Raw genomic sequence first — 57,671 nt, forward strand, 5'->3', positions numbered from 1 at the left:
AGCCGGGTCTGTTCGGTACGTGGGGGGTTCGGGGGGTTCGGCCCGCCCGGTGGACATGGCGGAACGACAAGGTCCGCCTCCGCGCGGACACGGTTGACCCAGAGTGGAGCGGGTGACCGGGATCGAACCGGCATGGCCAGCTTGGAAGGCTGGGGCTCTGCCATTGAGCTACACCCGCGAGGTGATCGATGCGAGCTTACCCCGTAGAATGAGCAGGCGACGCCTCGGGGCGTAGCGTAGTGGCTAGCGCGCCTGCTTTGGGTGCAGGAGATCGGGAGTTCGAGTCTCCCCGCCCCGACCGATACCCTCGGCGTGTCACCCCCTGTCCAACGTCGTACCAGGAGACCGCCGCGCCGTGAAGGCCACCAAGGAGACCCTCAGCCCGACCCGGGTCAAGCTCACTGTCGAGGTGCCCTTCGACGAGCTCAAGCCCTCGCTCGAGGCCACATATCGCAAGCTTGCCCGCCAGGTCCGGGTCTCGGGCTTCCGGCCGGGCAAGGTCCCGCCGCGCATCCTGGACCAGCGGCTAGGCCGGGGTGTCATCCTGGACGAGGCCGTCCAGGAGGCGCTGCCGCAGCTCTACTCCGAGGCCGTGCAGGCCGAGGAGGTCGATGTGCTGTCCCGGCCCGAGGTGGACATCACCGAGTTCGCCGACGGCGGCCAGCTCGTCTTCACCGCCGAGGTGGATGTCCGGCCCGAGGTGACTCTGCCGGAGTTCTCGGAGCTTGAGATCACCGTTGACGCCGTCGAGGTCACCGACGAGCAGGTCGAGGAGCAGCTCGGCGCGCTGCGTGATCGTTTCGCGGTGCTCACGCCGGTGGAGCGGGCCGTGCAGGCGGGTGACTACGTCTCGCTCGACCTGTCCGCCGAGGCGGACGGCACGCCGATCGATGGTGCCGAGGCGACCGGGCTGTCCTACGAGGTCGGTAGCGGCAACCTGGTCGAGGGTCTCGACGACGCGATCATCGGCGCCACGGACGGCGAGACCCGCACCTTCACCACGGAGCTGCTCTCCGGTGAGCAAGCMGGTCAGCCCGCCCAGGTGACGGCGACGGTCCGCGGGGTCAAGGAGAAGGAGCTCCCGGCCCTGGACGACGACTTCGCGACCACCGCCAGCGAGTTCGACACCCTCGACGAGCTGCGCGCGGACATCCGGACGCGCCTGGAGCAGTCGCGCCGCACCGAACAGGTCGGCCAGGCCCGGGAGAAGTTGCTGGAAAGCCTCCTGGAGCGGGTGGAGGTGCCGGTGCCCGGCTCGCTGCTCGCCGGCGAGATCGAGGCCCGTGAGCACCGCCTCTCCCGCGAGCTGGAGTACATCGGCACGGACCGCCCGTCCTACCTGGAGACCCTCGGCCAGACCGAGGAGGAGTTCGACGCGGAGGTCCGCGAGTCCGCCGGCAAGGCGATCCGCTCCCAGTTCATCCTGGACGCGGTGATCGATGCCGAGTCGATCGGGATCGACCAGGGCGAGCTGATGGAGCAGCTCATCCTGCGCGCTCAGCGCTCCGGGGTGYAGCCGGACGTCTACGCTCAGCAGCTTGCGCAGGGCGAGGGTCTCACGGCCCTGATGGCCGACGTCCTGCGGACCAAGGCGCTCTTCCTGTTGCTGGAGAACGCCAAGGTCGTCGACGGTGCGGGGACCCCCGTCGAGCTCGCTTTGCCAGCCCGTTCGCAGCCGGACACCKATGCCGACGCCGATCATGACCGCGATGTCACCGTCGCGGCGGAGGCCGTCGCCCCCGGGGACGGGGACGCCACGGTCGAGCCGGTCGAGCCGGTCGAGGCGGAGACCGACGGCAACGGCTGATCAGCGCCTCGCCGCTGGCGCGGTCGCGTTCCTCCCGAAGCAACCATCGGGTCATAACAGGCGAACCGTGGGGGTTGGTCACCGTTCCCACCTGGAACCGTGGCCGGCCCCGCTGTTCGTCTCATCATCGCCGCCTTCCGTGACCGGACGGCGCCGCGCCGAACCAGCCCGCACCCGGCTGGCCATGAGCGCCCACCGGCCCCGGGCTGGCCGGGCTGGCCCGTCCTCACGCCCAGCGCGAACATCGGGCGGGAAGGGCGGGAACTGGGGCGTGTCACAGATAGTGTCGAGCCGGTCAATCAGCCGTCCCATGTGAGGAAGTCGAGGAGCTGACCGTGAGTAACATCGCAGCCCCGCGCCTGCCGGTTCCGGGTCCGGACCTTCGTGCACCCGGTCAGGGTGGACCCGCGTTCGACGACCAGGTGTTCAACCGTCTGTTGGCCAACCGCATCGTCTTCCTCGGCTCGGTCGTCGAGGACTCGATCGCCAACGCGATCTGCGCGCAACTCCTGCTGCTCAACGCGGAGGATCCGACCCGCGACATTTTCCTCTATATCAACTCGCCGGGTGGGTCGGTGAGCGCCGGTATGGCGATCTACGACACCATGCAGTTCGTCGAGAATGATGTCGCGACCGTCTCGCTCGGTCTCGCCGCGTCGATGGGGCAGTTCCTGCTCTGCGCCGGTGCGTCGGGCAAGCGCTACTCCCTGCCGCACGCGCGGATCATGATGCACCAGCCGTCCGGTGGTATCGGGGGCACCGCCTCCGACATCGCCATCCAGGCGGAGCAGATGCTGTACACCAAGCGGATGATGCAGGAGCGCATCGCCTTCCACACCGGTCAGCCGATCGAGCAGATCGAGCGCGACTCCGACCGGGACCGGTGGTTCACAGCCGAGGAGGCCAAGGACTACGGCTTCGTCGACCACGTCGTCCAGCAGGCCCGCCAGGTTCCCAGCGAAGGCCCGGTGAGCTGAGCGGAGCCCCCGCTCACCGGATCGAACCGTCGTCATCCGTCCCGGAGGCAGCCACCATGTTCCACGACAAGCTGTACCAGCAAATGCGGCACGAGCAGGCCCGCCAGGCAGCCGCCCAGCCGCAGGGCCGCTACGTCCTGCCGAACATCATCGAGAAGACCTCCCGCGGCGAGTACGGCATGGATCCGTATTCGAAGCTGCTCAAGGAGCGGATCGTCTTTCTCGGTGTGCAGATCGATGATGTGTCGGCGAACGACGTGATGGCGCAGCTGCTGTTCCTGGAGTCCGAGGATCCCGACCGGGACATCTCGATCTACATCAACTCGCCGGGTGGGTCGTTCACGTCGTTGACGGCGATCTACGACACGATGCAGTTCGTGCGGCCGGACATCTCGACGATCTGCATGGGTCAGGCGGCGTCGGCGGCGGCGGTGCTGCTGGCGGCGGGCACGCCGGGGAAGCGGTTCGCGCTGGAGAACAGCCGGATCCTCATCCACCAGCCGTCGGCGCAGGGCGAGGGCCAGTCGAGCGACATCGAGATCCAGGCGCGGGAGATCCTGCGGATGCGGTCTCTGCTGGAGCGGATGCTCGCCGTCCACACCGGCAAGAAGGAAGAGGACATCCGCAAGGACATCGAGCGTGACAAGATCTTCAGTGCCGACGAGGCCAAGGAGTACGGCCTGATCGACGAGGTCATCAAGACCCGGAAGTCCTCCCGGCTCGCCACCGCTCGCTGAGGTGCCGGGCCGGCGGTCCGAGCCCGCGGTCGGAGCCTCGCGAGGCGTGACGTCTCGTGAGGCCGGCCCGCGGTCGTCGGCCGTCGGCCGCTACCACACCCGACGCGCCGATGCGGTGAAACCCGGTCAGCGGTTCTCGTCCGTGACGCGATGGCCTAATGGGACTGCGTGGACGGGCGAGGGCGGCCAAGGTGACCGTAGGCTGACCGGTATGAGCCGAGCGATTGGGCTCTCACCGGACGGYTCGGCGGGGTACCGTCCCCACGGGGATGGTTGCAGGCAGACACGCGACGACTGGGCGGTGTCAACCGCCCCTGACATGCAGGCGACACCATCGTCTGGACGAAGGGACTGAGTCCTCGGTGGCACGCATCGGTGATGGCGGTGACCTGCTCAAGTGCTCGTTCTGCGGTAAGTCGCAGAAGCAGGTGAAGAAGCTCATCGCCGGCCCTGGCGTCTATATCTGCGACGAGTGCATCGATCTCTGCAACGAGATCATCGAGGAGGAGCTGTCCGAATCCTCCGAGCTCAAATGGGACGAACTGCCCAAGCCGCGCGAGATCTACGAGTTCCTCGACAGTTACGTGGTGGGGCAGGAGACGGCGAAGAAGACCCTCTCCGTCGCGGTCTACAACCACTACAAGCGGGTCCAGGCGGGCGGATCCAGCGGTGACGGGAGCAAGGGCGAGGTCGAGCTCGCGAAGAGCAACATCCTGCTGCTCGGGCCGACGGGCTGCGGCAAGACGCTGCTCGCCCAGACTCTCGCGCGAATGCTCAACGTCCCGTTTGCCATCGCCGACGCCACCGCGCTGACCGAGGCGGGCTACGTCGGGGAAGACGTCGAGAACATTCTGCTCAAACTCATTCAGGCCGCCGACTATGACGTCAAAAAGGCCGAGACCGGGATTATCTACATCGACGAGGTCGACAAGATCGCCCGGAAGTCGGAGAACCCGAGCATCACGCGGGACGTGTCCGGTGAGGGCGTGCAACAGGCCCTGTTGAAGATCCTCGAAGGCACCACGGCCAGCGTGCCGCCACAGGGCGGGCGCAAGCACCCGCATCAGGAGTTCATCCAGATCGACACGACGAACGTGCTGTTCATCGTGGGCGGGGCGTTCGCCGGGCTCGACCGGATCATCGAGTCGAGGATCGGCAAGAAGTCRCTGGGKTTCCGCGCCGTACTGYACGGCAAGGACGACCCGGACGGATCCGATGTCTTCGGCGACATCATGCCCGAGGACCTGCTGAAGTACGGCATGATTCCGGAGTTCATCGGCCGGCTCCCGGTGATCACCAGCGTGTCCAACCTGGATCGTGAGGCGCTGATCCGCATCCTCACCGAGCCGAAGAACGCCCTCGTCCGCCAGTACAAGCGGCTGTTCGAGCTGGACAGCGTCGACCTCGACTTCACCTCGGACGCGCTCGAGGCCATCGCGGACCAGGCGATCCTGCGTGGGACCGGTGCTCGTGGGCTGCGGGCAATCATGGAAGAGGTCCTGCTCTCGGTGATGTACGACATCCCGAGCCGCAAGGATGTGGCCCGGGTCGTCGTCACCCGCGAGGTCGTGCTGGAGCACGTCAATCCGACGCTGGTCCCGCGCGACGTCGTGTCCAAGCGGGCTCCCCGCCAGGAGAAGTCGGCCTGACGGCGCCTACCCGGCGCCCACTCGGCGTGTCCCGTGCGACTCGGCGCGGCCCGCGCGTCGGGTCACTCAGTGCATTCCGTGCGTCGGGTCCAGCGCGGTCAGGGTCCGGCGGGCCTCAGCCAGATGGTAGAAGGACCCGGTCACCAGGATCGCCCCACCCGGCCCCGCCGCGTCCCGCAGGGCGTGGCGGACGGCGCAGCCGACGTCGGATGCGGCGTGGGCCGGCATCGCCCGCGCCCGCGCCGCGCAGACCAGGTGCTCGGCGCGGATGGCCCGCGGTGACGCCGGTTCGCAGGCGATCAGCGAGCTGATCGGTTGGTGGCGCAGTTCCGCGAGAGTCCCCTCGTAGTCGTGACCGCGCAGCGCCCCGTAGACGACGGTCCACTCTCGCCCGGGGAACTCCTCACGCAGGGACCGGGCGAGCGCCGCGCCCGCTGCCGGGTTGTGCGCCCCGTCAAGCACGCACAGCGGCTGTGCGCGCACGATTTCCAGGCGTCCCGGCGCCCGGACGCCCCCGAGACCGGTCCGGACCACGACGTCGGGGAGGGAATGACCGACGAAGGTCTCCACGGCGGCCAGGGCGCACGCCGCGTTGGCATCCTGATAGGAACCGTGCAGGGACAGTCGCACGTCGTCGTAGCGCGCCTGCGGGGTGCGGAAACCGCCCCGTCGACCCGCCGCGTCCGGGTGGCCGGYGACCGCGGCGAAGTCCCGACCCAGCCGCAGGACGTCCGTGGCCGGGGTCCGGGCGAAGATGTCGTCGAAGCGGGGGTCCACCTCGCCGAGCACCAGGTGACTGCCGGGCTTGACGATCCCGGCCTTCTCGCGGGCCACGCCCGCCATACTCCCGGCGTAGTCCAGATGATCAGCGCCGATGCTGGTGACGACCGCGACCCGCCCGTCGGCGATGTTCGTGGCGTCCCAGCGACCGAGCAGGCCCACTTCGACCACGGCGACGTCGACGGCCAGGTCGGCGAACCATCGGAAGGCGGTGGCCGTCAGCAGCTCRAAGAAGGTGGGCCGTCCACTCATCGGGGCGGYCGCGTCCAGGACGGTGCCCACGCAGCGTCCGAACTCCTCGTCGCCGATCGGTCGGCCGTCGACGACCAGACGCTCGTTCACCCGCTCCAGATGCGGACTGGTGTACAGCCCCACCCGCAGCCCCGCCGCGCCCAGCAGCGCCGAGATGATCCGCGCCGTCGAGGTCTTGCCGTTCGTGCCGGTCAGGTGGATCAGCGGAACCGCCCGGTGCGGATCCCCGAGCCGGCCCGCCAGCTCCCGCATCCGGTCAAGGCTCGGCACCGGCCGACCCGCCGGCATCGTCTGCTTTTCGAGATCCACCGTGTTGTTCAGGGCGGCCCACGCCGACTCGTACGTCCACTTCACAGGCTGGTTCCACTTCACCGGCTGGTTTCGCCCTCCTTCGACCTGGGGTCGACAGTAGTCCGCGGACAGGTGCGCCGGACGCGTCCTTTGCGGGGGAGCGCGGGTACCGGCGTGGGCACCTGCGTAGGCGGGAGTGAACCCGGTGGACCCGTCCCATCGGGCCGTACCATCGGGGATGTGACAGGCGCTGCCGGGACCGCCGGAACCACCCATGCTCCTGATCACGAGCGGGAGGGTCCACGCGCGTTCGCGGCCGAGTACTCCCAACGCCGCGACATCCGCGCCCGGCCGGGCTTCGACCGGCTGCGCCGTCTGCTGGATCTGCTCGGCCAGCCGCAGCGGGCCCTTCCGAGCATCGTGGTGACCGGTTCGGTGGGGAAGAGCTCCACGGTGTCCGCGATCACCGCACTGCTGCACTCGTTCGGCATCCGCGCGGGATCGTTGAGTTCGCCGGGCTGGCTCGGGGCCGAGCAGCGGGTGGGGTTGGCCGACGCCACGATCGATTCCGACGTCCTCGGCCGCGCCTACGCCGATATCGCGCCGTACCTGCCGCTGATCGAGGATGACGGCCGGCTGAGCGCCTTCGAGCTGCTTGCCGCCGTGGCCTTCGCCGCCTTCGCCGACGCCCCCGCCGACCTCGCCGTGATCGAGTCCGGCTGGGACGACGCCGGCGAGCTGAGCGCACTGCTCGACGCGCCGGTGTCGGTCGTCACCCCCGTGGCGGTGGGCGAGTGGGAGCCGGCGGCGGGCCTGGACCGGATCACCACGCGGACGGCGGGAGTCATCCGCGCCGACACCCTGGTCGTGCTGGCCCAGCAGGTCCTGCCCGCCGCGCAGGCGCTGCTGCGGCGCGCCGCCGAGACCGGGGCGATGGTCGCCCGGGAGGGGCTGGAGTTCGGTGTACTCGGCCGGCAGGTGGCCGTCGGGGGGCAGATGATCACGCTGAAGGGGCTGGGCGGCACCTACGAGGAGATCTTCCTGCCGCTGCACGGCGCGCATCAGGCCCATAACGCGGCGGTCGCGCTGGCCGCGGTCGAGGCGTTCCTCGGCGGCGGGCGCAACCAACTCGACGTCGATGCGGTCCGCGCCGGTTTTGCCGAGGTGGACTCCCGGGGCCGGCTGGAGGTCGTCCGCCGGTCCCCGACGATCATTCTTGACGTGGCCGGCTCGCCTGTGGCGGCGGGCGCGCTGGCCGCGGCGCTCGACGAGGCGTTCACCTTCGACGTCCTTGTCGGGGTCATCGCCATCGAGCGCGAGGTCGAGAGTGCCGCCGCTCGGGACGGTGGTGGCGAGCGGGACGGTGCCGCCGAGCGGGACGGTGCCGCCGAGCGGGAGGCAGCGGAGCTCCTGGCCGTCCTGGAGCCGGTCCTGAACACGGTGGTGGTCACCGCCGGTGCTGGGCCCGGATGGCTGCCGGTCGACGGTCTCGCCGCGGTCGCCGTGGGTGTCTTCGGCTCCGACCGGGTGGAGGTCGTACCCCGGTTGGACGACGCGCTCGACGCCGGGGTGCGCCTCGCCGAGGAGGACGCCGATCTGGGTGGCGCCGGCGTGGTGGTCACCGGTTCGGCCTCCGTCGTGGGTCGGGCCCGGGCGTTGCTGCGTCCGTGACGTCCTCCTGGGTTTTCCGACATGTTCCCGACGCGTTCCTGATGCGGTTGCGGGGCGTTCCCGGGACGCCGCGGTCCCGTCACGGTGCGGACGTGGGCACCCTGTAAGTTGGCGAGGGATCCTTGGGTCCCTCGTCGAGGACGACGARGTCGATGATCGAGAAGGAGTACCGTGTCCGTCGAGCGCACCCTCATCCTGGTCAAGCCCGATGGCGTCAGCCGTGGCCTCGTCGGTGAGGTCGTCGGCCGGCTCGAGCGCAAGGGGCTCACTCTGGTGGCGCTCGAACTGCGCACGTTGGAGCGGTCCGTCGCCGAGACGCACTACGGAGAGCATGCCAGCAAGCCGTTCTTCGGTGAACTGGTCGACTTCATCACCTCCGGGCCGCTGGTGGCCCTCGTGGCCGAGGGGCCGCGTGCGGTGGAGGCGTCGCGTGGGCTGATCGGCGCAACCGATCCGGTCAAGGCCGCGCCCGGCTCGCTGCGTGGGGACTACGCGCTGGAGATCGGCCAGAACCTCGTGCACGGCTCGGACTCGCCGGAGTCTGCCAAGCGGGAGATCGACCTCTTCTTCCCGGGCCTGAGCTGACCGCGTAGCCGTTCACACCGACCGGGGCGTTCCCGAGACGCATCGAGACGCCTCCGGTCGGATTTCGGGTGGCCTGGCCTGGCCTGGCCGGGCCGGGACCGTGGGCGTGTCGCCCTCGTGACTCATGGGTGTGCGCAGGGCGGTTCCGGCCCAAGGGTGACACGAAACCGGCCCATCACCGACCGGGGCGGCGAGGGGCCCGGTGTCGGTCTACCCTTCAAGTACTTGCCCGGAGCGTGTCCGGTGGGTCGCGGTAACCGACAGGGTCGTGGTCGGTGGCCGTGGTCGAATTCCCGGTGGGCGCCCGGGTCGTCTTGTCCGATCTACGAACTCTKTACGTGTTCCACGCGCTTCTCCGGCTCCTCGGTAGGCCGTGCCTGTCGGTCGCGCCGGAGGCGGCCAGGACCGCATCCCCCGGGAAGGTCGGTACCCGACGATGTCCAGTTCGCTGTCGTTCCTCGGTCGTGACATGGCCGTCGACCTCGGTACCGCCAACACGCTGGTGTACGTGCGTGGCCGCGGGATCGTCCTCAACGAACCGAGCGTGGTCGCGATCAATACCACCACCTCGGGCATCCTCGCCGTCGGAACCGACGCCAAGCGGATGATCGGCCGGACGCCCGGCAACGTGGTGGCCGTGCGGCCGCTGAAGGACGGCGTCATCGCCGACTTCGAGACGACCGAGCGGATGCTGCGCTACTTCATCCAGAAGGTGCACCGGCGGCGCCATTTCGCCAAGCCCAGGCTGGTCGTATGCGTGCCCTCCGGCATCACGGGCGTGGAACAGCGGGCCGTGAAGGACGCCGGCTATCAGGCCGGCGCCCGCAAGGTCTACATCATTGAGGAGCCGATGGCCGCGGCGATCGGCGCTGGTCTGCCGGTGCACGAGCCGACCGGCAACATGGTCGTGGACATCGGCGGGGGTACCACCGAGGTCGCCGTGATCTCACTGGGCGGCATCGTCACCAGCCAGTCGATCCGTACCGCCGGGGACGAACTCGACGTCGCGATCATCTCCTACGTCAAGAAGGAGTACTCGCTGATGCTCGGCGAACGCACCGCCGAGGAGATCAAGATGGCGATCGGGTCGGCGCACAAGGTTCCCGACGAGCCCAGCGCCGAGATCCGTGGGCGTGACCTGATCACCGGACTGCCGAAGACGATCGTGGTGACCGCGGAGGAGATCCGCAAGGCGATCGAGGATCCGGTCAACGCGGTCATCGACGCGGTGAAGGTGACCCTCGACCGCTGCCCGCCGGAGCTCTCCGGCGACATCATGGACCGCGGCATCGTCCTCACCGGCGGCGGGGCGCTGCTGCGCGGTCTCGACGAGCGGCTGCGGCAGGAGACCGGCATGCCGATCCACATCGCGGAGAATCCACTGCATTCGGTTGCAATGGGGTCGGGCAAGTGTGTGGAGGAGTTCGAGGCCCTACAGCAGGTACTGATCTCCGAGCCGCGGCGCTAGGCGCTTGCGCAGGGCCTTTGCCGATCCCTTCCCATTGGACCGATCCCTTCCCATTGGATATAGCCGGAGCGGTGCCTGGTGCCGCGTGGCCGTCGCCACGCGGCACCGGATCGCGTAAGAGTGTGTTCGGAGGGTGTTGTGGGCCGTGGCACGAGGCGATCTCGCCTGGTGATCGTCGCCCTGCTCATCATCGCCTTCACTCTGATCACCTTGGACTACCGGACCGGGAGATCGGCCACCGGAGCACGTGGGGTTCTGCACTCGATCTTCGGGGGGGTCGAGAACGGCGTCACGACGGTCACCCGCCCGATTGGCCGGACCGCCTCCTCCCTGACGCATCCGAACCGCTATCACGACCGGGCGGATCGACTCGCGGAGGAGAACGCCCGCCTGCGCCGCCAGATCGCCGACGACACCGAGATCGGCCGGATGTCGACCGAACTCGCCGACCTCCGGTTGTTGGCGGACAAGGGCCAGTACACCATCGTGCCGGCGAAGGTGATTGCGGTCGGTGACGTGACGGGGACGGACTGGACCGTCACCATCAACGCCGGCAGGGCCGACGGCATSGTGGTCGACAAGACCGTGCTCAATGCCGACGGGCTGGTCGGCACGGTGTCCGGCGTGACCGAGCACACCGCAATCGTCCGGCTGGCCTGCGACCCGGGTAGTCACATCGGAGCACGGCTCGAACGCACCCAGCTGCTCGGTGCCGTGGCCGGTGGGCAGGGACCGGGCACGTTGACCTTCACGCTGTACGACGCCTCATATCGGGTGCAGAAAGGTGATCGGCTGGTCACCTTCGGCAGTCTCGACTACGTCGCCGGCGTCCCGATCGGTATGGTCACCAAGGTCACTGACGTCGATGGTCTGTCGCGGACCGCCGAGGTCAAACCGTACGCGTCGGTCGGCACCCTGGACCTGGTCGGGGTGGTGGTCGGCAAGCCACCGGCCGACCCCGGCGACCGGGTGCTGACGCCCAGGCCGGTGCCGACCGAGCCGGCCGCGTCCGTTCCGCCGACCGCGTCCGTTCCGCCGGCCCCGCTGTCACCCACCGCTGGGTCGCCGGTGGGGGGATCATTGGCCGGGGCGGCATCCGGCGTCGGGGGCGGAGCGGGTTGAGCGTGATGTGGGGCATCGCCGGCCCTGAGGAGACCCTGCGCGGGCGCGCCGTCGTGGCCGCGGTCGTGCTCCTGACCGTCGCCCTGATCCTCCAGGTCTCCGTGATCGCCCGGCTGGGTCTGCCCGGTGGCCGGCTTGACCTMATGCTCGTTCTGTTGGCAGCGATCGCGCTGATCGAGGGGCCATTGCTCGGCGCGGTCRCCGGCTTCGTGGCGGGATTGCTGGCCGATCTGTCCTCCAGTCATGTCCTCGGTCAGACTGCTCTCGTTTTGTGTCTGATCGGTTACGCTGTCGGACTGGCGATGGATGCGGCGGAGCGGTCGGTGGTGGTTCCCCTGGCGGCGATCGGTGGGGCGAGTGTGCTGGGCACTCTMGGATACGCCGCCACCACCTCGATCCTCGGTGAGGCGGCGTTGACGGGAGGTCAGGCTGTGCTGCGGGCGTTGGTAGCCGGCGTCTACGCCCTCCTGCTCACCCCGTTCCTGTTCCCGTTGCTGCTCGCGGGCTCCCGGCGGCTGGCCGGCGGTCGACGGCGGGAGCCGCGGTGAACGACCGGATGCGGGTCCGCGTCCTGCTGCTGCGCGTGCTGGTCGTCTCCCTGCTCATCACACTCGGCGCGCGGCTGTGGGTGCTCCAGATCCTGGACGGTGACCGTTACCGCCGGGTTGCCGAGACCAACCGGGTCCGCGAGGTGGTGACGCCCGCGACCCGGGGGATGATCCTTGACGACAAGGGGCAGGCCCTCGTCCGAAACCRTACGTCGCTGGTCATCTCGGTGAACCGGTCGACCACGGATCGGCAGGCCGACCAGGGCAGGGCCGTCCTCGCCCGCCTCGCCGCGGTGATCGGCACCCCCGCGGACGAGCTCGCCCGGCGAATCCGGTTCTGTAGCGCCCAGGTGAAGCCGCCCTGCTGGAACGRATCGCCCTACCAGCCGGTACCGGTCGCCAAGGACGTCAGTCCGCGGCAGGCCCTCGCCGTCATCGAACATCCCGACCGCTTCCCCGGTGTCTCCGCCGACCTGCAGGCCGTCCGCGAGTACCCGCATGGCGCGCTGGCCGCGCACGAGCTGGGCTATCTCGCGCCGGTCAGTCAGGACCAGYTCGACAAGCAGGGGGATGAGAAGGGCTACCACCTCAACAGCCTGATCGGCGTCGCCGGTCTGGAGAGCACCTATGACGACGAGCTGCGCGGCACCGACGGGGTGGAACGCCTGGAGGTGGACCGGTTCGGCCGGGTGGCCGGTACCGCGTCGACCATCGCGCCGCTCAGCGGTGACCACCTGGTGCTCAACCTCGACCTCGACGTGCAGCAGGCGGTCGAGCAGGCGCTGACGGAAACGATCAAGAAGCTCGGGGGCGGCCCGCGCACCGCCTCCGCGGTTGTGCTGGACGTGCGCACCGGCGGGGTGATCGCGATGGCGAGCCTGCCGTCCTACGACCCGTCGGTCTTTAGCGGTGGGGTCTCGGAGAGCGATTACCGGGCGCTGTCCGATCCCGCGAACGGCATCCCGCTGCTCTCGCGGGCCTACCAGGGGTCGGGGCCGGCCGGCTCCACCTTCAAGGCCATCTCCACCGCCGTCGCGATRCAGAACCTGGGCGCCAAGGGGAACGACCGCTACGACTGCGCGCCCAGCCTGCAGATCGGTGACCAGGTCTTCCACAATTTCGACGGCGAGTCGGCCGGTCCGATCACCCTGCACCAGGCGCTGGTCATTTCCTGTGACGTCATCTTCGACAAGTTCGCCTACGACGCCTGGCTCGCGGACGGCGGGCTGCGTAACGGCCGTGGGCCCTACTCCCCCCCGAAAGAATACTTCGTCAAGATGGCCCAGGCGATGGGCTTCGGCCGGACCACCGGGCTGGATCTGCCCGGCGAGACGCGGGGCTCCGTCGTCGACCGCGCCGGCGCCAAGGCGATCTGGGCGGAGCTCAAGGACTCCTACTGCCGGCGGGCCAAGAACGGCTACCCGGAGGAACCCGACCCGGCCAAGGCCGAGCGGTACCGCAAGTACGCCGCCGAGGCGTGCGTTGACGGCTACCTGTACAACGCCGGTGCCGCCACCCAGTTCGCGATCGGCCAAGGCCAGTACCTGTCGCTGAGCCCGCTGCAGCTCGCCGTCGCCTACGCGGCCATCGCCAACGGCGGCACCCTGTACAAGCCCACCCTCGCCAAGGCCACCGTGTCTCCGGACGGCAAGGTCGTCAGGACCTTCGCGCCGCGCCGGGCCGGGACGCTGCCGGTCTCACCGGAGAACCTCGCCTACATCCGGGACAGCCTGCGCGGGGTGACGACGGAGGGCGGGGGCACCGCCACCGGCGTCTTCGCGGACTGGCCGAGCGACGTCGTCCCGATCGCGGCGAAGACCGGAACCRCCGAGGTTGAGGGTAAAGGGGACACCTCCTGGTTTGCCTCCTTCGCGCCGGCGAACGACCCCCAGTTCGCCGTCGTGGTCACCATCCCGGACTCCGGGACCGGCGCGGAGTTCGCGGCTCCGGTGGCCAAACAGATCTACCAGGCAATCTACGGTGTCGGCCGGCCGGCGGCGATGCCGGGTGGGAAACCGCCGGCCGGGCTGCCGAAGCTCAACCGGGACGGGACGATCGCGGCGGCGTCACCGCAGCCCGCCCCCGCGACGCTGGCCTCGCCGGCCGGATCGGCGCCGGGCCCGGCCGCCCCCCTGCCCGGCACCAGCGGCGCGGGCGTGACGGCGACGGGCCGGGCGCCGCCCTGACGGCCACCTCGTGCCGTGAGGACGGCGCCTCGGGATGGGGGCGGGGTCTCGGGGGATGGGGTGGGAGCCCAGGACGTGAATGTCGTGTCGGCGTGACGGTGGTGGCGGGAGGCGCAGTGGTAGACGAAGCGGGACCCACCGCACTTCGATCGTCTCCGGTGCCCATCCGGGGGCGGATCGGGCACCTGCGGGAGAGGGCTTCCGGGCCCCACTCGCCGCTGCGCCGGCTCGACTGGCCGCTGCAGCTCTGCGTCATCGCGTTGTCCGTTCTCGGTGCTCTGCTGGTCTGGTCGGCGACCCGCCAGCGGCTCAGCGAGGCGGGCAGTGATCCCAACACCTTCCTCGATCGGCACCTGCTGAACCTGGCCATCGGGCTGGTGCTCGGCGCGGTTGCGACCGTCATCGACTACCGGGCGGTGCGGGCCTACGCGCCCTTCGTCTATCTCGGCTCGCTCGTCGGGCTCGTCGCGGTACTCCTGTTCGGTTCGACGATCAACGGCGCACACTCGTGGATTGTGCTGCCTGCCGGCTTCCAGCTGCAGCCGTCCGAGTTCGCCAAGATGGCGCTCGTGGTCGGCGCGGCGATGATCCTCGGTGAGAAACACGAGGACCGGCACACGGGAGTCCGGCGCGGCGCCCCTGGCCAYGGTGACGTGCTGCTCGTGCTCGGGCTCGCCGTGGTCCCGATCGGCTTGATCATGTTGCAGCCGGACTTCGGTACCGTCATGGTTCTGGTCTTCACCACCCTCGGCATGCTGGCGGTCAGCGGCGCGCCGCGCCGATGGGTGCTGGGGCTGATCCTCTGCGGTGTGCTGTTCGGCGGCGCGATCCTCCAGTTCCATCTTCTGAAGCCGTACCAGGAGGCCCGGCTGACCTCGTTCGTCTCCGAGAACAAGRCATCGTCCGGCACGGGCTACAACGTCGACCAGGCGATGATCGCGATCGCCAACGGCGGAATCTCCGGACGGGGCCTGCTGCACGGCCAGCAGACCCAGGGCCAGTTCGTCCCGGAACAGCAGACGGACTTCGTGTTCAGTGTCGCGGGGGAGGAGTTGGGATATCTCGGGGGTGGCGGAATCATCGTGTTGCTCGGCGTGGTTCTGTGGCGGGCCCTGTCGATCGGCTTCGGCTCGCAGGACTCCTTCGGCGCGCTCGTCGCCACCGGGGTCGTCTCCTGGTTCACCTTCCAGGCGTTCGTCAACATCGGCATGTGCCTGGGCATCATGCCGGTCACCGGCCTGCCGTTGCCTTTTCTCTCCTACGGCGGTTCGTCGATGTTCGCAAAMATGATTGCTGTCGGACTCCTGCAGAACGTGCGGCTGCGATCCCGATCGGACCCGTATGCCTCCTGAGCTCGCTCGGCGGCGCTTCCCGGGTCGGCGGCGCTTCCCGGGTCGGCCGCGCTTCCCGGGTCGGCCGAGCGTCGAGGTGGACCTGGCGCGTGCCGTAGGCTCGCATGCATGTCCGGACAGTCGCTGTTCGCTCGCCTGGAGCCGCTGCTCCCGCGGGTGCGAAGGCCCGTGCAGTACGTCGGAGGCGAAGGCAACTCCACGGTCAAACCCTGGGACTCCGCGGCCGTCCGCTGGTGCCTGATGTATCCGGACGCCTACGAGATCGGCCTGCCCAACCAGGGACTACAGATTCTGTACGAGATCCTCAACGAGCAGCCGGATGTGCTCGCCGAGCGCACCTACTCGGTGTGGCCGGACCTGGAAGCGTTGCTGCGCGAGCACGGGCTGCCGCAGTTCACGGTGGACGCCCACCGCGCGGTGGGCGATTTCGACCTGTTGGGCGTCAGCTTCGCCACCGAACTCGGGTATACCAACCTGCTGACGGCACTCGATCTTGCCGGGATCTCGTTGCACGCGGCCGAGCGCACCGACGCCGATCCGCTGGTCGTCGCGGGGGGGCATGCCGCCTTCAATCCCGAGCCGATCGCCACGTTCGTCGACGCCGTCGTGCTCGGCGACGGCGAGCAGGCCGTGCTGGGCATCACCGACGTGGTTCGCGCCTGGAAGGCGGCCGGGAGTCCCGGTGGCCGGGGCGAGCTGTTGCACCGGCTGGCCTGCCGGCGCCTGGTGTACGTGCCGGCGTTCTACGACGTCTCCTACCGGCCCGACGGCCGTATCCGGTCGGTCACCCGCAACCGGGACGACGTGCCGGCCCGGCCGAGCAAGCACACGCTGTCCGATCTCGACTCCTGGCCGTATCCGAAGGCTCCGCTGGTCCCGCTCGCYGAGACGGTGCACGAGCGGATGAGCGTGGAGATCTTCCGCGGCTGCACCCGGGGCTGCCGGTTCTGCCAGGCCGGGATGATCACCCGTCCGGTGCGTGAGCGCAACATCGCCACCATCGGTGCGATGGTCGACGCGGGGCTGCGCGCGACGGGCTTCTCCGAGGTCGGCCTGCTGTCGTTGTCGAGCGCGGACCACACCGAGATCGGCGAGATCGCCACCGGTCTCGCCGACCGGTACGAGGGCGCCAACGTCTCGTTGAGTCTGCCGTCCACTCGGGTGGACGCCTTCAACGTCACGCTCGCGAACGAATTCTCCCGTAACGGCCGGCGTAGCGGGCTGACCTTCGCCCCCGAGGGCGGCTCCGAGCGGCTGCGTCGGGTCATCAACAAGATGGTCAGTGCCGAGGACCTGGTCCGCACCGTTAGCACCGCTTACGCTCACGGCTGGCGGCAGGTGAAGCTCTATTTCATGTGCGGCCTGCCGACCGAGACCGACGAAGACGTGCTGGAGATCGCCGACCTCGCCAGGGAGGTCATCCGGGCCGGTCGGCGGGTCAGCGGGCAGCGCGACATCCGCTGCACCGTGTCGATCGGCGGGTTCGTGCCCAAGCCRCACACCCCGTTTCAGTGGGTGGGGCAGGCGCCGCACGAGGTGACCRACGCCCGGCTGAAGCTGCTCCGTGATGCCGTGCGCGCCGATCGTGAGGTGGGTCGGGCGATCGGTTTCCGTTACCACGACGGTCGGCCTGGCATCATCGAGGGCCTGCTGGCCCGCGGTGACCGCCGGGTGGCTGCGGTGATCGAACGGGTCTGGCGAGACGGCGGCCGCTTCGACGGCTGGAACGAGTACTTCTCGTTCGAACGCTGGGAGTCYGCGTGCGCGGCGGAGCTCGAACCGCTGGGGGTGTCGCTGGACTGGTTCACCACCCGCGAGCGTGACGAACGCGAGGTGCTGGCCTGGGATCACCTCGACGCGGGCCTCGACCGGGACTGGCTGTGGGCTGATTGGCAGGATGCGCTGAGCGGGAATGAGCTCGATGACTGTCGCTGGACACCCTGCTACGACTGCGGGGTCTGTCCAACGATGGGCACCGACACCCAGATCGGCCCGACCGGACGTCGGCTGCTCCCCGTGCTTGCGGTGTCGAACCTCCAGGGCCCCGGGTCCGGGCAGGCCGAGCGACCRCAGCCGGCCATTCAACCCGATCCCGCGACCACGCCGCGGCTCGCCCCGGCTCCGGTGGGCAGTGGCGCGGCGACCTGAGGRGCCGCCGCCTCCGCCGGTGGTCGAACGGGTGCGACTTCGTTTCGCGAAGCGGGGCCGGCTGAGATTCCTCTCACATCGGGACGTGGCGCGAACGTTCGAGCGCGCATTGCGCCGCGCCGGGGTCCCGATGGCCTATTCGGCGGGATTCAGTCCGCATCCGCGGATCTCGTGGCTGGGTGCCGCGCCGACCGGGGCAGCCAGTGAGGCCGAATACGTCGAGCTGGCCCTGGCAGCCTCGGTCGATCCGGAGGCGCTGCGGGTCGGCCTGGACGCCGTTCTTCCGCCGGGGCTGGACGTGCTCGCGTGCCACCGGGCGGAAGGCGGCAGCCTCGCCGAGCGGATCGACGCCTCGCGGTGGTCGGTACGGTTGCCGGGTGCCTCCGGTCCGGAGGTCTCCGCCGCCGTGCGGGAGCTGTTGCGCCGCGACGTGGTCGAAGTTGAGCGGGCGACGAAGGACGGCAGGCGACGGTTCGATGTGCGCGCGGCAGTGGTCTCCGCCGTTTGCCGCGCAGAGAACGACACGTGTGCGATACTGGAGATGGTCGTGCGGCACACGACGCCCGCTGTACGACCAGACGACGTGCTGACCGCCCTAGGCGTGGTAGCCGGCCTGCGCTCGTCGGCGCCGCCCGAGTCCACCCGGCTCGAACAGGGCCGACTGTGTGAGGACGGCACTGTGGCGGACCCGCTGGCGCAGGACCGCAACGGCGCTGGCCGGCTGGTGGGTTGAACCTCAGCGTGTTGCAGGGCGTCGCAGGATTCCCCGGCGGTACCCGCGCCGGACCGAGACAGTGGCTTCTGCGCGGTCGCGACTGCATGAGCAGCGCGCCCGGGAGCCCGAGAGGCTTCTTAACCCGTGCCCGACGACGATCTGACCATCCAGACTGAATCCGAGCCCACCCGACCGGCGGCGCGTAGGCGCAGGGCCGCGGGACGAGCGGCAGGCCCACCCGCCGACGACCATGCCACCGCCGGGCCGAACGTGACCGATGTGGCGCCAGCCGGGAATCCGGTTCCGGACGACCCGGCCGTCGCACAGGTCCCGGGCGGGCCCCTTCGAGACGAGACCTCCGGCGACGCACCCTCGGCGCCGGCCGAGGGCCGGCGCCGTCGCCGGGACGCCGGTTCGACCACCCGCGCCCGGATGACCCGCGGCTCCGCCAGGGCCAGGATGGAACCGGCGGATACCACCGAAGCCGACGCTCCCTCGACCACCCCGGTCGGCGAACCAGGTCCGGTCGATAAACCCGCCACCGTCGAATCCGTCACTGTCGTCCCGGCCCGGGACGACACGGCCCGGGACGACACGGTGGAGGCCACCGAACCGGTGCCGGCGCGGCGCACCCGGGCGGCACGCAGCCGCCGCGCGGTGCGTGAGGTGACCGAGGTGCCGGTTGCCCCTCCCGCCGAGGACGCCCCTCCCGCCGAGGACGCCCCTCCCGCCGAGGACGCCCCTCCCACCGAGGACGCGCCGCGGGACGTCGTATCGCCGGACGTCGCTGCGAAGCCGAAACGGACCAGGGCCCGTCGTGCCATCTCCGGACTGATGACGCCCGCTGCCGCGGTGCCGGACCCGGCCGGGTCCGGCACCGCGGCGGCCGGGCCGGTCGCCGCCGGGCCTGGCGATGCGACCATCCTCGGTCCGGCGATGCCGGATGTCGGTGCGACCGGGTCCGTCGGTGTACCCGCGGGTTCGACCGCCGCCGTGGCGTCGGCTCCCGACACGCCCGGGCCTACGGACACATCCGGGCCTACGGACACGCCTGGGCCCACGGAACCGGAGTCCGCGCAGCCCGGGACCGACGAGCCCGGCGTCGCCGAGCCGGCGGCCCGGGAGTCGACCGCTGAGTCGAGATCTGCCGAGCCGAGCTCTGCCGAGCCGAGCTCTGCCGAGCCCGAGGCCGGCAGCACCCGGAGCGCGGCGACAAGGGCCAGGCGGGCGACCGCTCCGACCTGGGCCGGGATCCATAACGAGCCGGTCGTCGAGACGATGATCCGTCCCGTGCTCCGGCGACCGGCCGCCATGGTGACCTTCCAGGCTCCCGAACCGGCGGTCGTGGAGGCTCGCTGGCGGCGTGCCGCCGAACTCGGATCCGCCGCCACCGCGGTGGATGCCGTGGCGGGCACGGCGTTCCCGTCCGCCGAGCGGCGGCATGCCGAGGCACCGGCTCACCCCCGGGACGAGGCGGACGTGGCCACCGATCCCGACACGACCGATCCCGACACGATGGGCGACCTCACGGGCGGCGAGGAGGACAGCGAATTCGACGACGACCCGGATGGGGGCGGCTCGGCCTCCACCCGCCGTCGGCGCCGTGGTCGCCGTGGTCGTGGTCGGGCCCGGGGCGACGAGGACGGCGTGGAGTCCGGCCCGGAGGACGGCGCCGCGGCCGCGGACGACACGGGTCGCGAGGGTGTGGCACAGGACACGGACGGTGTGGACGGCTCGTCCGTGGCCGGGCAGGGAACCGGGTCGGTGCCCGCCGTCGCGTCGGATGAGGGCGCCGAGACGACCCCCGGCGCGGCGGAGGAAAGTGCCGAGCGTGACGGTGAGGACGAGGACGACCGGCTGGGAGGGGCCCGCCGTCGGCGGCGGCGGCGCCGTCGCGCCGGCGGCGACGAGCCGGCGCTCGCCGACGACCCGCCGAACACGGTCGTCCACGTCCGGGAGACCCGCAAGGACGAGGACCTGGTCCGGGGGCTGAGCGGGTCCACCCGTCTGGAGGCCAAGCGTCAGCGGCGCCGGGAGGGCCGCGACAGTGGTCGGCGTCGGCCACCGATCGTCACCGAGGCGGAGTTCCTGGCCCGGCGGGAGTCGGTCGAACGCCGGATGGTCGTCCGCCACGCGGGGGAGCGCACCCAGATCGCCGTGCTGGAGGACGGGGTACTCGTCGAGCACTTCGTGACCCGGGCGAGCTCGTCGTCCTATGCGGGCAACGTCTACCTCGGCCGAGTACAGAACGTGCTGGCCAGCATGGAGGCGGCCTTCGTCGACATCGGTAAGGGACGCAATGCCGTCCTCTACGCCGGCGAGGTCAACTACGACGCATCCGGGCTGGACGGYCGGCCTCGCAAGATCGAGCAGGTGCTCAAGTCCGGTCAGTCGGTCCTGGTCCAGGTGTCCAAGGATCCGATCGGGCACAAGGGCGCGCGGCTCACCAGCCAGATCAGTCTGCCGGGGCGGTACCTGGTGTTCGTCCCGGACGGACAGAACGCCGGGATCAGCCGCAAGTTGCCGGACACCGAACGAGCTCGGCTCAAGAGCATCCTGAAGAAAATCACGCCCGAGGACGGTGGGGTCATCGTGCGCACCGCAGCCGAGGGTGCCAGCGAGGCCGAGCTGGAACGCGACATCGAGCGGCTCGCCGCCCAATGGGAGGACATCGAGCGCAAGGCGAAGAAGGCGTCGGCGCCCTCGCTGCTCTACGGCGAGCCGGACCTGGTCGTCCGGGTGATCCGGGACATCTTCAACGAGGACTTCACCGAGCTGGTCGTCCAGGGCTCGGGTGAGGCCATCACGATCGAGGAGTACATCGACACAGTGGCTCCCGACCTGCGGTCGCGGATCCGCCGCTACACCGGAACCGGTGACGTCTTCGCCGAGTACCGGGTAGACGAGCAGCTCGCCAAGGCCCTCGACCGCAAGGTCTGGCTGCCCTCGGGTGGATCGCTCGTCATCGACCGGACCGAGGCGATGACGGTCATCGACGTCAACACGGGCAAGTTCACCGGCAAGGGCGGCAACCTCGAGGAGACGGTCACCAAGAACAACCTGGAAGCCGCCGAGGAGATCGTCCGTCAGTTGCGGCTGCGGGATATCGGTGGCATCATTGTCATCGACTTCATCGACATGGTTCTGGAGAGCAACCGAGAACTGGTCCTGCGCCGGCTCACCGAGTGCCTTGGCCGGGACCGTACCCGGCACCAGGTCGCCGAGGTGACCAGCCTCGGGCTGGTCCAGATGACCCGCAAGCGGGTGGGGCAGGGCCTGCTGGAGGCGTACAGCGAGCCGTGCGTGCACTGCAACGGCCGCGGGGTGGTCATCCACCTCGACGGCGGCAGCGGTGCACACGCCGCAGCCGGCGTGCCGAGCGGGACCATTGTGTCCGGTGCCGGTCAGCCGACTCCGGTGGCGGTGCCCGCGCCGGCGGAGGGGTCCGGGTCCGGTCGTCGGGTCCGCTCCTCGTCCGCGAGTGCCGTGTCCGCGAGTGCCGTGTCCACGAGTGCCGTGTCCACGAGTGCCGTCGACGGCCCCGCGATCATCGCCGCCGCGTCGGCCGAGCCTACGTCCGCATCCGAATCCGAGGCGTCCGGCGGACCTGGCGAACCCATCGGATCCGCCGCATCATCGACGCCCGACGCCGCGGAGAACGTCGCCGTGACGGCCGGCGAGGGTGCGATAGCCACCGCGGGCGTTACCGCCGCGGATACGGTGCCCGCGCCCGAGCCCGCGCATGCGGCCGACAGTGCGGCGGGGCCGGCGGGCGGGGCCGCAGCTGCCGCCGCCCCGGGACTCGGGGCAGCCGGTTCCCCAGCCGGGTCGAACGGGCATGTGCCCGCTGGCGGTGGCTCCGGCGCGGGCGGCCTCGAGGAGGCCCTGCCGCCGGTGTACGCCAACTCCGATGATCCCGACAGCCTCGCGACCGCGGACAACGCCTTGTCCACTGTGGGCAAACCGGCCCGGGGCCGACGACGGCGGGCCTCCCGGCCGGTGTCCAAGCCGGCCGAGTCGCTGGAGTCCGTGCCCTCGGCGGAACCCCCGAGCGCCTGACCCGCCAGAGATCCGGTGCCGCTGGTCCGTCAGCTTGTCTCTGGAGCGGAAGGACCCCGCGGCGTCCGGCGTGGGATGCTCGTCGTGGGCGCCCCCAGCTGATCGAGGCTTGGCGGAGAGCCGGACCGGCCGTTCAGGCGGCGGTCGGCCCGGCCCGACTCGGCCCGGCCCGACTCGGCCCGGCGGCCGGGCCCGGGCGCACGAGCCCGCGGCCGGCATTCTCCCGCAGTAGCAGGTCGAGGGTGGCCCGGGAACGGGACAAGGCTACCTCGATCGCCTGACGGGCCCGTCCTGGATCGCCCATCTGCAGGGCATAGGAGGCGATGGTCAGCGACTGCACCAGATCGTCCTGATCGGCGAGGTTCGGGATCATCCGACCGCGTAGGACCGGCTCATCGGCCGCGTAGGCGGGATCGGCCGCCTCTCCCGGGTCTCCCGCCTCTCCCGCCTCTCCCGCCTCGAGACCACCGGACGGCCGGCCCTTCATCCCGGAATCGGGCAATCCCCACGCGGATGGACCCCGCCGGCGCAGCGCGATCCATCCGGCCGTGGCCGCGGTGCCCAGCGTCCAACAGGCGCCTGCCCAGGGCGGTAGGCCGGCGAAGGCCGTGAGGGTGAGACCRACGACGACCAGCACGGTCAGCGCGCCCGTCGCGGCGGGGACCGTGYCGGGAACCGAGCCGTAACGACGGGCGGCGGTGGCCGCCGGGCGGCAGACGACAGCCAGAGCGACGGCGGTACCGGCTCCCGCGSCCCAGATCACCAGCTGCCAGTACATCCTCGTCACCCCCGACGCGATCTCATTCCCGGCGCCGAAGCCTCACGATCCATCGTGGAACTCCGCCATGTGGACGATCCATGCTTCTCTCTCCTCAGTGGCCTACACCATGGCCCGTCCGGGTCATCCCTGGATATGACCCGGACGAGCGGGGCGAGGACCCGCGATGAGATCCGCCCGGCGGGCCCGTCGGGTGCGGGACACGCGACCGCCGTGCGGGGGATGCGCGGGACGGAATGCGCGGTATGCGGCGGGCGCTCCTTCGCTCCGCTCCCGATGACCTGTAAGGTGGAGTCCGCATGCTCATCCGGATGGGGCGATGCTCGCTAGCGGGCAATGCTCGCTGGATGACCGCTGATCGTCCGCGTTCCGGTCGATCGCGGCCCATGCGCACCCAAAGCTCCGCGGGGAACGCCGTTTCGGGTTCCGTGCGGTCACAGCGGCATAACAACAGCAGGGAGATCTGGTGTACGCGGTCGTTGCCAGCGGCGGCAAGCAGCACAGGGTCGCCGTCGGCGATGTCGTCGACGTCGAGCTCCTTTCCGGAGAGCCGGGCGCGGCCGTGAACCTTCCGGCGCTCCTGCTCGTCGATGGCGAGTCGGTCACCCACGACGCCGACGCTCTCGCGTCCGTCGCGGTCACCGCCGAGGTCGTCGGCGTCGTCAAGGGTCCGAAGATCCGGATCCACAAGTTCAAGAACAAGACCGGCTACCACAAGCGCCAGGGTCACCGCCAGAAGCTGACGCGTCTCAAGGTGACTGGCATCGAGACCGGGAAGGCCTGAGCGGGATGGCGCACAAGAAGGGCGCGAGTTCCTCGCGCAACGGGCGGGATTCGAACGCGCAGCGGCTGGGCGTGAAGCGCTTCGGCGGCCAGTACGTGAAGGCCGGCGAGATCATCGTCCGTCAGCGCGGGACCCATTTCCACCCGGGTGATCTGGTCGGGCGCGGCAAGGACGACACGCTGTTCGCGCTCTCGCCCGGGCACGTGCGRTTCGGCCATCGGCGGGGCCGTCGGGTCGTGAACGTGGTGGCCGAGGCGGCGGTACCCGCTTAATCTGATCGTCAAGGCCACGCCGTCGGTTCGACGGCGTGGCCTTGGTTGCCGTCAGATGGCGATCATCGGCGATCACTGGTGAGCCAGCAGCCGCGCGTACCACCGCCCTTCCGGGCGTGGTTGCGCGGCTTTGGCGCCTCTCTCGCGGGGAGGGATGTAGAGAGGAGGCGGTGATGCCGACGTTCGTCGACCGGGTGGTGCTGCACGCGACGGCCGGGGACGGCGGTCACGGCTGTGCCTCCATCCACCGGGAGAAGTTCAAGCCGCTGGGCGGGCCGGACGGCGGTGACGGCGGCCGGGGTGGTGACGTCCGCCTCGTGGTGGACCCGAGCGTGACCACCCTGCTCGACTTCCACTTCCATCCGCATCAGCGCGCCTCTCGGGGACGCCCCGGCCAGGGGTCGAACCGGCACGGAGCGGACGGTGCGGACCTCGTCCTCCCGGTGCCGGACGGAACCGTCGTGCTGACAGAGGACGGCGAGCAGATCATCGACCTGGTCGGACCGGGCAGCGCGTTCGTACTGGCCCGCGGCGGCCGYGGGGGGCGGGGCAACGCGGCGCTCGCGTCGGCCCGCCGCAAGGCCCCCGGGTTCGCCGAACTCGGCGAGCCCGGCGAGCAGCTCGACGCCGTGCTGGAACTCAAGACCGTGGCCGACGTCGCGCTCGTCGGTTTTCCCAGCGCCGGCAAGTCCTCCCTGGTGTCGGTGCTCAGCGCGGCCAAGCCGAAGATCGCCGACTATCCCTTCACGACGCTGGTGCCCAATCTCGGCGTGGCGCAGGCGGGTGATCGTCCTCCTTACACGGTCGCGGACGTCCCCGGCCTGATTCCGGGCGCCAGCGAGGGACGCGGGCTGGGCTTGGAGTTCCTCCGGCACATCGAACGCTGCTCGGTGATCGTGCATGTGCTGGACTGCGCCACCCTGGAACCGGGTCGTGATCCGATGACCGACCTCGACGTCATCGAGGCCGAGCTCGCCGCCTACTCCGCCGATCTGTCCGACCGTCCCCGGCTGGTCGTCCTCAACAAGATCGACGTTCCGGACGCCGCGGAGCTCGCGGAGCTCGTCGCTCCCGAGCTGCGAGCCCGTGACCTCGCGGTCTTCGCGGTGAGTACCGCGACCCGACGTGGYGTGCACGCGCTGTCCCTGGCCTTGGCCGACCTCGTCGCCCAGCACCGGGCGGCCGCGCCGGCCCGGGCGGCGACCCGCATCGTGCTGCGTCCCCGCGCGGTGAACGAGCCCGACTTCACGGTGCGCCCCCTCGGCGACGGTTTCCTGATCACCGGGTCGAAGCCCGAGCGCTGGGTGCGGCAGACCGACTTCACCAACGACGAGGCGATCGGCTTTCTCGCCGACCGGCTCGCCCGCCTCGGCGTGGAGAAGGAGCTCGCTCGCCTCGGCGCCACCGCGGGAGCGGAGGTGACCATCGGCGAGGTCACGTTCGACTGGGAGCCGACGCTGAGCGGCGGCGGGCTGGGGAACGGTGGGCTGGGTGTTGATGATCATCCGGGTGGCGACGGGCTCGCCGAGACCGGTCCGGGTGGCCGCGGGCCGGCCGGCACCGCGGCCTCCGGTGCGGCACCGTCACCCGGCCGAGGTGGGGACACGGGTTCCTCGGTGTCCCTCGGACCGCGCGGGACCGACGACCGGTTGCGGGCCTCGGTGCGGTTGACCCGGGCCGAACGGATGGCTCGCCGCGCCGCCGCCGTCGTCGACCCGGCGGTACGAGGAGAACCGGCGGGTCGAGGAGAAGAAGAAGGATGAAGGCGTGCGTCCGTTCGTGACCGACGCGCGCCGGGTCGTCGTCAAGGTCGGTTCGTCCTCGCTGACGACGGCCGCCGGCGGTCTGGACGTCGACCGGCTTGAGGCGCTGGTGGCCGCGGTGCTRCCCCGGGCCGGACAACAACTGGTGCTGGTGTCCTCCGGGGCCATCGCCGCGGGTCTCGCCCCGCTCGGCCTGGCCCGGCGGCCGCGTGACCTCGCCACCCAGCAGGCGGCGGCGAGCGTCGGCCAGAGCTCGCTCGTACACAGCTACGCGGCGGCGTTCGGACGGGCCGGTCACCAGGTCGGCCAGGTGCTGCTGACGGCGACCGATGTGATCCGCCGCACCCACTACCGTAACGCCCGGACCGCGCTCGACCGGCTGCTTGAGCTCGACGTCATCCCGATCATCAACGAGAACGACGCGGTGGCCACCCAGGAGATCCGGGTCGGCGACAACGACCGGCTCGCCGCGATTGTCGCCCATCTCGTGTCGGCGGATCTGCTGGTGCTTCTGTCCGACGTGGACGGCCTGTACGACGCCAACCCCAGGCTGGGCCCGGCGACCATGGTGCGCGAGGTGCGTTCGGATACCGACCTGGACGGGCTGACCGCCCGGGGCACGGGCACCGCCGGTGTCGGGGTCGGCGGGATGGCTACCAAGATCGAGGCGGCCCGGATGGCGGCTTCCGGCGGCGTCACGGCGATCATCACCTCGGCCGCGAACGCCGCACCGGTGCTGCGGGGGGAGGAGGTCGGCACCGTCTTCCACCCCACCGGGTCGCGTCGGGCCTCCCGCCTGCTCTGGCTGGCGCACGCGACCGCACCCGAGGGCCGGCTGCACTTGGACTCCGGGGCGGTGGCCGCGGTGGTACGGCGGCGGGCGTCGCTGCTGCCCGCCGGGATAACCGGCGTGGAGGGGGACTTCGCCGCCGGGGACCCGGTGGACCTGGTCGACCCCGACGGGCGGTCCGTGGCGCGGGGGCTCGTCGCCTTCGACGCGGCGGAGCTGCCCGTGATGCTCGGGCGTTCGACGGCCGACCTCGCCATGGAACTCGGACCGTCGTACGAACGTGAGATCGTCCACCGCGACGACCTCGTGCTGCTGCTGCCGGCCCGCTGACCCGGCCGGCTACTCACCCGACCCGGGCTGAGGTGACAGCCAGGCGCGCCGGCCCGGGACAAGACCGTCCAGATAGCTATCCATATAATTAGACATATCGGATTGGGGATGGCTTTGACGACGATATTCCAGTGGAAACCGGCGTCTATCGCGCCTCGTGGCCCGGAATTCGAGAGAGCCCGTCAACAGTTCTTTCCCGGCATTTCACCCCGGCTACCCGGAAAGCCGCCGATAAAACTGAAGGGGTCTCGGCGCAAAAAATAGCGACGGCGGCGAATAGCGCTTCCGGAGTCGGGTAACCTTCCCTCGGCGGGCAAGAGGTCGAATCTGTTGAGAGAGGTTATTTCGTCATGAGAATGCGTAGGACCGTGGGTCTCCTCGCCTCGGCCGGAGCCGCCGGCGCGCTGACGCTGGCATCGGCCCTTCCCGCGAGCGCGGATTTGAACAGTTCGAATGTCTTGATCGGCGGCGTCGCCAGGTGCCCGGCCAGCGCCGCGGCGGGCGTGGCGGTCCGCACGACGGCCGGCGAGTTCGACTCGTCCGGCGTCGGCGCCGGCGGCTTCTACAGCCTGAGCCTCCAGCAGGTTCCGGTGGCCGGCACGAGCGCCACCTTCAGCGTCCAGTGTTCCGACAGCTCTGACAACTACAGCCGTACCTTCCCCCTCCAGAGACCGTTCAGTGGAAAGTCGGTCACCATAAACTTGTTCTCGTAACCGGACATCTCCGTTGAAGACTCGATGAAATGATCTGATCCCTGGTCCGCTCGGCAATGCCGAAATGGCCGCCACCGGAATCCGGTGGCGGCCATTTCCGATCCCGGGTCCTGGCCTGGGGGCGGTTTTCCCGGCTAGGCCAGCCGAGTAGTGGTGTGCCCGGGTCAGTGGTGCGTCCGGGTCAGGACGTGGTCTCGACCCGGCTGCCGCCGACCCCTTTGACGACCCGGATTTGGTTCGGGATGCGCTGGCGCAGCTCGGTGACATGGCTGACGACGCCGACGAGCCGGCCGCCGGAACGCAGTTCGTCGAGAACGGTCATCACCTCGTCGAGGCTGTCCGGGTCGAGCGTGCCGAAACCCTCGTCGATGAACAGCGCGTCCATCCGCCGGCCTCCCGCCTCGGCCGTCACGACGTCGGCGAGCCCGAGGGCCAGTGACAGCGCCGCCTGGAAGGTCTCCCCGCCGGACAGGGTGGCGGTGTCGCGCCGCCGGCCGGTCCAGGCGTCGTCGACCAGCAGCCCGAGGCCGGCGCGCCGACGCTTGTCGCGGCTTTCCCCCGCGTCGTGCACCAGGGTGAACCGACCGCTGCTCATCGCCGCGAGCCGATGGCTGGCGGCGGCGGCCACCTCTTCCAACCGAGCCGCCAGCACGAAGCTGGACAGCGGCATGCGCTCGGTGTTGGCACCCCGCCCGGCGGCCAGATCGGCGAGGCCCCGCAGCTCGTCCGCCGCCTCCCGCAGCGGATCCAGGGTAGTGAGCTTCTCGGTGAACTCCGTGACCAGCGAGGCCAGCCGTTCGGCCCGTTCCCGGGCGCGTGCGGCCGTGGCGAGCGCGCTCTCGTGGACCTCGCGGGCGTCGGTCACGGCCGTCTCGTGGTCGGCCAGCGGGACCTCGGTGTCCGGATCGACGGCGAGATCCTCGCCCGCCAGCCTGGCCCCGACGGCGACGAGCTCGTCCCGATGGGCCCGGGCCTCGTCCGCGGCGCGGCGCATCCAGTCGGAGTCCCGCACGGCCTCGGCGGCGTCGTCCAGGTCGGAGAACCCCGCCTGCCGCGCCTGGTCGAGGGCGGCCGTCCCGGCGCGGATGTGTTCGGCCCGGGCCTGCTCGGCAGCCAGGGCCGCGGCCTGCGCGGCCTCGTGATCGGCGGCGAGGGCGGTGACGGCACGGCGGCGCGCGGCCAGGGCGTCGGGGTCGCATAGCTCCGCCGGAACGCCGGCGAGCCGTCGGACGGCGCGGTCCCGGGCGTCCGCCGCGCGTTCCCGGGCCGCCTGCGCCGCGGTCCGTGCGGCGGAATGGCGGGCCGCGGTCTCCTTCTCGTTCTCGTGGACCTCGCGCAACGCGGCCTCCGCCGCGGCGAGCTTCTTCGCCGTCCGGGTCCGGGCGCGGACCGCGTGGGTCAGCACGGCGGCGAGTTCATCGAGCCGATCCGCGACCGGCGCCCCGGAGCCGCCCAGCAGCGTCGCGACCGGAAGCGCGCGGATCTCGGCGAAGGCCGCCTCGACGCGGTCGTCCGGGTTCGCGCTGTGGTCCGGGTTCGCGCTGTGGTCCGGGTTCGCGCTGTGGTCCGGGTCCGTTGGGCCGACCAGGTCGGCGTGCAGCGCCCGGACCCGGGACTCCCAGTGGGCCACCGCCCGGCTCGCCCTCGTCGCGGCGTCGGCGAGCCGGTCCGCCTCCTGCCCGGCCGCGGTCTCGGCGTCCTTGCTCACATGGTCGGCCCGGGTCTCGGCCGGGTCGGGATGCTCCAGGGCCCCGCAGACCGGACAGGGCGTGTCATGGACAAGCGCGGCGGCGAGTTCGGCGGTGATGGCGTCGAATCGCTGCTGCCGGAGGTCGGATGCGTGGGTCCGGGCCGCGGATGCGTCTCGTTCGGCCTCGTCGGCCACGGTCCGCACCTGCCGCCCCTCCCGGACGGCGGAGGCCAGCTCCTTGGCCCACCGGGCCCGTTCGACCAGGCCGGGCAGAGCGGCGCCGGCCCGCCGGGCGACCTCCACCCGGGCCTCGGCCGCGACGCGGGCGCGGGGCAGCGTGACGCTGATCGCCTCGGCGAGTTCGGCGGCGGACCGGGTGTAGGCGGCCGTATCCTGGTCGGCCCCGGCGGCCTCCTCGGCGTCCCGCTCGGCGGCGGCGAGGGTGTCGGCCAACGTTCCCAGTCGCCCGGTCTCGGTGTGGGCGAGGCGGGCCAGGCGGGCGAGTTCCTCGGCAGGTGCTTCGGCAGGTGCCTCGGCAGGCCTCCCGGTGCCCTCCTCGGGCAGCGGTCCCGAGGGGGCGGGTTCCCCGGGAAGGAGCCCGGATGGATGGCGTCCGAGCCGGTCCCGGGCGTCGCGTTCGGCGGCCTCGGCCCGGTGGACCTCGGCGGCGCGGCGGTGGACCTCGCCCAGGGCGGGTGCGACGACGGCGGCCCGGCGGGCCGCGTCCAGCTCGGTGGCGAGCAGCTCGATCCGGGGCGCCTGTGCCGCGAGCTCCTCCTGCCGGGCGGCCAGTACCCGGCGCTGCCCGACGCGTCGGGCGAGGTCGCGTGCCTGGTCCAAGGCCTCCTCGGCCGCGGTGCGCCGCGCTGCCGCCGCGCCGGCCGCCTCGTCGGCCGAGATGGCCGCCGCCGCGGCGGTCCTGGCGAGGTCCGAGGCCCAGCCGGCGTCAGCCGTCGGATCCTCCGGCTCGTCGACGGCCGCCACCTGCGAGACCCGGGCGGTCACCCGGTCGAGCTCGGCGCGGGCCAGCGCCAGCCGTTCGGCGGCGATCTTTGCCTGGTCCAGCAGCCACTGCTCGGCGTATTCGAAGCGGTTGACGTGGAACAGCCGCTTCAGGAGCTTCTCGCGCGCACCGTGGTCGGCTTGGAGGAAGTCGGCGAAGCGTCCCTGCGGGAGCATGATGACCTGGAAGAACTGCTTGTCGCTCATGCCGACGAGCAGGTCGATCTCATGGCCGACGTCCTCCATGCGGGTGGCGACCGTCTCCCAGCCGCCGGCGCCGTCGAACCGTTCCAGCCGCGCCGTCGGATGGGCGCGGGTCGTCCCGCCGCCGCGTTTCGGCTTGTCCCAGGCGGGGCCGCGGGTGATCCGGAAACGTCCCGCCGCCACAGTGAACTCCAGCGTCACCTCCGGCCGTAGGGATGCCGCGGCGTGGTGCGAGCGCAGGTCCGGCGGCCCGGAGACCTCCCCGCGCATCCCCGGCACCCGGCCGAACAGCGCGAACCCGACCGCGTCGAGCAGCGTCGTCTTGCCGCCCCCGGTCTCCCCGCAGAGCAGGAGCAGGCCGCCGCTGCCGAGGACGTCGAAATCGATCTCGACGGTGCYGGGGAAGGCGCCGAACGCCGCCAGGGTCAGGTGGTGGGGACGCATCAGGCGACTTCCTCCTCGGCCCGGCGGGCGGCGCCGAGGGCTTCGGCGAGCAGAGCACGTTCCCGAGCCGAGGGAGCGCTGCGTACATGGGCGACGAAGGCCTCGGCGATCTCCAGCTCCGAGCGTCCCCGGGTCCGCCGGCCGAAGCTGAGTATCTCGTCTGGTTCCGTCTCCGGTTCGTGCGCGAGTCGTAGGGCGAAGGGGAACCGGTGCTGCAACCGGGCCATGGCGTCCATGGGGCGGACGGGGTCGGTCAGCACGGCGGAGACGAAGTCGGCCTCGTGCGGGGCATGGGCGGGGTCGGTGAGGAGGTCGGCAAGACTGCCGCGCAGCAGGGTCATCCGCCGCCGGGCGGGAACGCCGATGCGGGTCACGTTCCCCAGCCCGGTCGGACCGATCTCGACGAGCAGCGACGCTTTCGCGTCGCCGGACTCCGAGAAGGAGTAGGCCAGTGGCGATCCGCTGTAGCGGACGGACGGGGCGATCGCCTGTGGCCGGTGCAGATGGCCGAGCGCGGTATAGGTGATCCCCTCGAACAACCGGGCCGGCACATTGCCCACCCCGCCGACGCTGATGTCGCGTTCGCTCTCGCTCGCCGCCCCGCCGGTGACCCAGGCGTGCGCCACCACGACGGACCGGGCATCCGGATACCGTGCGAGGTCGGCCCGCACCGCGTGCATCGCCCGGTGCATCGTCGCGGCGGGGATCCCGGCGRCCGGGACGTCCGAGCCAGATGGCGCCTGCGCCGGTTCGGGAAGCTGGGAGTTCGCCGCCGACGGCTCCAGGTAGGGGATCGCGTACACCCGGACCGCCCCGGCGGGATCCTCGACGACGACCGGATCCCCGACCGCGGCCGGATCCGTCCGGATGCGGACGCGGGGGTCGAGCAGGCCGGCCTTGTCGCCGAGCCGGCGGGCCGCGTCGTGGTTGCCACTGATCACCACGACCCGGGCGCCGGCATCGCGCAGTCGGGAGAGCGCCTCGTCGAAGAGCTCCAGCGCGCCCACCGGCGGGATCGCCCGATCGTGCACGTCGCCGGCGATGAGCACGACGTCAACGCCCTCGGAACGGACGACGTCGACGAGATGATCGACGAAGGCCGCCTGGGCCGGCATCAGGTCGTGACCGTACAGGCCACGCCCGAGATGCCAGTCGGACGTGTGCAGCGCACGCATGCGAGCACGGTAGGCAATCCCGTCGAGATGATCGTCATGGSGGTCCGAACTGCGCGCCTTTCTGGCTGTTCCGGTTATCACCGTTCCGGGTCCCTGCCTGTCGCGGACCTGGCGGATCGCGGATCTGGATAACGGGATAAGGAGATGAGCTGGATAACGGGATAAGGAGATGAGTAGGTCGCGGATGCAGGGATGAGCAGGTGACGGATGCGGGTGTAGGTGACGGATGCGGGTGAGGAGCGATGAACGGCACGACCGCCGAGCCACCGGTAGCCTCGTAGCGGCGGGCAGCGCCGCGGCGCCCGCCTAACGGAGGACCCGAGATGAGCACCTCTGCGGAGGATGTCCGAGGCAGCGCCGTCCGTGCCAAGGCGGCGGCGGCCCTGCTGGCGCCGCGCAGCCGCGCCGAGAAGGACCGCGCGCTGCTCGCCATGGCCGACGCGTTGATCGCCCGTTCCGCTGAGATTCTCGCCGCGAACGCCGAGGACCTCGCCGCCGCGCGGGCGGCGGGCACCGCCGGGGCGATGGTCGATCGGCTCACCCTCACCCCGGCCCGGCTCGCCGGCATGGCCGACGGCCTGCGTCAGGTCGCGGCGTTGGAGGACCCGGTCGGCGAGGTCGTGCGCGGCCGGGTGTTGCCGAACGGGATGGAGCTGCGCCAGATCCGGGTCCCCCTCGGTGTCGTCGGGATCATCTATGAGGCCCGGCCGAACGTCACGGTGGACGCCGCGGGCCTGTGTCTCAAGAGCGGCAACGCCGCGTTGCTGCGCGGGAGCGCCTCCGCGGTACGTTCCAACACCGCGCTGGTGGCGGTGCTGCGCGGCGCCGCCGTCGCGAGCGGCCTGCCGGCGGACGCGGTGCAGCTCGTCCCCGGGATGGACCACGATGCGGTCAAGCACCTGATGCGGCTGCGCGGGCTCGTCGACGTGCTCATCCCGCGGGGTGGCGCRGGTCTGATCCGGGCGGTCGTCGAGGAGTCGACGGTGCCCGTCATCGAGACCGGGGTCGGCAACTGCCACGTGTATGTGGACGCCGAGGCCGACCTCGACCAGGCGCTCGCGATCACCGTCAACGCGAAGACCCAGCGGGTCTCGGTGTGCAACTCGGCGGAGACCCTGCTCGTGCACGCCGGCGTGGCCGGGGAGTTCCTGCCCCGGGTGCTGGCCGCTCTGCACGATGCCGGGGTCACCGTGCACGGCGACGAGACGGTGTGCGCCGTCGATCCTCGGGTGCTGCCCGCCACCGACGACGACTGGGCGRCCGAGTACCTGTCGTTGGATATGGCCGTCGCCGTCGTCGACTCCCTCGACGACGCGGTCGCGCACATCCGGCGCTGGGGCAGCGGGCACACCGAGGCGATCGTCACGCGGTCCCTGCCGGCGTCGCGGCGGTTCATCACGACCTGCGACAGCGCGGCCGTCATGGTGAACGCCTCGACCCGTTTCACCGACGGGGAGCGGTTCGGGATGGGCGCCGAGATCGGCATCTCGACCCAGAAGCTGCACGCCCGCGGCCCGATGGGGCTGCCCGAGCTGACCTCGACGACGTGGGTCGGCGTCGGCGACGGGCATCTGGTCACCTGAGGCCCGGGTCACCTGAGGCCCGGGTCACCGGGCCCGCCGGATCGGGCCGTCCGGGACGCAACGGAACCGGGAAGGGAATAGGTATGGGCTCGTTGGACGGGGTGACGGTGCACGGGGTGTCCGCGGTGCGGACCGTGCCGGGGCTCACCGCGGAGCAGGTCGACGCGGTGCTCTCCGACAACGCGCTGGCCTTCGTCGCCGGGTTGCACCGCACGTTCGCCGGCCGGCGTGCCGAACTGCTCGCCGCCCGGGCCGCCCGCCGCGCCGCGATCGCAGCCGGGGCCACCCTGGATTTCCTGCCGCAGACCGCCGACATCCGGGCCGGGAACTGGCGGGTCGCGTCGCCGGCGCCGGGGCTGGTCGACCGTCGGGCCGAGATCACCGGCCCGACCGACGCCAAGATGCTCATCAACGCGCTCAACAGCGGTGCCCGGGTCTTCATGGCGGACCTCGAGGACGCCAACGTGCCGACCTGGTCGAACATGGTCGTCGGACAGCACAACCTGAGTGAGGCCGTCGCCGGCACGCTCGCCTTCACCTCGCCCGACGGCCGTCGTTACGAGCTCGACGAGTCCACGGCGACGCTCGTGGTGCGCCCGCGCGGCTGGCACCTGCCGGAGCGGCACGTCACCGTCGACGGGGAGCCGATCGTCGCCGCGCTCTTCKACGCCGGAATGTACCTGGTCCGCAACGCGCACGCCCTGCGGGCTACGGGCGTGGCGCCGTACTTCTACCTGCCGAAGCTGGAGAGTCATCTCGAGGCCCGGCTGTGGAACGACGTGTTCACCGCGGCGCAGGCCGAGCTCGGCCTGCCCGTCGGCACCATCCGGGCGACCGTTCTCATCGAGACGCTGCCCGCCGCCTTCGAGATGGAGGAGATCCTCTACGAGCTGCGGGAGCATTCCGCCGGACTCAACGCTGGCCGCTGGGACTACATGTTCTCCACCATCAAGACGTTCGCGTCCCGGCCGACTGAGTTCCTGCTGCCCGACCGCAACGGCGTGACGATGACGGTGCCGTTTCTGCGCGCCTACACCGAGCTGCTGGTCTCCACCTGTCATCGCCGCGGCGCGCACGCGATCGGCGGGATGGCGGCGTTCATCCCGTCGCGGCGCGACCCCGAGATCAACGCCGCGGCCCTGGCGAAGGTGCGCGCCGACAAGGAGCGGGAGTCCGCGGACGGGTTCGACGGGAGCTGGGTGGCGCACCCTGACCTGGTGCCGGTGTGCACCGAGGTCTTCGATGCGGTGCTCGGCGACGAGCCGAACCAGCTCACCCGGTTGCGTGACGACGTCAAGGTCGGCGCCGGCGACCTGCTGGCGGTGCGCGACACTCCGGGTTCCGTCACCGCGGCCGGGGTCCGCGGGAACATCAGCGTCGGGGTGCGCTACCTGGAGAGCTGGCTGCGCGGGATCGGGGCGGTCGGCATCGACAACCTGATGGAGGACGCCGCCACCGCTGAGATCTCCCGTAGTCAGATTTTCCAGTGGATAGCCGCCGGGGTCGTGCTCGACGACGGCCGTCCGGTCACGGCCGATCTGGTCCGGACCGCTCTGGCGGAGGTGCTGGACCAGATCCGGCTCTCCATCGGCGCCGCCGCCTTCGACAACGGTCGCTGGAAGGACGCGGCGGCGGTGTTCGAGGAGACGGCGCTCGGCGAGACCTTCGTCGAGTTCCTTACTCTTCCCGCCTACGAGCGGATCGACTGAACCGGCGAACACCTGGGCGAACACCTCGGGAGAATCCTCGGGTGAACCGGCGGCGAACAGGTCGATGAGCAGCCCGTGGATATCCACCCGGCGGACGGTGGCGCGCAAGGCGTAGTCACTCGTCTGCGGCGCCAGCCTGGCAGTATGGACGTGGCGATGCCTGACACGGGGACGGACGGAAGGTGGCCATGTCGCTGCAGGAACACGCTTTCGCCGACGTCGCTGATGTGCGGGAACGGCTTCGCGTGACCGGATACCTCGCGGACGAGGCGATTGCCACCACGGTCTTCCTCGCGGATCGGCTGCGTAAACCGCTGCTTGTGGAGGGGCCCGCGGGTGTCGGTAAAACCGAGCTCGCGAAGGCGCTGGCGACCGCGGTTGGCGCCGAGCTCATTCGGCTGCAGTGCTACGAAGGGCTTGATGAAGCTCGCGCACTGTACGAATGGAACTACAAGAAGCAACTGCTGCGCATTCAGGCCGGATCGGGAGACGGCGGCGCCGAGGGTTGGCAGCAGGCCCACGACGACATCTTCAGCGAGGAGTTCCTGCTCTCCCGGCCGCTGCTGACGRCGATCCGCCGCCAGCAGCCGACGGTGCTGCTCGTCGACGAGACCGACAAGGCCGACGTCGAGGTGGAAGGCCTGCTGCTGGAGGTGCTGTCCGACTTCCAGGTGACGATTCCGGAGCTCGGTACCATCAGCGCCACCCGCCGTCCCTTCGTCATCCTGACCTCCAACGCGACGCGGGAGCTGTCCGAGGCGCTCAAGCGGCGCTGCCTCTACCTCAACCTGGACTATCCCTCGGCCGAGCGGGAGAAGGAGATCGTGCTCTCCCGGGTGCCCGATCTCCCGGAGAGGCACGCCGAATCGTTGGTCCGGATCGTCCGCGCGTTGCGGGCGATGGAACTGAAGAAGGCGCCCTCCATCGCCGAGACCATCGACTGGGGTCAGACCGTGCTCGCGCTCGGATTCGACACGTTCGACGAGGCCGCCGTCGCCTCGACCCTCGGCGTCGTCCTCAAGCACGCCAGCGACCAGGCCCGAGCCATCAGTCACCTCAAGCTCGGCGCGAACTGAACAGCCCGAGCCGAACCCATCGAACTGATCGAATTCATCGAACCGATTGCCAGCTGACGGCCGTCGCCACGGCCGCACGTCCACGAGGGGGCGCCGGCATGAATCTGCTGGACCGCACCGTCGATTTCACCGCGGCGTTGCGCCGGGCCGGTGTCCCGGTGAGCAGCGCTGAGACCGTGGATGCCGCCAGGGCCGTCGGCGCGCTGGGCTGGGCCGAGCGGGACGCCGTCCGGGCGGCATTCGCGGCGACCCTGTGCAAGCGGCCACTGTACCGGCCGGCTTTCGACACTCTGTTCGACCTGTACTTCCCGCCCCGGATCGGGGACGGGGTGTCGCTGGACGACCTGGACGACCTGGACGACCTGGACGGCGACCCGGCCGGGGCGGCGAACGGCGCGGCGGCGAACGCCGGCGTCGACCCCGGCGAGCTGTCGCCCGAGCAGCTGGAGGAGCTGCGTCAGGCGCTGCGCGACCAGTTGCTMGACGCGCTGCGCGACGGCAACGACGAGGCGCTGCGCGCGCTCGCCCGGCAGGCGGTGAGCGCGTTCGGGTCGGCGCGCGGCAGCTCCGCCCGCTCGTGGTTCATCTACCGGGTGCTGCGGATGATGTCGGCGGAGACCCTCATCGTCGATCTGCTCGCGGCGATGCTGGCAGATTCCGAACGTGGCGGACTCGCCGAACGGGCCGCCCGGCAGACCATMACCGACCGGATCCGCGAGTTCGAGGAGATGGTGTCCACCGAGGTGCGGCGGCGGATGGCCGAGGAACGCGGCCTCGATGCGGTCGAGCGCACCGCGGTGAAGCCGCTCAGCGACCAGGTCGAGTTCCTGCGAGCCTCCCAGCGGGACCTGGTGGAGCTGCGCAGGCAGGTCTACCCGCTCGCCCGGCGGCTGGCGACCCGGCTGACCGCGCGGCGCCGGTTCGGCCGCATCGGCCGGCTGGACTTCCGGCGCACGGTGCGGGCATCGCTGGCCACCGGCGGCGTACCGGTGGAGACCAGGCACCGCCCGCACAAGCCGCACAAACCCGAGCTGGTCGTGCTGTGCGACGTCTCCGGCTCGGTGGCCTCGTTCGCGCATTTCACCCTGATGCTGACCCATGCGCTGCGCGAGCAGTTCGCCAAGGTCCGGGCGTTCGCCTTTATCGACACGACCGACGAGGTCACCAGGTACCTGCGTGGCCTCGACCTCGGCGACATGATGGCCCGCATCTCCGGAGAGGCGGACCTCGTCTGGTTCGACGGGCACAGCGACTACGGGCATGCCATCGAGGTCTTCGCCGAGAAGTACCCCGAGGCGGTCGGTCCCAAGACGTCGTTGCTGATCCTCGGCGACGCCCGGAACAACTACCGACCGACCTCGGCGACCATCTTCAGGCGACTGTGCTCGCGGGCCCGGCACTCCTACTGGCTCAACCCGGAGCCGCGCAGCTACTGGGGCTCGGGCGACTCGGCGACAAACGTGTACGCCGAGCTCGTTGACGAGATGGTGGAGTGCCGCAACATCGAGCAGCTCCAGGCGTTCATCGGGCRGCTTCTTCCGTCCTGACGGGTCCGGCAGGATCAGCCGCGGGCGAGGGCGGCGTCAACGATCGACTGTGCCTCCGTGATGACCTCGTCGAGATGTCCGGGGCCCCGGAAGCTCTCCGCGTAGACCTTGTAGACGTCCTCGGTGCCGGAGGGCCGGGCGGCGAACCAGGCGTCGTCAGTGACGACCTTCACCCCGCCGATCGCCGCGCCGTTGCCCGGCGCGTGCGACAGCGCGGCGGTCACCGGCGAACCGGCGAGCGTCGTCGCGCTGAGGCTCTCCGGGGTGAGCGCGGCCAGGATCTTCTTCTGCGCTGGGGTGGCCGGCGCGTCGACCCGCCGGTAGGCCGGGGCACCGTGGACATTGGTGAGCTCCCGGTACAACTGCCCGGGGTCCCGGCCGGTGACCGCCGTCATCTCGGCGGCGAGCAGGCAGGCGATGATCCCGTCCTTGTCGGTCGTCCACACCGCGCCGTCGCGGCKCAGGAACGACGCGCCCGCGCTCTCCTCGCCGCCGAAGCCCAGGTTCCCGTCGGTCAGGCCGGCCACGAACCACTTGAAGCCCACCGGCACCTCGACCACGTCGCGGCCGAGGCCCACTCCGACCCTGTTGATCATGCTGGAGCTGACCAGCGTCTTGCCGATCGCCGTCCCGGTCGGCCAGCCCGGGCGGTGGCCGAACAGGTAGGCGATGGCCGCGGAGAGGTAGTGGTTCGGGTTTAACAGCCCGGCCGTGCCGGTGACGATGCCGTGCCGGTCGGCGTCGGCGTCGTTGGCGAGGGCGACGTCGAACGAGCCGGCCAGCCGCACCAGGGAGGCCATCGCGTACGGCGACGACGGATCCATCCGGATCCTGCCGTCCCAGTCGGTCGTCATGAAGGCGAAGGTCGGGTCGATCGTGGTGTTCACCACGTCGAGGTCCAGCTTGTACCGCTCGGCGACGGCCTGCCAGTACACGAGGCTCGCCCCACCGAGCGGGTCGACGCCGATGCGCACCCCGGCGCCGCGGATCGCGTCGAGATCGATGACGTCGCCGAGGTCCGCGACATAGGCGCCGACGTAGTCGTGGACCACGGCGGCGGCGCGCGCCTGCGGGTACGGCACCCGGGCCACGCCCGCGAGGCCACCGTCGAGCAGGGCGTTCGCGCGATCCTGGATGACCTTGGTGACGCCGGTGTCCGCCGGACCGCCGTGCGTCGGGTTGTACTTGAACCCGCCGTCGGCGGGCGGATTGTGCGACGGCGTGACGACGATGCCGTCGGCGAGGCCGCGCGCCGGGCCGGTCGCGCCGGTGGCGCCGGTGGTGTCCGTCCTGCCCGTCCTGTTGCTTGGCGTGCGCTCGCGGTTGTGGCGCAGGATCGCGTGCGAGATCACCGGGGTCGGGGTGGCCTCGCCGTCCGGGGCGATGCATACCGTGACGCCGTTCGCGGCGAGGACCTCCAGGGCGCTCGCGAGCGCGGGCGCCGACAGTGCGTGCGTGTCGATCCCGACGAACAGCGGTCCGTCGACGCCTGCCTCCTTCCGGTAGTCGCAGATCGCCTGGGTGGTGGCCAGGATGTGGTCGGCGTTGAAGGAGCCGCGCAGCGCCGAGCCACGATGACCGGACGTGCCGAACGACACCCGCTGGGTCGGATCGGCGGGATCGGGATGGATCTCGTGGTAGGCGGCGAGCAGGCCGTCAACGTCAACGAGATCCTCGGGGGCGGCGGGTTGCCCCGCACGCGGACTGGTCGGCATGGGCGGGGCCTCCTCGCGGGGGGGACGGGGCCGGCCTGCGGCCTGTGGTCAGCCTAGCCGGGTGGGCCGTTCCGGGACTGGCCCGCTTGCGGCGGGCACGGCGGTGGGCGTGAGACCGATGAGCGTGAGGCGCCGGTGGGTGTGAGGCGCCGGTGGGTGTGAGGCGTCGGTGGGTGTGAGGCTTTGTGGCACATCTCCCGCCGGGCTGCGCCAGACGGGCACGTGCGGTGATGCGGGGTTAGTGTCCGGTCGTGCGCCTCGGTGTCATGGGTGGGACCTTCGACCCCGTCCACAACGGGCACCTCGTCGCAGCCAGTGAGGTGGCCGCCCTGTTCGATCTGGACGAGGTGGTCTTCGTGCCGAGCGGGCAACCCTGGCAGAAGATCCATCGCAAAGTCTCCGCCGCCGAGGACCGCTATCTGATGACCTTCCTCGCGACGGCGGGGAACCCGCAGTTCACGGTCAGCCGGATCGAGATCGACCGGGGTGGCGCCACCTACACCATCGACACCCTGCGAGACCTGCGTGCGGCGCGACCGGACGACGAGCTGTTCTTCATCACGGGGGCGGACGCGCTCGCGCAGATCTTCACCTGGCGTGACCACCGCGAGCTGTTCGAACTGGCCCACTTCGTCGGCGTGAACCGKCCCGGTTACCACCTCGCGCTGGACGCCGGCCTCCCGACCGGCGCCGTCAGCCTGCTGGAGGTCCCGGCGCTGGCGATCTCCTCGTCCGACATCCGGGAACGGGTTGGCCGCCGGGCGCCGATCTGGTACCTCACCCCAGACGGGGTCGTGCGCTACATCGCCAAGCGGCGTCTCTACCAGGGTGCTTCCTGACCCGCCGAGCCGTCCGGACGGGCCACCGGGCCAGGCGATATCTCGATTTTTCGGCCCGTCATGGACGCGAGGAGTGCCCTGCCCGCGCGTCGATGTGTCACGCTGGATGCAGCCGTCCGGCCCCGGATGGTGCGCGAGGCAGCCGAAGACGGATGCCTCCCGCCCGTCACCACCCTGGAGAACCCGAGCGTGACCGCTTCCCCGCGAGYCGTCGAACTCGCCCTCGCCGCCGCGCAGGCAGCCGCCGACAAGCTCGGCCATGACCTGCTCATCCTCGACGTGAGCGATCGGCTGGCCATCACCGACTGCTTCGTGCTCGCATCCGCGGGCAACGAGCGGCAGGTCAAGGGTATCGTCGACGAGATCGAGGAGCACCTGCGCCGGCTGGGAGCCAAGCCCGTCCGGCGGGAGGGAGAGCGGGAGGGCCGCTGGGTCCTGCTCGACTTCGTCGACGTGGTGGTGCACGTGCAGCGGGACGAGGAGCGGGTCTACTATGCCCTCGAACGGCTCTGGAAGGACTGCCCGGTGATCCCGTTCGTCGACGCGGCGGTCGGGGTCGCGGTCGGGGCCGGTGTCTCCTCGGGGTCCACCGCGGCGAGCGGCGGCTCGGGCTCGGGGGTGGCCGGGCCCGGTACGGCGACCCCACGGTGAGGCTGCTGCTCTGGCGGCACGGCAGGACCACCTGGAACGACGTCGGCCGCTTCCAGGGGCACGCGGATCCGCCCCTCGACGCCACCGGGCGTGCCCAGGTCGCCGCGGTGGCCCCGGTCATCCAGGCGATGCGCCCGGAACTCGTCGTGTCGTCCGACCTGCAACGTTGCCGGGACACCGCGGCGGCGCTCGGCGTGCCCTTCCGCTCCGACGCGCGGCTGCGCGAGATCGATCTCGGCGCGTGGTCCGGGCTGACCGCTGCCGAGGCGGCCCAACGCTTCCCCGCGGAGGATCGGGCCTGGCGGCGCGGGGATGACGTGCCCCGTGGCGGTGGCGAAACCTACCGGCAGGTGGCGGAGCGGGCCGGCACGGTCTTCGACGAGGTCCGGGCCGAGGGGTTTCCGGCCGAATGGGACGGTCTCGTCGTGTTTGTCCTGCACGGCGGTACTGCCCGGTCACTGATCGGTCATGTGCTCGGCCTTCCACCGGAGTTCTGGTGGCACTTCGGACCGCTCGCCAACTGCCGGTGGTCCGTCCTGCGGCTCGTCGAGGGTGGGTTCCGCCTGGTCGAGCACAACGCGGGGCCGCTGGCTGGTAAGGTCGGGACCGCCGGATCGGGGCTAACCGAGACGCTCCTGCCGAGCCAGGGGGCGCCGACAGCAGCCGACACGGAGCCTGTACACTTGCCGAAGTAGTCCATCAGGACAGGTTTGGTGCCCGGGTGGGGTACAAGACCGGATTTGCTCGGGTCTGATATAAAATGAATAGCAGTTGGGGCTGTGGCGCAGTCTGGTAGCGCATCACACTGGCAGTGTGAGGGTCAGGGGTTCGAATCCCCTCAGCTCCACCCTAGAGTTGTTGTTAGAACCCTTGCCCCAATGCCACTGACGCTAAGTCGATCGAGCTGCGGGTTCAGCGGGTTGGCGAACCTGATCGTGGGTGGCGCATTGTGCTGGGTGCCGCGTTGGCCGGGTGATGTCGGCGGCGAGTGGCCGCAGCACACGGTGATGCTGGTCATCAGGGGGGAAAAACCGGGTCGGTGACGACCCGGTCGCGGATGATCATTACGGTGCGCGGGAACTTGATCCGGTCGGGGTCGATCCCGGCGGCGGTCGCGGCCTGGCAGGTCAGCGCACTGATCGCGTGGTGGGTGAGCAGGTAGCCCCAGATTTCCTGGTAGACGGTGTCGGGGTGCTTGGAGCGCAGGACCTTCCCTGGGCCGCGTAGGTAGGTCTTGGGCTGCTTGTTGCCGGTTTCGATGTGCCAGTGGCCGCGAGCAGCGCGGCCCCGGCCTGGGCGAAGCTGAGGCTGGTGAGGGCATAGACGCTCTCCCGGGAAGCCGGCCGTCCTTTCTCCCGGCGCCAGCGGTGCGGACGGATCGCCTGGACCGCGTGTCGAGATTCGCGCGGACCGTGTGCAGAGCATCGGCCGTGACCAGCACGTTCGTCAGGTCCAGCGGCCGCAGTAACCGACGGAACACCGCGGTCTCGTTGGTCTTGGCCTCGACCTCGACCTGGGCGAGTAGCCGTCCGTCGCCGTGGCTGGCCACGCCGACAAGGTGCACCTTGGACCCGTCAGCGCGCTTCGCGTGCCGGCTCGTCTTCCCGTCGAGGGCGACCGCCGACTCCACCGGCTGGCAGCCGTGGCCCGGATCCACCGGGGCAGCGGACGGTTCGGTTCGCTGGTCGGTATCGTCCCCCTGCTCGGCGGGCGGGTCCGGGTCCAACGGCGGATCGAGCAGAGCCACGGCGAGCTCACCGTCGTCCACGGCCTGAAGGAAGCAGTGGATCGTCGCCGTGCTCGGCAGCCGCCATCCGGCGAACGGGTCCCAGGGCAGCCGCAGCCGCGCACGTTCGGCGCCGCTGGTCCGCGCCAGCCACGCCCGGACCGCCGACACCCGGTGGTGCCCCGCAGCCGTCAGCGAGCACAGCCACACCGCGGCCAGGCACAGCCACGAATACACCCGCCCCCGCGTCGACCGTGGATCGGTCACCCGATCCAACCGCTCCCAGATTCCCTCACGCGACACCTCGCCAGCACCCGGCACACCGGCGGCATCGCGCGACAATGCGCCCACAGGCACGCCGCACTCCAGACCACGAGGACTTCAGACATCCCAGTGATCTACAAGCGGCGTGCCTGCTTCTTCGCCTACGACACGTGGCCCAGCCGTGCCCACAGCCCAGCGCAAAACCCCTCTACCGTCACCGATCACCCGAAACGGAAGGAACGCCTATTCCCGTCAAACCGCGTTCGTGCAAGAGTCCTGAACCGGACCCACGCCACCACCCGCTCACAAGGCGAACGAGGATTCGCGGTCCTCAAGAACTGGCACATATTCGACCGTTTCCGTGGCTGCCCACGCCGCGTCGGCACCTTCGCCCAGGCCGTCCTCGTCCTCGCTAGCGAGGGCCATTAGAACAACCAACTTTGAAAAGGCTCAATGACTCTGTCATGTCGGTTTCCACACGGTGGCGCCCGCAGCTGCGAGAACCCGAGCAGGCTCGGTGTCGATGCCGCGGGCGCCACCAGTGGCCAGCACTGCCTGGCCGTTCAGGCGAAATTGATCTTTGTCGCTTGTTCTTTGTTCTTTTTGGTGTTATGGCGTTATGGCCGTTGGCTCGGGGATGGAATCATCGGTGAACGTGCCACCATTTTCGACGTTGATGACGATTCCCATCGGCCTCTCCATTTACCTGCTCGGTGAACCGGATCGCAATCACCAATGTCGATTATGAATCTGATGGCAGGTGCAAGAAATTTTCATCAGTACGCGTCGGCCCGGCTATCTATGGCAATCGTATCGCGGCATGCTATCCGGAGATGACCGGCTTGCCGAGCGGCAGGCCCTTCCCGCCGGTCTCGGTGAACATGAGGTCGAGGTACAGGTAGACCGCGACCGCGATGAAGGCGAACACGACGTAGCCGCCGGCGTGGGTGAGGGCGGTGCTGGTGTTGATGGTGCCGAGTAGCAGCAGCACCAGCGCGACGTCAACGAGCCCGAGCAGCAGAGTGTAGCTGCTGGGCAGGCGCAGGGTGGCCACGGTGAACAGGACGATGGTGACCAGCCAGCTGATGAGCCACAGCTCGGTGCTCCTGGTGGCCTGATCGGCGGGGATGTTGTACCAGTTGTGGCCGAGACCGAGGACGAACGCGGCGTAGCTGCCGTAGAACCCGAAGAACACTGCGAACAGGCTGGCCGCGGCGTTCTGCCCGAGCGCCGCCGCCCAGATCGCGGAGATCAGGAGACCGACGGTGGTGGCGGTCATGATAACGGGTATGGCTGCGCCGGCCGCGGCGGGCGGAAGCCACCCGGTGTCGACCAGCCCGAGGCCGACGGCCCCGGCGATGAAGGTGGGGATACCGATCACGCCCGGGTTGCCGCGCAGCGGGCTGAGGGGCGGCGGAGTGGGTAACGCCTCGGCTTCGTTTGGTAACGGCTGTGAGTGGGTGGCGACGGTGGCGCTGTCAGTGCTGGTGGTCATCGGGATCATCCTCCTGAAGGGGCCGTTTCCGAGGCGGCCCGCCGTGTGTACTGCGGGTGCAGGGGGTGGAGGAGGGCCGGACGTGCCGTGGGGGACTACGCCGTCCCCGTCCTATGTCGGTGAGGYAGTGTCCGGCCTTCCCAGTTTTGCTGGGGTTGCTTGCCGTCGTGTCACGCAGCGGGCTACGCGAAACGAACGCGGGGTTTAATAATGCCTTCCTCCTTGGTTTCCTTCAACCTGAAGGCGCATTCGACTTCGTCAAACCCGAAATCTTGATCGTCATCGCCAGTGTGATGTCCATAAACGTTTGCTGGGTCGGGAGGCGCCGGGTGGGGCTGGCGCTGCCCGGGGGCGGGATGTGCACTGTCGGTACCGACGTGTGTGACCGGTGCCGGGAGGTGGGCGTATGGCACAGCGTGTGCGGGCGCGGCGGCTGACCGGGGAGGAAAGCCGCCAGGTGCAGGCGATCGTGCGGCGGGGGACGCACTCCTCGGTCCGGGCCCGTCGGGCGACGATCATCATGGCATCKGCCGGCGGGACGACGGTGCCGGCGATCGCCCGGCTGGTTGCCGCTGACGAGGGCACGGTCCGGGATGTGATCCACCGGTTCAACGAGATCGGTCTGGCCTGCCTGGACCCTCGGTGGGCCGGAGGCCGTCCCCGCCGGATCAGCTGTGAAGACGAGGCGTTCATCATCGCGGTGGCCCGGACCCGTCCCACGAAACTGGGGCGGCCGTTCACGCACTGGAGCCTGCGTAAACTCGCCGACTACCTGGGCGACAACCCCGACCGGGTCGTCACCGTCGGCCGGGAACGGCTGCGTCAGCTCTTGGGCCACCACCGGATCTCCTTCCAACGGACGAGAACCTGGAAGGAGTTCACCGATCCGGACAAGGAGGGAAACTCGACCGGATCGAGTACCTGACCGCCACCTGCCYGAACCGCTGCTTCGCCTTCGACCAGTTCGGCCCGGTGCGCACCGTCGTCATCGCCAGCTCCGACCACCCCAACCACACCGTGCTCGCCCGCGAACCGCAGGCCTACCCGCGCGGGCGCAACGCCGACGGCCCGCTACCCCGCCCGTCTTGGCCGCGCAACGCCGCGAACGCGCCCGCGTCCGCTCTGAACGCCAGCAACGCTGGGGACGCCCCGCACCCAAGCCGCCTAACCCAACCCAGCGAACATTTATGGACACCGCGCTAACGGTCGGCGTGTGCTTGGTGCTCGTGGCGCCCCGGCCACAGTGGTCGGCGGGACATCTCTGAACGTATGGAGGAGATCCTTGCCAGCGAGGCGGCATCCATCAGAAACTCCCGAGGGGACTGACGCCTTCAGACGTCAGGGGAACTGGAGGACGCGCTGCGTACCCATTTCGCGCTCTGATGTCGTGACGCCGCCAAGGTGTGTCCGACAGGACGCGGCGGCACCCCGGACACCCCGGTCGACACCCCGACCACCGCGGCGAGCTCGTCGGCGGTCTCCGCACCATCGGCGATCACCTGGCTGCCGACGCCGTCGGCGAAGCGGACGAGGGCGTCGACTCGTTAGGCATGGTACCCTCTCGGACCCGTATGTCCGTCTACAGAGAGTAGAAACGATATTTCTCGGAGTTGTCTCGGTGATGTCGATGGCCGCTCCGCGGGCGGGTGGCGGGCCGCCGGGCTGATCCGGGTCGGCTGGAGCGCATCCGGTCCGGATCAGCCCGGATGCGTGCCGACGGTGTCGCGGAGCTCGGCACCGAGGCGGCCGTCCGAAACCCGGGCACAGTGGGCGCAGCAGAAGAACCGCCCGGATACCTCGACGCCGTGCCCGATAATGCGGCAGTCGCAATGTTCGCAGCGGGGGGCAAGTTTTGCCACAGCGCATTCAAAGCAGTCAAAGGTGTATTTCTCGCCACTTATAACCTGCACCTCGAACGACATCCAGTAGTCGTTACCGCAGGTGTCGCACCTGGCCATCGTCCCGCCCCCTCTCGCCGGTCCCGACGTTAGACCGGGTGGATGCTGATCGCATCTTCMGCCCTCGGTATGTTCATCATGTCGATCGATGGGAACGGCGGGCCGATCACCCGGTAGCTGCCCAGGTCGTCAGGACCGGTGGCGCCCGTCGCGGATGGTCGGGCGGTCTGCCGGCCGGCCGCGGCTGGCCTGCCTCATCGAAAACTGCGACCGGAGCGAGGCGAYAGGAGCGGGATGGATCTTCAGCTGGCGGGCAAGGTGGTGCTGGTGACCGGCGGCTCGAACGGGCTGGGAGCCGCCCTGGTGCGGACGCTGGCCGCCGAGGGGGCGCGGGTGGCCTTCTGCGGGCGCGACGAGACGCGGCTGCGGGAGGTCGCCGGGCAGGCGCAGGCCGGCGGTGGCGAGGTTCTCGCCGTACCTGCCGATGTGACCAGCATCACTGACCTCGAACGTTTCGTCGCCACCGCCGTCGACCGCTGGAACGCCGTCGACGCCCTGGTGAACAACGCCGGCGCCAGCGCGGGCGGTACGTTCGAGAACCAGACCGACGAGGTCTGGAACGCCGATCTGGAGCTGAAGCTGCACGCGGCGATCCGGGCCTCCCGGCTGGTGTTGCCGTACCTGCGGCGCGCGGGCGGTGGCGGCATCGTGAACTCACTGTCCGTGGCGGCCAGAGCCCCCAGCGCCGGTTCCACCCCGACCTCCGTCACCCGGGCCGCGGGCCTCGCGCTCACCAAGGCCCTGTCCAAGGAGCTCGGCCCGGACCGGATCCGGGTCAACGCGGTGCTGATCGGCCTGGTGGAGAGCGGGCAGTGGGATCGGGCGGCGGCCCGAGAGAACATCACGGTCGACGAGCTGTACGAACGGATGGGGCGGACCTCCGGAATCCCGCTCGGTCGGGTGGGCCGGGCCCAGGAGTTCGCCGATCTGGTCGCGTTCCTGCTCTCCGCGCGGGCCGCCTACATCACGGGTGCGACGATCAACCTCGATGGCGGCCTCAGCCCGGTAGCCTGACGGCAGACGGCCGGCCGATCAACCGGCGCGCGGGGTTTCGACCGGGTCCACCGCCGGGTCCGCCGCCGGTGTGGTTGYCGGTGTGGTTGCCGTCCCGACATCGGGAATCGACGGTGTCGCGCAGGCGTCGCGGCGATGTATTCCTTCGGCCTGGTCTGGTCCGTACCGTGGGTGCGGTGTCCCGGAAACCGCCGCCAGCACGTTGGCATCTCGCCGTGCCGGGTGTCGTCGCGCTGACACTGGTCATTGTCGTCCAGCTGGTGCACGGTTTCGCGGGCTCGTCCGGCGTCTCCGGCAGCGTCTCTGACAAGGCAGTGCCGCGACGTTTCGCTGCCGGCTCGGGAATATCGACCGCGGGCTCCTCCTGCGTCTCACCGCGGCCGGCGGTCCCGCTGCTCTCGGGGGCACATTCCCTGGTTCTGGGTGGAGTCCGTCGCTACTACCGGTTGACACTGCCGGTGGGTCACGACGGGCGTCACGCCTATCCGTTGATCTTCGACTTCCACGGTTTCAAGGCCGATAAGGAGTTGGAAGAGCAGCGTTCCCGCATGGGCGCCCTGGGCGGCGACCGCGGTTTCATCGTGGTGACCCCGGACGCGTTGGGGACACCACGACGCTGGAACACCCTCGGGGAGCCGGGTAAGGCGGATGACTTTGGTTTCGTGAATGCTCTGCTGGATGATCTGGATGCGCGGTTCTGCCTGGACGACCGTGCTGTCTACGCCGCCGGGCATTCCAACGGTGCCGAGTTCGCCGCCGCGCTGGTGTGCAGATCCGGTCGATTCGCGGCCGTGGCGATGGTCTCCTCGACGTTCGAGGTCCGCTGCCCGCCCGGACGTACCCCGGCGACCATGGCCGTGCACGGCACCGCCGATCCGTCCGTGCCCTATGCGGGTGGCGCGGTGGCGGGCGGACCCGCGCACATCTCGCCGGCTCCGGCGGTGATCCGCGCATACGCCGACCGTTACGGCTGCAATCCGACGCCGGTGCTGACCGAGCCCAGAGGCGAAGTGATCATCCTGCGGTACGTCGACTGCCTCGGGGGTGCCGAGGTTCGGCTCGACACGGTGACCGGGGGCACGCATCTGTGGCCGGCCAGCCCGGAGGCCCGCCGGGACCGGTCCGACTCGGCCGCCGGCCGGTCCTTCGACGCCACCGGCGCGATCCTGGACTTCTTCACCGTGCACCACATGGATCATTCACCCGTCATGCCGCCGCGGGTAGCCCTGGTGAGCAACTCGCCCCGCCGTGGGCCGGACCTTCGTAGGCTGGCGGGGTGACCGATCGCCTGTACTTCCGTCAACTGTTGTCCGGCCGCGACTTCGCCGTCGGCGATCCGGTCGGTACCCAGATGGTCAACTTCGTCTACCTCGTGGGTGACCGCGAGACCGGCGAGGCCTTGGTCGTCGATCCCGCCTACAAGGTCGACGACCTGCTCAACCTGCTGGCCGCCGACGGTATGCGGCTCACCGGCGCGCTCGTCACCCACTACCACGCCGATCACATCGGTGGAAACGCGTTCGGCCTGGAGATCGAGGGTGTCCGCCAGTTGCTCGGCCGGCAGAACGTCCCGATTCACGTGAACCGGGCCGAGGCGGAGTGGGTACGGCGGGCGACCGAGGTCTCCGCGGCCGATCTGGTCGAGCATGACGACGACGATGTGGTGACGGTCGGGGAGATCCCCGTGCGGCTGCTGCACACCCCTGGCCACACCCCCGGCAGCCAGTGTTTCCTCGTCGACGATCGGCTCGTTGCCGGAGACACCCTGTTCCTCGAGGGCTGCGGCCGGATGGACCTGCCCGGCGGCGACGCGGGACTGATGTACGACAGCCTGCRTCGGTTGGCCGCGTTGCCGGACACCACCACCGTCTTCCCCGGCCACCAGTACTCTCCGCAGGCGTCGGAGGACCTTGCGGTGGTCAAGCGGATGAACCACGTCTTCCGGCCGACGAGCGCCCAGCAGTGGAAGGCGATGCTGGGCCTGTCCTGAATCCCGCGGTCGACCGGGTCGCCGCCGGGAAGACCCTCGTGTTTGCGGAACCGCATGGTCGACAAGGCGAGGAGCCCCGTATGACAGCCCCGGTCCGTGCCGCCGTCCTGCAGCTCGGCTGTCCCGACGAGGAGAACGCGGCGGACCGGGTGCGCAGGGTGCTGGGGGAGATCCGGCAGACCCAGGCGGACCTGGTCGTCCTCCCCGAACTATGGGTCACCGGCTATTTTCACTTCGATCGGTACGAGGCGGAGGCGGAGGCGTTGACCGGGCCGACGGTCACCGCCCTGCGGGAGGCCGCCCGGGAACGCGGATGCCACCTGGTGGCCGGCAGCATCGTGGAACGGTCCGCCGACGGACGGCTTTTCAACACGACCGTGTTGATCGGTCCGGACGGGATGATCCGGCATGCGTACCGCAAGGTGCACCTGTTCGGCTACGGCTCCGCGGAGGCCCGGTTGCTGACGCCGGGTGCCACGGTCGGAACCGTCCCCACCGAACTCGGCATCGTCGGGCTGGCGACCTGTTACGACCTCCGGTTTCCCGAGCTGTTCYGGCTGCTGGCCGAGGGCGGTGCCGAGATCGTGGTGGTGGTATCGGCCTGGCCGTTGGCCAGGCTGGACCACTGGCGCGTGCTCACCCGGACCCGGGCCATCGAGAACCAGGTGTATCTCGTCGCCTGCAACGCCGCGGGCCGCCAGGCGGGCCGGGAGATGGCCGGGGCGAGCGTCGTCGTCGATCCGTGGGGAGAGGTGCTCGCCGAGGCCGGCCCGCGGCCCACCACGGTGCGCGCGGAGCTGGACCCGTCCCGACCGGCCGCCGTTCGTGCCGAGTTCCCGGTGCTCACGCATCGCCGGCTCGGGGTCGACCACCAGAACCGGCTTGACCCCGCGCATCTGCTCGACCTGGCCGGGCGTGRCAAGGCCTTTCTTGACTTCTGGCGAGAGCGGCACCTGTGCAGCCTGACCACCGTCCGGCCGGATGGCAGCCCGCACGTGGTCGCCGTCGGCGCGACACTTGATCCGGCGGCGGGCATCGCCCGGGTGATCACATCGGCCCGGTCCCGCAAGGCCCGTCTGATCGCGGCGGGACCGGCCCACGGCACCCCCGTCGGGCTCTGCCAGATCGACGGCCGACGCTGGTCGACGCTGGAGGGACTGGCCGTGCTCCGGGATGATCCGGCGAGTGTGGCCGACGCCGAGTTCCGCTATGCGCAGCGTTACCGCGCGCCGCGGGCCAATCCCCGGCGTGTCGTCGTGGAGGTGCGGATCACCCGCGTGCTCGGCAGCGTCTGACCCTCAGGACTCGATCGCCGCGGTGATGCCGACCAGCAGCCATTCCAGCCCGTCGGCGAAGTCCTCCTGCGCGTCGTCACCCATGATCGTCATGTTGCCCGGACCCAACTGCGCGAGGAAGGGATAGTCGCCGGTGGCGATCAGGCCGCGGAGGTAGGTGGTCAGCTCGACCTTGTCGACGTCGGTCCGGGAGTGGAGGTCCCGCGCCCGCAGTTCGGCGAGAACGTGCCCGATCGTGTACGTGTCGACCGCGCGCAGAATCGCGATCTTCCGGCGAGGTGGCACGGGCAGCCTGGCGACCGCTGCGGCCGACTGCTCGGCGTGGCGCAGCGCGTTCGGTCCGTAGTGYGGCCGTCCGGCGAACGTGGTCAGCATCCAGGGATGGCGCAGGCAGCTGGCCCGGGTCTGATGGGAGATGGCACGCAGGGCGTCGCGCCAGTCGGCGGGCAGCGGGTCGGGGACGAGGATCTCGGCAGCGATCCGGTCGCTCATCAGATCGAGAAGATCGTCTTTGCGGGCGATGTGGGAGTACAGGCTCATCGGCCGGACGCCGAGAACTGCCGCGACCCGGCGGATAGAGACGGCGTCGAGTCCTTCCGTGTCGGCCAGGGTGATCGCCGCGTCGACGATGGCCTCCCGGCTCAGCCGGGGCTTCTGGCGCGCTACGGGCCGGGTCCACAACAGGCCCTTCATCGGGCTGTCGCATTCCTCGACGTGCGGCGGCGCCGTCGGGGGAGCGGTCGGTAGCGCCGTCGGGGGAGCGGCCGGGCGGGCGGGAGACGGGGCGAAGCCGGTCGCAGCCGCGGGCTTCAGGCGACGTTGGGGCGTGTGCGGCCCGCCCGGGTCGCCCGACCCGGCGGTTGTGACGGGCCCGTCCGGGTCGGTGCGGGAGATCAACTCCGGGGCGGGCGCGGCGGGTGGGCCGGCCGGAGTCGACGGGACGTTCCACGCTCCCCTCGATCCGCACATACAGCGAGGTTACGTGGTCAGCGAGATTACACGGTCGGGTCCGGCGGCTACACCGTACGGACAAAGGTACGGCGTAGCGAAAGCGATACGGTGTATCGTCGGCGGGGTGCGGCTCGACCAGGACTATTCCCGGGCGCCTGGTCCGACTCGCCCCAGTTCGCGGCGGATGATCCTGCTCGGGTCGTACGGAGGTTGTGATGGCAGCGCAGACCCAGGCGCCCGCCGCGGCGGGCGGGGGCATGACGGGCGGTAGCGGAGATCGGCTCGATCCGGCGCTGATCCGTCTCGCCGGGATCGTCCTCGTCGGTGCGGTCGTGGTGCAGCTCGATGCGACGATCACCTCCGTGGCGATCAACACCCTCGCCCGATCCTTCAACGTCGGAATCTCGACAATCCAGTGGGTGAGTACCGGTTACCTGCTCGCGCTCGCCATGGTGATCCCGGTGACCGGCTGGTCAGCCGAGCGGTTCGGCGCCAAGCGGATGTGGCTGCTGTCGCTGGTCCTGTTCCTCGTCGGCTCGGCGCTGTGTGGGGCGGCATGGTCGGCCGGCAGTCTCATCGCCTTCCGGATCGTGCAGGGCCTCGGCGGCGGCCTGCTTCTGCCTCTGATGCAGACGATCATCGCGCAGGCGGCCGGGCCGGAACGGCTGGGCCGCCTGATGGCGGCGGTGGGGGTGCCCGCGCTGGTCACTCCCGTGCTCGGGCCGGTCATCGGCGGGCTGATCGTCGACGATCTCGACTGGCGTTGGATCTTTTTCATCAACGTGCCGGTCTGCCTGATCGGGCTGGTCCTGGCCTGGCTGGGGATGCCGGATGTGCGGACTCCCGGGCGGCATCGCTTCGACGCTCTCGGGTTCGCGTTGCTGTCCCCGGGGCTGGCCGCGATCGTCTACGGCTTCTCCGTGGCCGGCCGGCAGGGTGACTTCACGGGTGTGCGGGTGATCGTGCCGCTGGCCCTCGGCGCGGCCCTGCTCGTTCTGTTCACGGTGCATGCCCTGCGGACCGCCGTCGAACCGATCATCGACCTGCGGCTGTTCCGGTCCCGGGCCTTCGCCGGTTCATCGGGGATGATGTTCCTGTTCGGGATCTCGCTGTTCGGGGCGATGTTCCTGCTGCCCCTGTACGAGCAGCAGGCCCGTGGCCGCAGTGCCGCCGCCGCCGGCCTGCYCCTCGCCCCGCAGGGGTTGGGGATGATGATCGCCCTGATTGTGCTGGGCCGGGTGGCGGACCGGCGCAGCCCGCGGTTGTTCGTTCTGGTCGGCCTTCTGCTCAGCGCGCTGGGATCGGTTGCGTATACACAGGTCGCCGCCGACACCAGCGAGGTGCTGCTCGGGGTCTCCCTGACGGTCCGCGGCATCGGGCTGGCCATGGCGCTCATCCCGGTGATGTCCTCTGCCTACCACGGGCTGCGCCGGGAGGAGATTCCGCGCGCCACCTCCGCGGGGCGGATCTTCCAGCAGATCGGCGGCTCACTCGGGACGGCCATCCTCGCCGTGGTGCTGTCCCACCAGATCACCGGCCGACCCGCCGGGACCGGACCCGCCGATCCGGTGGCGCTGGCCGGCGCCTTCGGTACGGCGTTCTGGTGGACCCTCGGGTCCACGGTCCTCGCCGCACCGTTCGCCTTTCTGCTGCCGGGACGGCCAGCCGGCGCGGAGCAGCCCGCCCCGTCAGGCCCGCCGGTCGAGCTCCCGCGGCCGGCCGGGGCCGTCCCCACCCGTCGCCGGTCGGGCGACCACGGGGAGCTGAAGAGCCATGAAACTTCTCCCGGCCGCCGCGCCGCCGTCTCAGGGGCCGAGGGGAACCGCCACGATGGTCGGGAGTACCGGGTCCCCGCTCCCCGTGGCGGCCGAGGCGGTGGCCAGTGGYGCGGATGACGCCGGCAGGCCCGGCCGCGTGGACAGGGGAKCCGCCCCGGCGCGGCGCATCGCTCGCCGGCCCCGAGGAGTCTTTCCCCAAGGCTTCGCGATGGACAGCACCGTCGCCGTGATGAACAGGACGTTCATCACACTGGCGCCGAGGATGATCGCGACGGTCGGAGCCGCGTAGGCGACCTCCCCCCCATCCGTCGCATGTCCGGCCCGCACGACCAACGGGCGCATCATGGAGCTGCCGAGTATCACGGCAACGACGGTGATGACGAGTTTTGTCGCCACCCACCAGTGCCGCARCAGTCCCCACCTCGTCTTTACCGAGATCACCACCCCGGTGGTCAGGGCGAGTAGAGCGAGCGGGATATTGAGGACCCGGTCAACGACGTGCATGAGCTCATATGCGGAGTGCCGAAGACCGGCATCGGCCGCTGYGGTCGAAGCCAGGACGAGCTGCGCGAACGCCACGCCATTCCAGCCGACACTCACCAGCACATGCACTGCCAACAGGGCGGTGCGCATTGGTTTACGCAGGTAGCGGTACCGCTCGCGCATGGTGGGTCCGGCCGCCGAGGCGCCGGCCGTCGGGGCCACGGCAGGTACGGGATTCCCGGAATCGGCTGTCTGCGCAGGATCGACCGTCGGCTCCGGATCGCGCGGTGACGCCGGGTTTGCCGGTGCCGCCGGACCGGCAGGCGTCGCGCTGGCGGCCGGGTCGGTGCCGGCAGCTGGGTCCGTGCTGTCCGCGGTCTCGAGCGGCGTCGAACCGGCCGCGGTGGGCACCGGTCCGGCGGGGGATGCGGTCATGCGGACGTCTCGGGCAGATTCATCGTCCGATTCTCTCCGTCACTGGATCATCAAGTGAGACGATTGTCAGGCGTCCTGGGCTGGCTCTCCGAGTAGCGGATCGAAATAGTACAGCCAATCGGTTGGCCCGGTCTGGCATAGGTGACCAGAAGCTACTTCCACAATTTAAATGCAACCACACCCGGACCGCGTTCGGATCATGGTATAGAAAGATTGATCATCGGCGGTGTGGGCTTCCCTGCGCCGCCACCTTCACGTCTGGTCGATCGACGGCTCGACCCGTGCGCAATCCACACGCACGGGACCGGTCCACTCCACGGCGGCCCGCGGAGGGCGGGCTGCGGCAGGTGACCTCGGTGGGGAGCGGGCCGGTCAGGCTGGTGGGATCCGAATCCCTGACCCGGGTCAGGGATTCGGGGTGGGACCGTCCGGTTCGGTCTGCTCGGCGAGGAAACGCTCCAAGGCATCGCCGAGTTCGTCGGCGGTCGGCAGCGGCTGGACGTCGTCCGCGGCCGGCAGGCTCGGCCCGCGCCGTCCGCGCTGGTAGGCGTCGTACTGCTCTTCCAGGGCGCTGACCAGCGCGGCGGCCTCACCGCCCCTGGCGATCTGGCTGTCGACCTCGTCCTGGATGGCAACCGCGGCGGAGCGCAGCCCGTCCAGCGGGAGCAGGAGCCCGGTCGCCTTCGACACCGAGGTCAGCAGGACCTCGGTGGCCGCCGGATAGGTCGTCTGCGCCAGGTAGTGCGGGACGTGAGCGGCGAAACCCATCGCATCCCGGCCTTCCCGCCCGAGCTCGAATTCCAGCAGGTGGCCGGCGCTGCCGGGGACCTGTAGCCGGCGCAGCCAGGGCTCGTACCCCACGATGAGGTCCTTACGGGTCGCGTGCGCGCTCACCACCAACGGGCGGGTGTGCGGCACCGCCATCGGAATCGCGTTCAGCCCGACCGTCAGACGGACGCCGAGCCGGGCCACGAGGCCTCGCAGCGCCACCGTGAACCGCTTCCACTGCAGATCTGGCTCAGGCCCGGCCAACAGCAGGAACGGAGTGCCTGCCTCGTCCCGCAACAGGTACAGCGCGAGGACGGGATCCTCGTAGCTCTCCCAGCGATCCTCGGAGAAGACCATGGTCGGCCGGCGGGACCGGTAGTCGAGCAACTGGTCGATGTCGAAGGTGGCGAGTAGCCGGTGGTCGAGCGCGGTCATCAGGTGCTCGCCGGCCAGGCTGACCGCGCTGCCAGCGTCAACCACCCCGGTCATCGCCTCCAGCATGACGGGACGGCCGAGATCGATCGAACCGCCGGCCAGGTCCTCGGCAAGATCGTAAAGTGCATCGGGATCAAGCACGGGTTGAGGTCCTCCTTACGCCACGGGTCGCGTCCGTCGTCAGGAAGAAGCGTGGCGCGCGCCTCCTCATTCCACCGGCTTATTMCACGGGCCTGTCGCGGCCCGGGGATGCCAGCGAGCCTCGTCACACAGGTGATGCGACAATTTTACCGGTAAGGAGCGATTCGCCGGTGGGTGGTGACGGGCTGTTATCTCAACCCCGCTAGGCTGCCAGGAACGCTCCAGGGCCGGATCTGCCGTGGTGGCCAGGCCCAGCGGCCTAAGGTGGCCTGACCCGACTGAGCAGGAACCCGACTGGACGAATCGGCGTGGTGTGTCCGGTCGTCATGCACATCCGCGCGGCGGAAGGTGGCACGGGATGATCGAAGCGCAGGGATTMACGGCCTCACCGGGGCATCCCGACCTCGGACGGCCTGGTAGCGGTCTGGACGTCGTCGACGTGCGCCGGATTGAGGCCGTGTGCGCGCCGCTGCGCGCGTTGCGCACCGAGGGTCTCCTCGCCGGCCTGTTCGACGGCCTTGACGAGGCGGCGGCCCTCGTCGATCTGGTGGCACGGTACTGCGTCTTGGACCACGCGGCGCTGCTGATCGCCGTGGACGACTTCGAGGCCGCGCTCGCGGCGTTGCCCGCTCTCGGCGTGCGGCCGAGCGCGCTGGTGCCCAGCGTCATCGTGAAGGCCCGGCTGGCCGAGCGCTACGCGGTGCGCGCGGAGCTGCTCGACGTGCGTCTCACCCACGCCGCGCTGCGGTCCGATGCGGGCGCGGACCGCACGTTGGAGATCTTCATGCTCCGGCGGACACCTGGACTACCGGCCGGGCTCATCGAGCAGGAACGCGTGTTCGAGCTCGAGCGGCACTTCGCGATGYGGTTGCCGGACCCAAATCCGATCATCATCGAGGGACTGCGCTGGGTGTTGCGGACCCGGGCCGAGTTCCACTGGGACGGTGGCGGCTACAACCCGCATGACCGGCCGGCTGCCGGAGGTACGAGCGTGCTGTACTTTCTGCGTCTCGCGCCGGACGGCAAGGGAGGTGTCTGTCGCGAGCGGCTGGAAATCAAGTTCTTCGGCGATTTCTCCGCCATCGCGGACACACATCTCGCCCCGTGCGCCGACGGCGCGCGCTCGTGGGAGGTGCCGCCCGGTGCGCCGCACGCATGGTCAACCCGCCCACGTGGGGTGTGATCAGCACGCCGGGCGCCCGCTACAGCGGTGACCCCACTGGAGGACGAGCACGACTCAGGCCCCCCACCTCCTCAGGCCCCGAGGAGCAGCGCCCAGACCACCAGGCTCACGAACGACAGCGGAACCCCGACTCCCACCAGCAGGCTCGGCAACGGTGTCGCGAGTTCGTGACGGGCGGYGATGAGTGCGCCGGCGACCATCGGGGGCATCGCCACCTCGAAGAGGGCCACCCGCACGTCGTGATCTCCGACGCTCCCCGTCAGCGCGTAGATCCCCACCACGAGCGCGGRCGCGGCGACCAGCTTGACGCCGAGGCCGAGGGCCAGCTCCCGCCACCACACCC

General features: G+C 70.3%; 45 protein-coding genes, 3 tRNA genes and 2 pseudogenes (1 of these 50 running past the window's edge). 35 read left to right on the plus strand and 15 right to left on the minus strand.

The window, feature by feature from the left end; genetic code table 11:
* Positions 1-104 precede the first annotated feature (104 nt).
* Positions 105-178: transfer RNA gene (locus tag CcI156_RS03905), tRNA-Gly, on the minus strand.
* 47 nt (positions 179-225) lie between these two features.
* Here CcI156_RS03905 and CcI156_RS03910 point away from each other — a divergent pair.
* The 5 genes from CcI156_RS03910 to clpX all read left to right on the plus strand — a co-directional run bounded on the left by CcI156_RS03910 (position 226) and on the right by clpX (position 5,170).
* Positions 226-298 (plus strand) — tRNA-Pro (locus CcI156_RS03910).
* A 57-nt stretch (positions 299-355) separates the two neighbouring features.
* Positions 356-1,807, plus strand: coding sequence for a trigger factor (gene tig, locus CcI156_RS03915; RefSeq protein WP_076804326.1), 1,452 nt, complete (start codon positions 356-358; stop codon positions 1,805-1,807).
* 335 nt (positions 1,808-2,142) lie between these two features.
* Complete coding sequence (locus CcI156_RS03920; RefSeq protein WP_011435649.1) at positions 2,143-2,784, plus strand: ATP-dependent Clp protease proteolytic subunit; 642 nt, start codon at positions 2,143-2,145, stop codon at positions 2,782-2,784.
* 83 nt (positions 2,785-2,867) lie between these two features.
* On the plus strand, positions 2,868-3,521 hold the full coding sequence (locus CcI156_RS03925; protein ID WP_193359375.1) for an ATP-dependent Clp protease proteolytic subunit: 654 nt from the start codon (positions 2,868-2,870) through the stop codon (positions 3,519-3,521).
* A gap of 362 nt (positions 3,522-3,883) precedes the next feature.
* Positions 3,884-5,170 (plus strand): ATP-dependent Clp protease ATP-binding subunit ClpX, encoded by a 1,287-nt coding sequence (gene clpX / locus CcI156_RS03930; protein WP_076804328.1) that lies wholly within the window; start codon positions 3,884-3,886, stop codon positions 5,168-5,170.
* Between the two features lie 66 nt (positions 5,171-5,236).
* Here the strand turns inward: clpX and CcI156_RS03935 are convergent, their stop codons facing one another.
* On the minus strand, positions 5,237-6,556 hold the full coding sequence (locus CcI156_RS03935; RefSeq protein WP_076804362.1) for a folylpolyglutamate synthase/dihydrofolate synthase family protein: 1,320 nt from the start codon (positions 6,554-6,556) through the stop codon (positions 5,237-5,239).
* A gap of 177 nt (positions 6,557-6,733) precedes the next feature.
* Here CcI156_RS03935 and CcI156_RS03940 point away from each other — a divergent pair, with 177 nt between their 5' ends.
* The 10 genes from CcI156_RS03940 to CcI156_RS03985 all read left to right on the plus strand — a co-directional run bounded on the left by CcI156_RS03940 (position 6,734) and on the right by CcI156_RS03985 (position 22,347).
* On the plus strand, positions 6,734-8,164 hold the full coding sequence (locus CcI156_RS03940) for a dihydrofolate synthase (RefSeq protein ID WP_011435653.1): 1,431 nt from the start codon (positions 6,734-6,736) through the stop codon (positions 8,162-8,164).
* Positions 8,165-8,335: 171 nt separating this feature from the next.
* Positions 8,336-8,749, plus strand: a complete 414-nt coding sequence (ndk, locus tag CcI156_RS03945) for a nucleoside-diphosphate kinase (RefSeq protein WP_011435654.1) — start codon at positions 8,336-8,338, stop codon at positions 8,747-8,749.
* A 436-nt stretch (positions 8,750-9,185) separates the two neighbouring features.
* Positions 9,186-10,217 carry a rod shape-determining protein gene (locus CcI156_RS03950; RefSeq protein ID WP_011435655.1) on the plus strand — a complete coding sequence of 344 codons (1,032 nt, stop codon included), beginning with the start codon at positions 9,186-9,188 and terminating at the stop codon, positions 10,215-10,217.
* A 138-nt stretch (positions 10,218-10,355) separates the two neighbouring features.
* Positions 10,356-11,339, plus strand: coding sequence for a rod shape-determining protein MreC (mreC, locus tag CcI156_RS03955; RefSeq protein ID WP_076804329.1), 984 nt, complete (start codon positions 10,356-10,358; stop codon positions 11,337-11,339).
* A gap of 5 nt (positions 11,340-11,344) precedes the next feature.
* Positions 11,345-11,887: a rod shape-determining protein MreD gene (mreD, locus tag CcI156_RS03960; protein ID WP_076804363.1), complete on the plus strand. Its 543-nt coding sequence runs from the start codon at positions 11,345-11,347 to the stop codon at positions 11,885-11,887.
* Positions 11,884-14,073, plus strand: coding sequence for a penicillin-binding protein 2 (gene mrdA / locus CcI156_RS03965; protein WP_076804330.1), 2,190 nt, complete (start codon positions 11,884-11,886; stop codon positions 14,071-14,073). Before mreD ends, mrdA begins: the two co-directional genes overlap by 4 nt.
* Positions 14,074-14,189: 116 nt before the next feature.
* The gene (gene rodA, locus CcI156_RS03970; RefSeq protein WP_076804364.1) at positions 14,190-15,425 is read left to right on the plus strand and encodes a rod shape-determining protein RodA; all 1,236 of its coding nucleotides are present in this window, start codon (positions 14,190-14,192) and stop codon (positions 15,423-15,425) included.
* A 108-nt stretch (positions 15,426-15,533) separates the two neighbouring features.
* On the plus strand, positions 15,534-17,573 hold the full coding sequence (locus CcI156_RS03975; protein ID WP_076804331.1) for a TIGR03960 family B12-binding radical SAM protein: 2,040 nt from the start codon (positions 15,534-15,536) through the stop codon (positions 17,571-17,573).
* Positions 17,557-18,306 (plus strand): TIGR03936 family radical SAM-associated protein, encoded by a 750-nt coding sequence (locus CcI156_RS03980; RefSeq protein ID WP_076804332.1) that lies wholly within the window; start codon positions 17,557-17,559, stop codon positions 18,304-18,306. Before CcI156_RS03975 ends, CcI156_RS03980 begins: the two co-directional genes overlap by 17 nt.
* A gap of 441 nt (positions 18,307-18,747) precedes the next feature.
* Positions 18,748-22,347, plus strand: a complete 3,600-nt coding sequence (locus CcI156_RS03985; protein ID WP_083342663.1) for an Rne/Rng family ribonuclease — start codon at positions 18,748-18,750, stop codon at positions 22,345-22,347.
* A gap of 133 nt (positions 22,348-22,480) precedes the next feature.
* On the opposite strand, the gene CcI156_RS03990 is transcribed toward CcI156_RS03985, so the two are convergent.
* Complete coding sequence (locus CcI156_RS03990; RefSeq protein WP_254847263.1) at positions 22,481-23,110, minus strand: MFS transporter; 630 nt, start codon at positions 23,108-23,110, stop codon at positions 22,481-22,483.
* Positions 23,111-23,591: 481 nt separating this feature from the next.
* Between CcI156_RS03990 and rplU the strand changes: the two genes are divergently transcribed.
* The 5 genes from rplU to CcI156_RS04015 all read left to right on the plus strand — a co-directional run bounded on the left by rplU (position 23,592) and on the right by CcI156_RS04015 (position 27,777).
* Positions 23,592-23,909 carry a 50S ribosomal protein L21 gene (gene rplU / locus CcI156_RS03995; RefSeq protein WP_011435664.1) on the plus strand — a complete coding sequence of 106 codons (318 nt, stop codon included), beginning with the start codon at positions 23,592-23,594 and terminating at the stop codon, positions 23,907-23,909.
* Positions 23,910-23,914: 5 nt separating this feature from the next.
* On the plus strand, positions 23,915-24,181 hold the full coding sequence (rpmA, locus tag CcI156_RS04000; protein WP_011435665.1) for a 50S ribosomal protein L27: 267 nt from the start codon (positions 23,915-23,917) through the stop codon (positions 24,179-24,181).
* Positions 24,182-24,354: 173 nt separating this feature from the next.
* Complete coding sequence (gene obgE / locus CcI156_RS04005; protein WP_011435666.1) at positions 24,355-25,944, plus strand: GTPase ObgE; 1,590 nt, start codon at positions 24,355-24,357, stop codon at positions 25,942-25,944.
* Positions 25,945-25,948: 4 nt separating this feature from the next.
* Positions 25,949-27,064, plus strand: a complete 1,116-nt coding sequence (proB, locus tag CcI156_RS04010) for a glutamate 5-kinase (protein WP_011435667.1) — start codon at positions 25,949-25,951, stop codon at positions 27,062-27,064.
* 368 nt (positions 27,065-27,432) lie between these two features.
* Positions 27,433-27,777, plus strand: coding sequence for a hypothetical protein (locus CcI156_RS04015; protein ID WP_235608845.1), 345 nt, complete (start codon positions 27,433-27,435; stop codon positions 27,775-27,777).
* A gap of 181 nt (positions 27,778-27,958) precedes the next feature.
* Here the strand turns inward: CcI156_RS04015 and CcI156_RS04020 are convergent, their stop codons facing one another.
* Together CcI156_RS04020 and CcI156_RS04025 are read right to left on the minus strand one after the other, a co-directional pair.
* The gene (locus CcI156_RS04020; RefSeq protein ID WP_076804334.1) at positions 27,959-31,117 is read right to left on the minus strand and encodes an AAA family ATPase; all 3,159 of its coding nucleotides are present in this window, start codon (positions 31,115-31,117) and stop codon (positions 27,959-27,961) included.
* Positions 31,117-32,292 (minus strand): exonuclease SbcCD subunit D, encoded by a 1,176-nt coding sequence (locus tag CcI156_RS04025; RefSeq protein ID WP_076804335.1) that lies wholly within the window; start codon positions 32,290-32,292, stop codon positions 31,117-31,119. Before CcI156_RS04025 ends, CcI156_RS04020 begins: the two co-directional genes overlap by 1 nt.
* A 323-nt stretch (positions 32,293-32,615) precedes the next feature.
* Between CcI156_RS04025 and CcI156_RS04030 the strand changes: the two genes are divergently transcribed.
* The 4 genes from CcI156_RS04030 (at position 32,616) to CcI156_RS04045 (ending at position 38,207) form a co-directional block, all read left to right on the plus strand.
* Positions 32,616-33,875, plus strand: a complete 1,260-nt coding sequence (locus CcI156_RS04030; protein WP_076804336.1) for a glutamate-5-semialdehyde dehydrogenase — start codon at positions 32,616-32,618, stop codon at positions 33,873-33,875.
* A gap of 83 nt (positions 33,876-33,958) precedes the next feature.
* Positions 33,959-35,584, plus strand: coding sequence for a malate synthase A (gene aceB, locus CcI156_RS04035; RefSeq protein ID WP_076804337.1), 1,626 nt, complete (start codon positions 33,959-33,961; stop codon positions 35,582-35,584).
* A 188-nt stretch (positions 35,585-35,772) separates the two neighbouring features.
* Positions 35,773-36,660, plus strand: coding sequence for a MoxR family ATPase (locus CcI156_RS04040; protein WP_076804338.1), 888 nt, complete (start codon positions 35,773-35,775; stop codon positions 36,658-36,660).
* 98 nt (positions 36,661-36,758) lie between these two features.
* Positions 36,759-38,207 (plus strand): VWA domain-containing protein, encoded by a 1,449-nt coding sequence (locus CcI156_RS04045; protein WP_076804339.1) that lies wholly within the window; start codon positions 36,759-36,761, stop codon positions 38,205-38,207.
* A 14-nt stretch (positions 38,208-38,221) separates the two neighbouring features.
* Here the strand turns inward: CcI156_RS04045 and pgm are convergent, their stop codons facing one another.
* Positions 38,222-39,922: a phosphoglucomutase (alpha-D-glucose-1,6-bisphosphate-dependent) gene (pgm, locus tag CcI156_RS04050; RefSeq protein WP_076804340.1), complete on the minus strand. Its 1,701-nt coding sequence runs from the start codon at positions 39,920-39,922 to the stop codon at positions 38,222-38,224.
* A 251-nt stretch (positions 39,923-40,173) separates the two neighbouring features.
* Between pgm and nadD the strand changes: the two genes are divergently transcribed.
* The 4 genes from nadD (at position 40,174) to CcI156_RS04070 (ending at position 42,259) form a co-directional block, all read left to right on the plus strand.
* Positions 40,174-40,761, plus strand: coding sequence for a nicotinate-nucleotide adenylyltransferase (nadD, locus tag CcI156_RS04055; RefSeq protein WP_011435676.1), 588 nt, complete (start codon positions 40,174-40,176; stop codon positions 40,759-40,761).
* Positions 40,762-40,950: 189 nt separating this feature from the next.
* A complete protein-coding gene (rsfS, locus tag CcI156_RS04060; protein WP_076804365.1) occupies positions 40,951-41,412 on the plus strand; it encodes a ribosome silencing factor in 462 nt (153 codons plus the stop codon).
* Positions 41,409-42,107, plus strand: coding sequence for a histidine phosphatase family protein (locus CcI156_RS04065; RefSeq protein ID WP_011435678.1), 699 nt, complete (start codon positions 41,409-41,411; stop codon positions 42,105-42,107). The genes rsfS and CcI156_RS04065 overlap by 4 nt, the downstream gene beginning before the upstream one ends.
* A 78-nt stretch (positions 42,108-42,185) precedes the next feature.
* Positions 42,186-42,259: transfer RNA gene (locus CcI156_RS04070), tRNA-Ala, on the plus strand.
* Between the two features lie 170 nt (positions 42,260-42,429).
* Here the strand turns inward: CcI156_RS04070 and CcI156_RS26555 are convergent.
* The 3 genes and pseudogenes from CcI156_RS26555 to CcI156_RS04090 form a co-directional block, all read right to left on the minus strand.
* On the minus strand, positions 42,430-42,837 hold the full coding sequence (locus tag CcI156_RS26555; protein ID WP_254847268.1) for a hypothetical protein: 408 nt from the start codon (positions 42,835-42,837) through the stop codon (positions 42,430-42,432).
* A 370-nt stretch (positions 42,838-43,207) separates the two neighbouring features.
* Positions 43,208-43,495: pseudogene (locus CcI156_RS27565) on the minus strand (transposase family protein); the annotation flags it as partial.
* Positions 43,496-44,225: 730 nt separating this feature from the next.
* On the minus strand, positions 44,226-44,897 hold the full coding sequence (locus tag CcI156_RS04090; protein ID WP_011435680.1) for a GPR1/FUN34/YaaH family transporter: 672 nt from the start codon (positions 44,895-44,897) through the stop codon (positions 44,226-44,228).
* Between the two features lie 406 nt (positions 44,898-45,303).
* On the opposite strand from CcI156_RS04090, the pseudogene CcI156_RS04095 reads away from it, so the two are divergent.
* Positions 45,304-46,057 (plus strand): annotated as a pseudogene (locus CcI156_RS04095) (helix-turn-helix domain-containing protein); the annotation flags it as partial.
* A 171-nt stretch (positions 46,058-46,228) separates the two neighbouring features.
* Here CcI156_RS04095 and CcI156_RS25415 read toward each other — a convergent pair.
* Complete coding sequence (locus CcI156_RS25415) at positions 46,229-46,396, minus strand: hypothetical protein (RefSeq protein ID WP_157902431.1); 168 nt, start codon at positions 46,394-46,396, stop codon at positions 46,229-46,231.
* Between the two features lie 198 nt (positions 46,397-46,594).
* Entirely contained in the window at positions 46,595-46,855 is a 261-nt protein-coding gene (locus tag CcI156_RS26565; protein WP_023840550.1) for a hypothetical protein, read from the minus strand.
* A 234-nt stretch (positions 46,856-47,089) separates the two neighbouring features.
* Here CcI156_RS26565 and CcI156_RS04110 point away from each other — a divergent pair, with 234 nt between their 5' ends.
* The 4 genes from CcI156_RS04110 (at position 47,090) to CcI156_RS27570 (ending at position 51,154) form a co-directional block, all read left to right on the plus strand.
* Positions 47,090-47,869, plus strand: coding sequence for an SDR family oxidoreductase (locus CcI156_RS04110; protein ID WP_011435683.1), 780 nt, complete (start codon positions 47,090-47,092; stop codon positions 47,867-47,869).
* 215 nt (positions 47,870-48,084) lie between these two features.
* Positions 48,085-49,149 carry a PHB depolymerase family esterase gene (locus CcI156_RS04115; RefSeq protein ID WP_023840551.1) on the plus strand — a complete coding sequence of 355 codons (1,065 nt, stop codon included), beginning with the start codon at positions 48,085-48,087 and terminating at the stop codon, positions 49,147-49,149.
* Positions 49,146-49,859 (plus strand): MBL fold metallo-hydrolase, encoded by a 714-nt coding sequence (locus CcI156_RS04120; protein ID WP_076804341.1) that lies wholly within the window; start codon positions 49,146-49,148, stop codon positions 49,857-49,859. The genes CcI156_RS04115 and CcI156_RS04120 overlap by 4 nt, the downstream gene beginning before the upstream one ends.
* Before the next feature lie 80 nt (positions 49,860-49,939).
* On the plus strand, positions 49,940-51,154 hold the full coding sequence (locus CcI156_RS27570; RefSeq protein WP_371681754.1) for a nitrilase-related carbon-nitrogen hydrolase: 1,215 nt from the start codon (positions 49,940-49,942) through the stop codon (positions 51,152-51,154).
* 3 nt (positions 51,155-51,157) lie between these two features.
* Here CcI156_RS27570 and CcI156_RS04135 read toward each other — a convergent pair whose 3' ends face one another.
* The gene (locus tag CcI156_RS04135; RefSeq protein WP_023840552.1) at positions 51,158-52,123 is read right to left on the minus strand and encodes a TetR/AcrR family transcriptional regulator; all 966 of its coding nucleotides are present in this window, start codon (positions 52,121-52,123) and stop codon (positions 51,158-51,160) included.
* 197 nt (positions 52,124-52,320) lie between these two features.
* Here CcI156_RS04135 and CcI156_RS04140 point away from each other — a divergent pair, with 197 nt between their 5' ends.
* A complete protein-coding gene (locus CcI156_RS04140) occupies positions 52,321-54,000 on the plus strand; it encodes a DHA2 family efflux MFS transporter permease subunit (RefSeq protein WP_076804342.1) in 1,680 nt (559 codons plus the stop codon).
* On the opposite strand, the gene CcI156_RS04145 is transcribed toward CcI156_RS04140, so the two are convergent.
* Complete coding sequence (locus CcI156_RS04145) at positions 53,911-54,801, minus strand: hypothetical protein (protein WP_254847264.1); 891 nt, start codon at positions 54,799-54,801, stop codon at positions 53,911-53,913. The two genes, CcI156_RS04140 and CcI156_RS04145, sit on opposite strands and share 90 nt — an antisense overlap.
* A gap of 405 nt (positions 54,802-55,206) precedes the next feature.
* Positions 55,207-56,145 (minus strand): proteasome assembly chaperone family protein, encoded by a 939-nt coding sequence (locus CcI156_RS04150; RefSeq protein ID WP_011435691.1) that lies wholly within the window; start codon positions 56,143-56,145, stop codon positions 55,207-55,209.
* Between the two features lie 358 nt (positions 56,146-56,503).
* Between CcI156_RS04150 and CcI156_RS04155 the strand changes: the two genes are divergently transcribed.
* Positions 56,504-57,328, plus strand: a complete 825-nt coding sequence (locus tag CcI156_RS04155) for a hypothetical protein (protein WP_254847265.1) — start codon at positions 56,504-56,506, stop codon at positions 57,326-57,328.
* A 71-nt stretch (positions 57,329-57,399) separates the two neighbouring features.
* Here the strand turns inward: CcI156_RS04155 and CcI156_RS04160 are convergent, their stop codons facing one another.
* A protein-coding gene (locus CcI156_RS04160) for an AEC family transporter (RefSeq protein WP_076804343.1) crosses the window boundary here: on the minus strand, positions 57,400-57,671 show its 3' portion. It continues 631 nt past the right edge of the window; only the last 272 of its 903 coding nucleotides appear in the window; the start codon falls outside the window, past its right edge; it ends in the stop codon at positions 57,400-57,402.

The organism is Frankia sp. CcI156, assembly GCF_001983015.1.
GTDB classification, from domain to species: Bacteria; Actinomycetota; Actinomycetes; order Frankiales; family Frankiaceae; genus Frankia; species Frankia casuarinae.

Excerpts from the sequence above, each read along its gene's own strand:
- CcI156_RS03950 (WP_011435655.1), top strand. The coding sequence starts at position 9,186 with ATGTCCAGTTCGCTGTCGTTCCTCGGTCGTGACATGGCCGTCGACCTC.
- CcI156_RS03925 (WP_193359375.1), top strand. The coding sequence starts at position 2,868 with ATGCGGCACGAGCAGGCCCGCCAGGCAGCCGCCCAGCCGCAGGGCCGC.
- CcI156_RS04090 (WP_011435680.1), bottom strand. The coding sequence starts at position 44,897 with ATGACCACCAGCACTGACAGCGCCACCGTCGCCACCCACTCACAGCCG.
- CcI156_RS04110 (WP_011435683.1), top strand. The coding sequence starts at position 47,090 with ATGGATCTTCAGCTGGCGGGCAAGGTGGTGCTGGTGACCGGCGGCTCG.
- CcI156_RS26555 (WP_254847268.1), bottom strand. The coding sequence starts at position 42,837 with ATGCTCTGCACACGGTCCGCGCGAATCTCGACACGCGGTCCAGGCGAT.
- CcI156_RS26565 (WP_023840550.1), bottom strand. The coding sequence starts at position 46,855 with ATGGCCAGGTGCGACACCTGCGGTAACGACTACTGGATGTCGTTCGAG.